At 40.8% G+C, this 57,671-nt stretch carries 48 protein-coding genes, 1 tRNA gene and 3 pseudogenes (1 of these 52 running past the window's edge); 19 read left to right on the forward strand and 33 right to left on the reverse strand.

The window, feature by feature from the left end; translation table 11 throughout:
- Positions 1–678: pseudogene (locus tag H6F42_RS03805) on the forward strand (photosystem II q(b) protein); the annotation flags it as partial.
- Positions 679–748: 70 nt separating this feature from the next.
- Here H6F42_RS03805 and H6F42_RS03810 read toward each other — a convergent pair.
- The 5 genes from H6F42_RS03810 to H6F42_RS03830 form a co-directional block, all read right to left on the reverse strand.
- A complete protein-coding gene (locus tag H6F42_RS03810) occupies positions 749–1,147 on the reverse strand; it encodes a type II toxin-antitoxin system VapC family toxin (protein ID WP_190398041.1) in 399 nt (132 codons plus the stop codon).
- Positions 1,135–1,353: a hypothetical protein gene (locus H6F42_RS03815; RefSeq protein ID WP_190398153.1), complete on the reverse strand. Its 219-nt coding sequence runs from the start codon at positions 1,351–1,353 to the stop codon at positions 1,135–1,137. The genes H6F42_RS03810 and H6F42_RS03815 overlap by 13 nt, the downstream gene beginning before the upstream one ends.
- Before the next feature lie 234 nt (positions 1,354–1,587).
- On the reverse strand, positions 1,588–1,728 hold the full coding sequence (locus H6F42_RS03820; RefSeq protein ID WP_190398042.1) for a hypothetical protein: 141 nt from the start codon (positions 1,726–1,728) through the stop codon (positions 1,588–1,590).
- Positions 1,729–1,794: 66 nt separating this feature from the next.
- Entirely contained in the window at positions 1,795–2,193 is a 399-nt protein-coding gene (locus H6F42_RS03825) for a type II toxin-antitoxin system VapC family toxin (protein ID WP_190398043.1), read from the reverse strand.
- On the reverse strand, positions 2,181–2,405 hold the full coding sequence (locus H6F42_RS03830; RefSeq protein ID WP_190398044.1) for a hypothetical protein: 225 nt from the start codon (positions 2,403–2,405) through the stop codon (positions 2,181–2,183). Before H6F42_RS03830 ends, H6F42_RS03825 begins: the two co-directional genes overlap by 13 nt.
- A gap of 281 nt (positions 2,406–2,686) precedes the next feature.
- Here H6F42_RS03830 and H6F42_RS03835 point away from each other — a divergent pair, with 281 nt between their 5' ends.
- Both H6F42_RS03835 and H6F42_RS03840 read left to right on the forward strand, forming a co-directional pair.
- On the forward strand, positions 2,687–4,786 hold the full coding sequence (locus tag H6F42_RS03835; protein WP_190398045.1) for a GNAT family N-acetyltransferase: 2,100 nt from the start codon (positions 2,687–2,689) through the stop codon (positions 4,784–4,786).
- Entirely contained in the window at positions 4,783–5,322 is a 540-nt protein-coding gene (locus H6F42_RS03840) for an ASCH domain-containing protein (RefSeq protein ID WP_190398046.1), read from the forward strand. Before H6F42_RS03835 ends, H6F42_RS03840 begins: the two co-directional genes overlap by 4 nt.
- Here the strand turns inward: H6F42_RS03840 and H6F42_RS03845 are convergent.
- The 3 genes from H6F42_RS03845 to tumA form a co-directional block, all read right to left on the reverse strand.
- Positions 5,301–6,215 (reverse strand): restriction endonuclease, encoded by a 915-nt coding sequence (locus tag H6F42_RS03845; RefSeq protein ID WP_190398047.1) that lies wholly within the window; start codon positions 6,213–6,215, stop codon positions 5,301–5,303. The genes H6F42_RS03840 and H6F42_RS03845 overlap by 22 nt on opposite strands.
- A 102-nt stretch (positions 6,216–6,317) precedes the next feature.
- The gene (gene tumE, locus H6F42_RS03850; protein ID WP_190398048.1) at positions 6,318–6,725 is read right to left on the reverse strand and encodes a toxin TumE; all 408 of its coding nucleotides are present in this window, start codon (positions 6,723–6,725) and stop codon (positions 6,318–6,320) included.
- Entirely contained in the window at positions 6,715–6,945 is a 231-nt protein-coding gene (gene tumA / locus H6F42_RS03855) for an antitoxin TumA (RefSeq protein WP_190398049.1), read from the reverse strand. The genes tumE and tumA overlap by 11 nt, the downstream gene beginning before the upstream one ends.
- 240 nt (positions 6,946–7,185) lie before the next feature.
- On the opposite strand from tumA, the gene H6F42_RS03860 reads away from it, so the two are divergent.
- Together H6F42_RS03860 and H6F42_RS03865 are read left to right on the forward strand one after the other, a co-directional pair.
- Positions 7,186–7,437, forward strand: a complete 252-nt coding sequence (locus H6F42_RS03860; RefSeq protein WP_190398050.1) for a type II toxin-antitoxin system Phd/YefM family antitoxin — start codon at positions 7,186–7,188, stop codon at positions 7,435–7,437.
- Positions 7,438–7,441: 4 nt separating this feature from the next.
- Positions 7,442–7,852: a putative toxin-antitoxin system toxin component, PIN family gene (locus H6F42_RS03865; protein ID WP_199288893.1), complete on the forward strand. Its 411-nt coding sequence runs from the start codon at positions 7,442–7,444 to the stop codon at positions 7,850–7,852.
- Between the two features lie 40 nt (positions 7,853–7,892).
- Here H6F42_RS03865 and H6F42_RS03870 read toward each other — a convergent pair whose 3' ends face one another.
- The 8 genes and pseudogenes from H6F42_RS03870 to H6F42_RS03905 all read right to left on the reverse strand — a co-directional run bounded on the left by H6F42_RS03870 (position 7,893) and on the right by H6F42_RS03905 (position 13,680).
- A complete protein-coding gene (locus H6F42_RS03870) occupies positions 7,893–8,312 on the reverse strand; it encodes a PIN domain-containing protein (protein WP_190398052.1) in 420 nt (139 codons plus the stop codon).
- Complete coding sequence (locus tag H6F42_RS03875; protein WP_199288894.1) at positions 8,299–8,577, reverse strand: ribbon-helix-helix domain-containing protein; 279 nt, start codon at positions 8,575–8,577, stop codon at positions 8,299–8,301. The genes H6F42_RS03870 and H6F42_RS03875 overlap by 14 nt, the downstream gene beginning before the upstream one ends.
- Before the next feature lie 168 nt (positions 8,578–8,745).
- Positions 8,746–8,968 (reverse strand): annotated as a pseudogene (locus H6F42_RS03880) (hypothetical protein).
- Between the two features lie 151 nt (positions 8,969–9,119).
- Positions 9,120–9,338 carry a type II toxin-antitoxin system ParD family antitoxin gene (locus H6F42_RS03885; RefSeq protein ID WP_347272284.1) on the reverse strand — a complete coding sequence of 73 codons (219 nt, stop codon included), beginning with the start codon at positions 9,336–9,338 and terminating at the stop codon, positions 9,120–9,122.
- A gap of 55 nt (positions 9,339–9,393) precedes the next feature.
- Complete coding sequence (locus H6F42_RS03890) at positions 9,394–10,176, reverse strand: FHA domain-containing protein (protein WP_190398053.1); 783 nt, start codon at positions 10,174–10,176, stop codon at positions 9,394–9,396.
- A gap of 121 nt (positions 10,177–10,297) precedes the next feature.
- Positions 10,298–11,575 (reverse strand): VWA domain-containing protein, encoded by a 1,278-nt coding sequence (locus tag H6F42_RS03895; RefSeq protein WP_190398054.1) that lies wholly within the window; start codon positions 11,573–11,575, stop codon positions 10,298–10,300.
- Entirely contained in the window at positions 11,576–11,959 is a 384-nt protein-coding gene (locus H6F42_RS03900; RefSeq protein WP_190398055.1) for a response regulator, read from the reverse strand.
- A 209-nt stretch (positions 11,960–12,168) separates the two neighbouring features.
- Positions 12,169–13,680, reverse strand: coding sequence for an adenylate/guanylate cyclase domain-containing protein (locus tag H6F42_RS03905; protein ID WP_190398056.1), 1,512 nt, complete (start codon positions 13,678–13,680; stop codon positions 12,169–12,171).
- A 401-nt stretch (positions 13,681–14,081) separates the two neighbouring features.
- Between H6F42_RS03905 and H6F42_RS03910 the strand changes: the two genes are divergently transcribed.
- The gene (locus tag H6F42_RS03910) at positions 14,082–14,972 is read left to right on the forward strand and encodes a vWA domain-containing protein (protein WP_190398057.1); all 891 of its coding nucleotides are present in this window, start codon (positions 14,082–14,084) and stop codon (positions 14,970–14,972) included.
- Between the two features lie 54 nt (positions 14,973–15,026).
- On the opposite strand, the gene H6F42_RS03915 is transcribed toward H6F42_RS03910, so the two are convergent.
- From H6F42_RS03915 to H6F42_RS03935, 5 genes are all read right to left on the reverse strand, one after another.
- Positions 15,027–15,878, reverse strand: a complete 852-nt coding sequence (locus H6F42_RS03915) for a septal ring lytic transglycosylase RlpA family protein (protein ID WP_190398058.1) — start codon at positions 15,876–15,878, stop codon at positions 15,027–15,029.
- Between the two features lie 895 nt (positions 15,879–16,773).
- Positions 16,774–17,697, reverse strand: coding sequence for a pentapeptide repeat-containing protein (locus H6F42_RS03920; protein WP_190398059.1), 924 nt, complete (start codon positions 17,695–17,697; stop codon positions 16,774–16,776).
- A 75-nt stretch (positions 17,698–17,772) separates the two neighbouring features.
- A complete protein-coding gene (locus H6F42_RS03925) occupies positions 17,773–20,448 on the reverse strand; it encodes an EAL domain-containing protein (protein ID WP_190398060.1) in 2,676 nt (891 codons plus the stop codon).
- A gap of 143 nt (positions 20,449–20,591) precedes the next feature.
- A complete protein-coding gene (locus H6F42_RS03930; RefSeq protein WP_190398061.1) occupies positions 20,592–21,665 on the reverse strand; it encodes a glycosyl transferase in 1,074 nt (357 codons plus the stop codon).
- Between the two features lie 84 nt (positions 21,666–21,749).
- Complete coding sequence (locus tag H6F42_RS03935; RefSeq protein ID WP_190398062.1) at positions 21,750–22,823, reverse strand: EamA family transporter; 1,074 nt, start codon at positions 22,821–22,823, stop codon at positions 21,750–21,752.
- A 674-nt stretch (positions 22,824–23,497) separates the two neighbouring features.
- Between H6F42_RS03935 and H6F42_RS03940 the strand changes: the two genes are divergently transcribed.
- A complete protein-coding gene (locus H6F42_RS03940) occupies positions 23,498–23,797 on the forward strand; it encodes an HU family DNA-binding protein (RefSeq protein WP_190398063.1) in 300 nt (99 codons plus the stop codon).
- A gap of 85 nt (positions 23,798–23,882) precedes the next feature.
- Here the strand turns inward: H6F42_RS03940 and H6F42_RS03945 are convergent, their stop codons facing one another.
- Positions 23,883–24,830, reverse strand: a complete 948-nt coding sequence (locus H6F42_RS03945; protein ID WP_190398064.1) for a F0F1 ATP synthase subunit gamma — start codon at positions 24,828–24,830, stop codon at positions 23,883–23,885.
- Between the two features lie 313 nt (positions 24,831–25,143).
- Here H6F42_RS03945 and H6F42_RS03950 point away from each other — a divergent pair.
- Positions 25,144–25,944, forward strand: a pseudogene (locus H6F42_RS03950) (thiazole synthase); the annotation flags it as partial.
- A gap of 6 nt (positions 25,945–25,950) precedes the next feature.
- Here the strand turns inward: H6F42_RS03950 and H6F42_RS03955 are convergent.
- Both H6F42_RS03955 and H6F42_RS03960 read right to left on the reverse strand, forming a co-directional pair.
- A complete protein-coding gene (locus H6F42_RS03955; protein WP_190398066.1) occupies positions 25,951–28,617 on the reverse strand; it encodes an EAL domain-containing protein in 2,667 nt (888 codons plus the stop codon).
- Positions 28,618–28,634: 17 nt separating this feature from the next.
- Entirely contained in the window at positions 28,635–29,660 is a 1,026-nt protein-coding gene (locus H6F42_RS03960) for a glycosyltransferase (RefSeq protein ID WP_190398067.1), read from the reverse strand.
- A 521-nt stretch (positions 29,661–30,181) separates the two neighbouring features.
- Between H6F42_RS03960 and H6F42_RS03965 the strand changes: the two genes are divergently transcribed.
- The 3 genes from H6F42_RS03965 to H6F42_RS03975 all read left to right on the forward strand — a co-directional run bounded on the left by H6F42_RS03965 (position 30,182) and on the right by H6F42_RS03975 (position 35,527).
- Positions 30,182–32,125, forward strand: coding sequence for an ABC-F family ATP-binding cassette domain-containing protein (locus H6F42_RS03965; protein WP_190398068.1), 1,944 nt, complete (start codon positions 30,182–30,184; stop codon positions 32,123–32,125).
- Positions 32,109–34,604 carry an ATP-binding protein gene (locus H6F42_RS03970; protein ID WP_242018318.1) on the forward strand — a complete coding sequence of 832 codons (2,496 nt, stop codon included), beginning with the start codon at positions 32,109–32,111 and terminating at the stop codon, positions 34,602–34,604. The genes H6F42_RS03965 and H6F42_RS03970 overlap by 17 nt, the downstream gene beginning before the upstream one ends.
- Positions 34,605–34,705: 101 nt before the next feature.
- Positions 34,706–35,527 carry a response regulator gene (locus tag H6F42_RS03975; RefSeq protein ID WP_206754999.1) on the forward strand — a complete coding sequence of 274 codons (822 nt, stop codon included), beginning with the start codon at positions 34,706–34,708 and terminating at the stop codon, positions 35,525–35,527.
- A 71-nt stretch (positions 35,528–35,598) separates the two neighbouring features.
- Here H6F42_RS03975 and H6F42_RS21800 read toward each other — a convergent pair whose 3' ends face one another.
- Both H6F42_RS21800 and H6F42_RS03985 read right to left on the reverse strand, forming a co-directional pair.
- Positions 35,599–36,630: a M23 family metallopeptidase gene (locus tag H6F42_RS21800; RefSeq protein ID WP_190398069.1), complete on the reverse strand. Its 1,032-nt coding sequence runs from the start codon at positions 36,628–36,630 to the stop codon at positions 35,599–35,601.
- A gap of 19 nt (positions 36,631–36,649) precedes the next feature.
- Positions 36,650–37,438, reverse strand: a complete 789-nt coding sequence (locus tag H6F42_RS03985) for a biotin--[acetyl-CoA-carboxylase] ligase (RefSeq protein WP_190398070.1) — start codon at positions 37,436–37,438, stop codon at positions 36,650–36,652.
- A 1-nt stretch (position 37,439) separates the two neighbouring features.
- Between H6F42_RS03985 and H6F42_RS03990 the strand changes: the two genes are divergently transcribed.
- Positions 37,440–38,216: a methyltransferase gene (locus tag H6F42_RS03990; RefSeq protein ID WP_199288895.1), complete on the forward strand. Its 777-nt coding sequence runs from the start codon at positions 37,440–37,442 to the stop codon at positions 38,214–38,216.
- Positions 38,217–38,276: 60 nt separating this feature from the next.
- Entirely contained in the window at positions 38,277–38,744 is a 468-nt protein-coding gene (locus H6F42_RS03995; RefSeq protein ID WP_190398071.1) for a VOC family protein, read from the forward strand.
- Positions 38,745–38,918: 174 nt separating this feature from the next.
- On the opposite strand, the gene menE is transcribed toward H6F42_RS03995, so the two are convergent.
- Positions 38,919–40,412, reverse strand: a complete 1,494-nt coding sequence (gene menE / locus H6F42_RS04000; protein WP_190398072.1) for an o-succinylbenzoate--CoA ligase — start codon at positions 40,410–40,412, stop codon at positions 38,919–38,921.
- Between the two features lie 173 nt (positions 40,413–40,585).
- Here menE and H6F42_RS04005 point away from each other — a divergent pair, with 173 nt between their 5' ends.
- A complete protein-coding gene (locus H6F42_RS04005; protein WP_190398159.1) occupies positions 40,586–40,960 on the forward strand; it encodes a hypothetical protein in 375 nt (124 codons plus the stop codon).
- 200 nt (positions 40,961–41,160) lie between these two features.
- Complete coding sequence (gene cynS / locus H6F42_RS04010; RefSeq protein ID WP_190398073.1) at positions 41,161–41,607, forward strand: cyanase; 447 nt, start codon at positions 41,161–41,163, stop codon at positions 41,605–41,607.
- 127 nt (positions 41,608–41,734) lie between these two features.
- Here cynS and H6F42_RS04015 read toward each other — a convergent pair whose 3' ends face one another.
- Entirely contained in the window at positions 41,735–43,414 is a 1,680-nt protein-coding gene (locus H6F42_RS04015; protein WP_190398074.1) for an alpha/beta hydrolase, read from the reverse strand.
- 124 nt (positions 43,415–43,538) lie between these two features.
- Here H6F42_RS04015 and H6F42_RS04020 point away from each other — a divergent pair.
- Positions 43,539–43,610: transfer RNA gene (locus tag H6F42_RS04020), tRNA-Thr, on the forward strand.
- A gap of 685 nt (positions 43,611–44,295) precedes the next feature.
- Here the strand turns inward: H6F42_RS04020 and H6F42_RS04025 are convergent.
- The 4 genes from H6F42_RS04025 to H6F42_RS04040 all read right to left on the reverse strand — a co-directional run bounded on the left by H6F42_RS04025 (position 44,296) and on the right by H6F42_RS04040 (position 54,272).
- A complete protein-coding gene (locus tag H6F42_RS04025) occupies positions 44,296–46,050 on the reverse strand; it encodes a ShlB/FhaC/HecB family hemolysin secretion/activation protein (protein WP_190398075.1) in 1,755 nt (584 codons plus the stop codon).
- 58 nt (positions 46,051–46,108) lie between these two features.
- Positions 46,109–48,673: a CHAT domain-containing protein gene (locus H6F42_RS04030; RefSeq protein WP_190398076.1), complete on the reverse strand. Its 2,565-nt coding sequence runs from the start codon at positions 48,671–48,673 to the stop codon at positions 46,109–46,111.
- Positions 48,674–49,386: 713 nt separating this feature from the next.
- Positions 49,387–50,250, reverse strand: a complete 864-nt coding sequence (locus H6F42_RS04035) for a hypothetical protein (RefSeq protein ID WP_190398077.1) — start codon at positions 50,248–50,250, stop codon at positions 49,387–49,389.
- 584 nt (positions 50,251–50,834) lie between these two features.
- Positions 50,835–54,272, reverse strand: coding sequence for a filamentous hemagglutinin N-terminal domain-containing protein (locus H6F42_RS04040; protein WP_190398078.1), 3,438 nt, complete (start codon positions 54,270–54,272; stop codon positions 50,835–50,837).
- A gap of 442 nt (positions 54,273–54,714) precedes the next feature.
- Between H6F42_RS04040 and H6F42_RS04045 the strand changes: the two genes are divergently transcribed.
- Both H6F42_RS04045 and H6F42_RS04050 read left to right on the forward strand, forming a co-directional pair.
- A complete protein-coding gene (locus tag H6F42_RS04045) occupies positions 54,715–55,047 on the forward strand; it encodes an RNA-binding protein (RefSeq protein WP_190398079.1) in 333 nt (110 codons plus the stop codon).
- 205 nt (positions 55,048–55,252) lie between these two features.
- A complete protein-coding gene (locus H6F42_RS04050) occupies positions 55,253–57,007 on the forward strand; it encodes a DUF87 domain-containing protein (RefSeq protein ID WP_190398080.1) in 1,755 nt (584 codons plus the stop codon).
- Positions 57,008–57,049: 42 nt separating this feature from the next.
- Here the strand turns inward: H6F42_RS04050 and H6F42_RS04055 are convergent, their stop codons facing one another.
- Positions 57,050–57,445: a gamma-glutamylcyclotransferase gene (locus tag H6F42_RS04055; protein WP_190398081.1), complete on the reverse strand. Its 396-nt coding sequence runs from the start codon at positions 57,443–57,445 to the stop codon at positions 57,050–57,052.
- Positions 57,446–57,636: 191 nt separating this feature from the next.
- Here H6F42_RS04055 and uraH point away from each other — a divergent pair, with 191 nt between their 5' ends.
- Positions 57,637–57,671: the beginning of a hydroxyisourate hydrolase gene (gene uraH, locus H6F42_RS04060; protein WP_190398082.1), read on the forward strand. The gene runs 334 nt beyond the window's last position; only the first 35 of its 369 coding nucleotides appear in the window; it begins with the start codon at positions 57,637–57,639; its stop codon lies beyond the right edge, outside the window.

Below are 57,671 nucleotides of genomic sequence, written 5' to 3' on the forward strand. Positions count from 1 at the left end.
CGCCTCGGAATGCGTCCTTGGATCGCAGTTGCCTACTCCGCACCAGTAGCAGCAGCAACCGCAGTATTCTTGATCTACCCAATCGGACAAGGAAGCTTCTCTGACGGAATGCCCCTCGGAATCAGCGGAACATTCAACTTCATGATCGTATTCCAAGCCGAGCACAACATCCTGATGCACCCCTTCCACATGTTGGGAGTAGCAGGAGTATTCGGCGGTTCCTTGTTCAGCGCAATGCACGGTTCATTGGTAACCTCCAGCTTGATTCGTGAGACCACCGAAAACGAAAGCCAAAACGCAGGCTACAAATTCGGACAAGAAGAAGAAACCTACAACATCGTTGCAGCACACGGCTACTTCGGACGCTTGATTTTCCAATACGCCAGCTTCAACAACAGCCGCAGCTTGCACTTCTTCTTGGCACTATGGCCAGTAGTTGGAATTTGGTTCACCGCATTGGGCGTAAGCACAATGGCATTCAACCTGAACGGATTCAACTTCAACCAATCGATTTCTGACAGCCAAGGACGAGTAGTACCTAGCTGGGCAGACGTAATCAACCGCGCAAACTTGGGCATGGAAGTAATGCACGAGCGCAACGCTCACAACTTCCCACTCGATTTGGCAGCAGTTGATGTAGCTCCTGTAGCGATGAGCGCTCCTGCTATCAACGGTTAATCGACTAATCTAGTCATCTCGAAATAAAAAAGCCCCTCCGCAAGGAGGGGCTTTTTTATTTGTGCTGAATTTACATCAGATAATTTTTTAGCTCAGGATATTTAGGAAATAAGTTGTCAACACTTGCAAGTGTTGCTTCATATTCTAATGTGGTAGCAATGATTAAGCGATCAAAAGGATCTTTGTGAATGGGCGGTAGGTTTACGGCTCTGACTGCAATCTCTGGGGTCAGTGGCAATAGCTCGATTCCTGCGGGGAGTAGTGAATCAGTAAACCAATCTTGAAAGGGAATATGGATTGTTAATCTGCCTTTGTTATAGGCTAGAGCGACTTCGTAGCAAGATATTGCTGAGACAGCAACTATATCTGCTTGCCGAATTTGCTCTAGCCATTGTGTAGGAATTTGATCGAAGTTTTCGTTGACATACCAAATCCAGATGTGGGTATCGAGAATTATCATTTCAGACATTCCCAGTCCTCTTCATCTACGATTGGGCTAACAATATCACCTAGAATTTTGATTTTTCCAGCTAGATGAGTTGGTGTTGTGCGCTTTGGCTTTTTGTTAGAGATTGCTTGCTCGGGGTTAACTTCTTTTTGCTCTGATTTTGCACTAGTTTCTTCAGAGACTGTGTGCTGTGGAATAGAAATAGATTTCAGATATAGACTGACGATCGCCTGTAATGCTTGACGATGTTCTGGGGTTGCATTTTGGTATGCGTCAGCGAGGGGGGATTCGACTTCTAGGGTAATTTGTTTGATCATATTCTTATGAGGATTTGAGAGATTTTTCAAATTCTTATTTTTTGCTAGAGATTAAAGAACGTAGGCGATCGCACTTTTCCTGTTGTTTCCTCTCCTCAAGTTCTAACCGATCGCTTGATCAAATGGGATAGCTTCGTCCTGTGATTATTCGGCTAGGTCAAAGGCATAAATTTCTTCTAGTTCTTCTAGACGTGCAAGCAGTTCTTGATAATGGTCAAATTCTACAACTACGCTCAAACGTTGACCTTGGGCATCAACAATGTATTGTTCGCTAATTGTTTGCATTGGTAACTCCTAATTATTGGGGTTGAGTAAATTATATGTAATCAAGAATTTTTATGTAAAATGAATCTACATGAGATGATTCTCAAGTTCAGGATATTTAGAAAACAAGCTGTCAACACTGGCAAGTTTTGCGCCATATTCTAATGCAGTGGCGATGATGAGGCGATCAAAGGGATCTTTGTGGATGGAAGTTAGGTTTGCGGCTCTGACTGTAATTTCTGGGGTCATTGGCAATAGTTCAATCCCTGACGGAAGTAGAGCTTCTTTAAGCCATTCTGATATTGGACATGGCAATTCTAGTCTGCCTTTTTGAGATGCCAGAGCAATTTCATAACAAGATATTGCAGACACGCCAACTTGAGGTGCAGTTTCGATCGCTTTTTGCCAAGAATCAGGAATTTTCTGCAAGTCTTGTGTCATCAGCCAAAACCAGATATGCGTATCTAGCACAATTATTTCAGGCATTCCCAATCCTCTTCATCAACGATGGGGCTGACGATATCACCTAATGTTCTGCCTTTACCTGCGATCGCTTTTGATGGAAAGCGCCTTTTAGTTGGGATAACTTTATTTTCTTCGGCAATTACAATAATGGCGCGAGTTGTCTGGAAGTTTGGCTTTTCGCCTAGCCATGTAATGCGATCGCCTTCAATGGCAACTTCATAGCTTTTAAGCATAGTTGTTTATCTCCTTAAAGTATTTCAAATTCTTGTTTTTTGCTAGATATTAAAGAACATAGGCGATCGCCTTCTTCCTGTTGCTTCCTCTCCTCAAATTCTTCTAGACCACGAAAGATTTAAGTATAGCTAAGGCTTTTGTTTATCGTACGACACATGATTGAAATACTTATGTATAAGGCGTTTTGATAAATGTACGATAATAAGTCATGATGCTAAGCTAAAATGACTTAAATAGGCTGTAAAACCTAAATTAAAAGCATAAAATACATAATAAATTAATGAAAGATAAAAATGTTTTAATCAAGGCTATTCAGGGAAATTCCGAATATACCGATCAAGTAAAAGCTTTGGGAAAGGCTAACTCAAATACTCTATCTCTATTTCCTGAAGGAGCTTTCGAGCAATACATATGGAAAGGAAATGTGTTAGTGGCTTTAGATGAAAATGGTACTTTTCTTGGATATCTTCTATATACAGTTAAGAAAAAGGAGAGACAGATTAAGATATATCATCTATGTCTAAAAAAAGAGTCAGAACGTAAAGGCATAGCGAGAAAACTCATAAATTATTTAAAAAGCATAACAAGAGAATTTATTGATATCCATCTTAATTGTCGTCAAGATTACGGTATTGATGGCATGTGGGAAAAGTTTGGGTTTATCCCCATGCATGAGAAATCTGGAAATAATAAGTTGGGAAAACTTGTAACAACTTGGGTTTACAATCACGGACATCCAGACCTCTTTTCAACTATTGTAAGTACAAAAACTTTTGTAGTTCTTGACTCTTGTGTGTTTTTTGACTTTTATCGAATGAGCTTACGAAAAGCCCTAGTTGATGGAGAATCAGGTTATTTATTGGCAGATTGGATTCAAGATGAATTAGAATTATGTACTACAGATGAAATATACAACGAAATTAATAAGCTGCCCTCAATAGAAGAAAGAAGTAAGATGCGATTATTTGCAGATAGTTTCTTTAAAATAACTTGTATATCCGAGCAATTTGATAACGTTTATCAATCATTGAAAGGTCTACTATTAAACAATAAAGATCTTACAATTGCAGATATTAATATTCGCCAGATTGCTCGAACAATAGCTTCTGGAAAATCCACATTTATTGTAACTACAGATGCAAATCTTCTATCATTTTCAAGTCAAGTCCGAGCAGAGCAAGGTATTCTAATTGTTAGCCCTACTGATTTAGTGGTTAAATTAGATGAGCTTAGAAGAGAATCAGAATATCAACCTGAGAAGTTAGCAGGGACTCAACTATCGAAAAAAAGAGTTGCCGCCGAAGAAAAGCAAATTCTTATAGAATCTTTTACTCTAGACGGAGAAGTTGACTTCAACACTAAGTTCTCTCAATTACTTGTTGAGAATAACAAGTATGAATGTATTGCTGTTTGGGATAGTAATATTCCTGTCGCTTTAATAGTATATTGTAGAGCAAATGAATATGAACTAACTGTTCCAATACTCAGAATTAACTACAAATCATTATCAGAAACGCTTGCTAGGCATATTGTATGGCGCACAATTAATTTAGCAGTTTTAGAGGGGAAAAATTTTACTAGGATAACTGAGAGTCAAATTGACGACTTTATGGTTAGGGTTATTCAAGACGCAGGTTTCTCTGGCATAGATGGAACATGGATCAAAATCAACTCCAAAATTACTAAATCAAAAATTGAAATATCAGAACATTTAATCAATATCAGTTCAAATCTTACAGATGAATATAAAAATCTTTGTAGAATTATTACTGATAGTCTTACATTAGAGGAAGAGACGAGTCCTGATTTTACGTTTGATTTGGAAAAGCTATTATATCCAACTAAAATTATTGATGCTAATATTCTAAGTTTCGTAATTCCCATCAAACCACACTGGGCAAAAGAGCTATTTGATGAAGAACTAGCTAGAGAGAGTTTATTTGGTGTATCAAGATCTGAACTAGCGCTGAATTGGGAATCAGTATATTACAGAAGTACACAGTCAACGCCTGTTAATTTTGGATATCCTGCACGTATTTTATGGTATGTATCTATTGATAGAGATGGAGCCTACAAAAGCAAAAATTCAACTATTTGTGCTTGCTCTACACTAGATGAAGTAGCTATTGGAAACTCTAAGCAACTTTACCTGAAATTTCAACGTTTAGGTATTTTCAAGTTAGAAGACATAAAATTAATTCCCAAAAATGCTAAAAATGAAATTATGGCTGTTAAGTTTAGTAACACAGAGATATTTAAAAATCCTGTTTCTCTTGATAAAATACATGAAATCCTAGAAAGTAAAGCACAAATACAGTCGCCAAGACTAGTTGCAAATGAAGCATTTTTTAAAATTTACTCTCTTGGTAACGCAATATGAATAGCAAATCAATAAAAGTTTCTAGTGATGGATATGTTTTACTTTTGTCGCTTCAGCCAAGATACGCTGAGTTAATATTTAATGAAACAAAAAAAGTAGAACTACGGAGAATTCGTCCCAGAGTTGATCGTGGTGACTTTCTTCTTATCTATGTTTCTTCACCCGATAAAGTATTATTAGGGTCTTGTGAAGTAGAAGAAGTTGTACAAAATAGTCCAGATAATCTGTGGAAGCTTGTCAATAAAAAATCGGGACTTAAAAAAGGTGAATTTCTTGAGTATTTTGATGGCGTTTCAACTGGCTACGCAATTTTAATTCAAAATGTCCAGAAATTTAATCAGCCAATAAAGCTTTCCAGACTAAAACAAGAATGGGATGGATTCCATCCTCCACAAAGCTATAGATATTTGACTATAGAAGAAGTAGATTCAATTGGAATTATGGCAGAACATGACCTGACAAATATCTCTATGAGACTCCAACCTAGATCTAAACAAGTTGAACTTAATATATATCAAATGTCTTCATCAAAGTAATCAGAATCGACTTTTTGAAGTTTATAAGTTTGAATTTCACTTACACCTACGCCAAAGTCAATCATTAATTGAGTTAGTTTATTTCCATCAATAAGAATTATTCTTTTTTCGATAATTTTTACATACTCCCGTGCTTCTTTTGTAAATTGAGATGTAGTAATCATTACACCTTTTCTAGCTTTCATGCCCTCTAAACTACCAGCAAAAGCTTGTACTGCTGGTCTACCTACAGAAGCTTCCCATCTTTTCGCTTGAATATAAATTAAGTCTAGTCCTAAATTATCTTCTTTAATAATTCCATCAATTCCGCCATCGCCACTTTTCCCAACTGCTTCACCAGCATCTTTTCTGGAACCTCCGTAACCCATAGAAAGTAATAAATCAACTACAAGTTTTTCAAAGAATTTTGGAGAACAATTCTTGATTTGTTCAAGTAATTTTTCACCTAATTCCTTTGTCAGTTTTTGATAACTAATCTCGAAATTCTCTTCAGGTGTTTGATCTATATCTTCTATTATTGAATTATCAAGCTTTATATCATCACTTGACCTAATATTTTGAAATTCTTGGAATTCTGTAAACCTTTCCAGAAAGCCTCGATCAATTGAATTAGGCTGAGACTCTAACACTTCTTTACCTCGTGGAGAAATGTAGAATGTTCCCCTCTTTCCACTTTCTAGTAATTTTGCTTTTTTTAAATATGTAACAGCCCAACCAATTCTATTTGCTAGTTTTGTTTGTCTACCACTAGGTAAAAGTTCCTTTCGATCTTCTTCATTTAAGTTAAACTGATTTGCCAAGAACTCAATTGTTTGACTAAGTAAATGTTCTTGTTCATCACCAGCAATCTGTAGCAATGGCAAAAGAAAATCTTGATATGTAGGTACAGCCATTTACGAGCAATAAGAGCAGTTACCGAAATTATACCTTTATCTTGTAGCCTAATAAATCTTTAAAAGCAGATGTAGTTAAACAATCGTCTGATATTGCGATCGCTAATCTTTACCACTACTTCCAACTTCCTTAAGAAAAGCGATCGCATCTTGAATGACCATCGTAATACTTGGTTGATCAGAAGAAACTACGAAATCTTCCAAATGCTTGTGGTGAGGGAAACTCGATAAATTAGGGAAATGGGGGGTATTATCATAGCGAAAAATTAGATTGTTCTGTCCATCTTGGAAATGATAGCGATAATCAATCACCATGATTTGATCATCTACAACAATCAAAGCCTCACTGATAGAAAACAAATATTTGAAATAAAAACGCGATCGTAATTTGAGATTAGCCCGTTCACTCGATAGAATTGTGGCATTGTAATTCTCTACATAGACATTAGGGTAAACTTCCAATAGTTGATCTACTTGATCAAAATAATCCCTAAAACTATTACGCGACATTTCTTAACTTACTCTCTAATTCTTGACGTAAAGCCAGATAATGACGGTAATTACTCGCCCAATCAAAAACATCTTCATCATCACTCGTTTTACCTTGCTGATACTGCACAAAAAAGTCAGCCGAATCAGTTTGATATTTAATCTCATAACTGTGTAATTGCTTAGCCAAAGCGACTAAAGCATCTAGAGGAGATGTATATTCAATAATCTGTTTACGCATGACATTTATTACTCAGATGTTTGAGAATTTTCTACATTTGTTGCTAGTTTCAACAATCATGACAACTTCCTCGAATCTTATTAGGATTATAGTGGGTTCTTTAAAAACTATGACACAAAGCTTTAAAAGCAGATGTAGTTAAACAATTGTCTGATATCGCGATCGCCATTGTAATTATGAACAAATTATTATAGACAAATTGTCTATTTTGTCTATAATATAAGAAAAAGAGCTAAAGCTATGCAAATTGTTTCAGCAACCGAAGCCAAACAATCCTTTGGTGCAATCATCGACAAAGCCCAGCGTGAACCTGTGATGATCCGCAAACAGAATCGTGATGTCGCTGTGATTATGTCTATTGAAGACTATCAACGCATTACTCGTATTAATATTCAAGAATTTCAACAATTCAGAGCTAGCATTGGCAAGAAAGCTCAAAAACGTGGCTTAACAGAAGAAAAGTTAAATGAACTGTTGAGTGATGATCAATAGCTCTATGCGTTTAGTTCTCGATACAAATGTCTTAGTCAGCGCCATTTTATCCCCAGCGTCTATTTCAGCCAAAATCCTAAATTGGGGAGAAGACAATGGCATTATTTTATACTCTACTGCTACTCTCACCGAAGTTTTATCTGTTTTAGGACGCTCAAAATTTTCTAAGTACATTGATCGTGACGATATTGATGGATTATCTATCCGCATCAAAACGGTATGGTTGTGTGTCGAAATTTTAAATCAAGTTCAATTATGTCGAGATCCGAAAGATGACAAATTTATCGACTTAGCGCTAAATGGTGAAGCTTCTTATCTGATTACTGGAGACAGTGACTTGCTTGTACTGAACCCAATTCAAAATACTTCAGTTATCAATCCACGCACTTTTTGGGATGAGATCACAAAGATTTAAATTTAGAAGCTATTGCGCGATCGCTCTTATGTGGCGATCGCTATTTTTTGGACATCAAATTCTCAAAAGGATGACGATTTTTCCAGCGATAGGTATTAAAATCTCGAAAATCAACCGATAGAATTCGCCCATGTCCTAAATGTTCCGCCAGAATAATCAATGAAGCATCCGCCAAATCCATTGGTAGAGAACTATATTGATTCATCAATTCACCGATTCTTTTCCCATCTTGAACTTTGAGATCGAAAACTTCAAAAGCTCCTATTTCTAAGCTATGCATAAACGTCTGTTGAGCATTTGTACCTGTACGTTTCAAGAGAATATGGCAAGCTTCTGTAATTACACACCATGTTGTAATCAGAGGCTCATCAATCGTATCTAAAACCTCTTGAGCGAGAACATGATAATCATCACGGCGATTAATTAATGCGATCCAAAAGCCAGAATCAACGATGACCATATTTTTCGTTAAGACTTTCAGTGAGATATTGCTTGTAATTGACCGACAAATCAGAATCACCCTCAGCACAACCAATCAGCCCTGACTCCATTAGAAGTTGCAAAGGTTTTACAGGGGATTCTTGATGTAATTTTTCATAGTAAAGATCGATCGCCACTTTCATAATTTCAGATGCGCCTTGATTGGTACGCTGACGAATGTAGTTAAATTTAGTAACGCGATCACGATCGAGCCTTGCATTAACTCTCATATTCTTGCCTGTCATAACTCTGTATGACAGTATACCTCGAAAAATTTAAAGTCATAGCTATCGAATAGTTGCTTCTAATTTAGTGATTGCCAGTGTACTAGGACAAATAACTGTAGCTATAATTTGGCGATCGCTAATCTTTACCATTACTTTCAAGAAGTGTAATAAGCGCGATCGCTTGTTTTACAAAAGAAGATTTTCAAAAGGATATTGATTATTCCATCGATAAATATTGAAATCACGAATATCAGTGGAGAGAATGCGCCCATGCCCTAAATGCTCAGCTAAAACAATTATCGAAGCATCAGCCATATCCATCGGTAGATCACCGTACTTTTGCATCAGTATGATACTTATCACTTCGATTGCCTAAAGCCAGCCAAAATCCAGTATCAACGCTGATCATGCTTCTTGTTTAAAATTGTTTTTAAAGTTTTTTTATAGTTAGTAGATAGATTCGGATCTCCATCTGCACAACCAATAAAACCACTTTGCTTTAATAAAAAAGCTGGATCTTGTTTCTGATCTTGTAGATTTTTATAATAAGAAACGATAGTTTAACTATCCAGCCCTTCACCCCGATCTAGTTGAGCTAAACCTTCAGTTACCTTTTGACTAGTATCTTGCAGCCATTGCTCGTAATGCTTATCTCTTTCCTCAAGCAAACGAAATGCCTCAAAAATCACCTCATCAGCAGATCCATACTTACCGCTTTTCAGCTTTTTTTGAATAAACTGTTCTTGCTCAATTTTTAAGGCAATACTTATGATTTGTATCCTAAATCATATAATTATCAGCAATGGGCGGCGTACTATCTGGCTCAGACATAGACTAAGCATTAAGCTGGAATATAAAACTTACCTTGTCGCCTTTTCCTAAAGAAATGCGATCGCCTGCTCTTAGCTTATGTCTATTGCCAGCAGGTAAAGGCAAATTGTTGATATATGTCCCATTAGAACTACCCGTATCCTCGAAATAGAAATTACCTCCATCAAGGCGGATATCGGCATGGATTCGCGAAACTATATCTGAATCAGGAAATCCAGACACATCAATATCAGGAGGGATAATTGTATTTGGCTTGCCAATATGAACTACTGGTAAGCTTGCAGGAATTTCAATTATGAGATTTGTCTGAACGTGAAGCAAAGAGGCGACAAACTGTTGTAGCTGTGTTTTCGCATTATTCGTCAGAGAGCCTAAGGCTACAGGCGCAGTCTCAATAGCTGGAGAAATATTTGGCTCTACAGCGATTATTTTTTCTATGTCATCTACTTGAGGTAGATTAGGAATTTCTGATATTACATTAGCAACATCTTTTCCTTCGGTCGTCTCATCAGGGATTGGATTTGACATAGCGCTTGAAATTGGTAATACAGGAAAAACTTCGGTCGAGGACTCAGTAGTTTCAGGAATTGATACTTGACTAGAATTTATGAGATTTTCTGTGCTGAGATTTGCTCCACAGTGTCCGCAAAATTTGGCATCTGATAAAACCGTCGAATTGCAAATAGGACATAGGATGCTTTTAATAACAGGTAGCTGTGTAAAGCAAGCCTCACAGTTTACGGCTCCGTCAGGATTGAGATGCGCGCAATTAGGACAGGTGATCATATTAATAAAAACCAAAACCCCAAGAAGCTGATTCGTCCACGAAGCGGGCGAATCAGCTTCTTGGGGTTTTATATTTAATTATGCCGACCTACTTAGTATAGATTGCCAACAATATAAAAAACTATGGATCTATGGACGATTGCAATATAGTTTTGGAGGCAATTCGGGTTTGTTTGCGCTCAGCTTCGCTTAGTGTTGTGCCAGTTTGTAAGCGGGTCGCATTATTTTGCAAAATAGTTGAAGCATTGAGATCTCCCATTTGCAGAGCCGTGTTTGCTGCTGACTGCAACATTGTCGCCGCACCTGCGCGATCGCCTTGTTGGAGTTTTTGTTCAGCAAGCTGGGTTTGACGATATTTAGCTAGAGCTAGTAAATAATTTTGTACCTGCGGATCAGGATTAGGCTGATAGTCTTGAATAAAATCAGCCGAAATTTCCACTAGTGAGGAAAGTGTATTTATTTGCGCTTGGGATGGAATGTCATAGCGAACTTGAGCCGTTAAAAGTGGTATCTCTAAGCTATCTGGATAATGAGTTAGATAATTAGTGGGGTTGATGTAGAGATTGCATAATATGACTCTCTCTACATCAGTCATCAGATCTCCCAATCTGACGATAATTGCATCCCCTTCAATTTGATAAGGTAGCTCAATCGTATCGGGCGCAACTTGGGCGATCGGCTTTAATTCGGCGAGCCTGACATGGGGCGCTAACTGTAATATCAAATGGGCATTGGTTAACCCGATCGCTTGAACCCGCTTTAATAGCTTTTGAAATTCTTCACTTGCCGCATTAGGAGATGGGATATAAGCCATAGAACCGCCACCCGCATCAGCGATGCGCTCTAACACATCTTGATTCCAGTTATCGCCAAAACCAAGACTATGCAAAGTCATGTTGTATTCAGTAGCTAGACGCGAAAACTGAATACAACGCTCATTATCTCCATGCTCATTTTCGCCATCAGTTAGCACAAAGATTTGGCTAACAGTGCCATCTTTGCCTTTACTGGTTTCCTGTAAGCCCAGCTTGATGCCATCGTCAATACAAGTTCCCCCCGAAGCCCTGAGAGATTGTATTTTTTCTTTGATTGATTCAAGGCGATCTATAGGTTGATTTTCTACAACGACCTTCGCTTTGTGATCAAAGCCAATCACGCTAATCCGATCTTGGGGATACATTTGATCCACAAGATCGCGAGCCGCTCTTTTGACATTATCAAGGGGTTGCCCTCCCATAGATCCGCTATGGTCTAGCACTAGACATAGGTTGAGAGGGGCATTATTGCTATTGTTAGCACTAGCATTAGCCGATACGGCGATCGCTAGTTGCCGCTGACTACTGCTTTGATTGCCATCAAGGTGGCGATCGCTTAGCTTACAGGTCAGATTTACGCTCATTTAAGCTTCTATTCCAAGTATTTCGCAGGACTTTTCGAGGATTTCATCGGGATCAAAGGGCTTTGTCATATAAATATCAGCCCCAACATCCTTACCCCGACTGCGGTCAAATTCTTGTCCCTTAGCTGTGAGCATGATGATGTATACATCAGTCATGCCAAGTTCAGTCTTGACCTTTTTGCAGACATCATACCCGTTCATTTTGGGCATCATTACGTCTAAGAATACTAAGTTAGGTTTTTCACGCAGAATAGCTTCTAACGCTTCTTCTCCATTAGTTGCTGTTAGTAACTCTACGTCATGATCTTCTAACTCTTCTAATGTTTGCTCTAATAGCAAACGGATGTGAGGCTCATCATCAACAATTAATAGCTTTTTGGACATCTTAAAGACTATGAGGTTTCTCAAAACTAATGTATCACTTACAGAGCTTTGCGCTCAAAAAAGTAATAAAACCCTGTAATGCCTAAAAATGGCACTGCCATTTTTGGGCATTACACAGTTTGTTTTTATTTTATACATTTTGTACTTTCAAAGCCTAGTAATGGCAGCGTGAAGCGCCGCTATTACTAGGCTTTAAATAGCCCTGAAACTTACTCATAAATCACTTCAAAGATTTCAACTAACTTTTTCTTGCCCTTTACTGGCAAAGTTCCAAATTCTTTGAACTGAAAACTGTCCTGCGTCGCTTCATATACGCTTCTTGTTACCAAAATTTGTCCGCCTTGGGCTAAGCCTTGCAAACGTGATGCAATATTCATCTCGTCTCCGATCGCCGTATAGTCCATATGTTGAGGCGAACCAACATTTCCAACGATCACATCGCCTGAACTAATGCCAATTCCTGTAATGAAGTTGCCGCGAATCCACTCTACAGGCATCTCTTTGAGTCGCTTTTGCATATTGATCGCCGCCGCGATCGCACAGTACTCACGATTAGCGATCGCCGAAGGCGCACCAAACATTGCCACAATCATATCGCCAACAAATTTATTAACAGTTCCTTGGTGATTAAAAATCACCTCTACCATTTGGGTGAAATATTCATTTAAATAAGAAACCAGCCGCTCTGGTTCTAACTCTTCACACTTAGTTGTGAAATTGCGAATATCCGAAAATAGCATCGCAATTTGGCGCTTACTCGTCGTAAGGGACACTTCACCTTTGGCGCTGATGACAGCCTCAGCTACCTGTGGCGATAAATATCGTTCTAAATTATTCTTAATTCTCTCTTCGCGCAGTTTGCTTTCGTGGAGAATCGCATTCTCAATAGCTCCCGATGCTTGGGTAACCAATGCTGTAAACAGTTTAAGGTCTTGAGAAGTATAGTTAATCTGTTCTGAATTGCTAATATTTACTACGCCTAAAGTTTTGTTTTTAGTGAGAATTGGGACGCAGATTAAGGCATAACAATCATTCTCGTTGAATATATAGCGTGGGTCTTGAGTGACATCATTCACCAATTCTGGCTTCCCAGTGTTAAATACATGCCCTGCGATACCCTGATTGGATGAGAATTTTAAATCCTGAATTTTTTCTGCTGTCCCCTTAGCAGAGATGATCTCCAAGCAATTGCTCAATTCATTATTAAGCATTACCGAAGCACTCGTAGATTTAATGAGTCTACTCGCTTCTTCAATTACAAGGGTAGAAATCTCTTTGACATCTAAGCAGTTCGACATTTTGCCAGAAATTGTATAGAGAAGGCTAATTTCTCGATATTTATCCAACGCATCAGCCGCCAAAGTTTTTCTTTCAAATTCTCGATCCGCTAAATAGCTTAAAAAATTAGCGACTTGCTCAACCTGTTCTATTCCTGTCACCCATCCTAAAATTTCTTCACCTAGCAAAATCGGCGCTTTTAGCAATTGTTGATTTACATTGTCTTGCTCATTGCTTTGCTCATTTTGATCGCCTTGCGATGAATAGCTCTTAAAATTTTCGCTTGAACTGCGATCGATAGATTTTGCTCCAAGATCATCTACTAAAGTCTTGCCTGAATGATCCTGAATCATTATTGGAGAACTGGTGGGGGTAACTAATCCTCGCAATAGAGATAAAACTTCACCCTTGAGAATTATCTTTTTCAGGTTGACAGGTGGCATAGATTAAAAATTTTATAGATGTAAGGGGGGATGGTTAGCTCAGATTACATGGCGATCATCTTACTATCATAATTACTAACTCAACAGAATCAAACGCCATAATGCTTATAGCATTTTTGTCAATTAAAAACTCAAAATGGCGCAGCTAAGTGCTTGTACAAAATAAATTACCAAAACCTGTAAAGTTTCGCCCCTTAGGGGCGAAACTTTACAGGTTTTGGTTTCTAATTAATTATGCTTAGTTACTTATTTTTAGTTTTAGCTACTTAATTACGGGAAAATGAGTAGTTGCTTAAGTTAAATAGCTGAATTTTAATTGCTAATCTTGTTATTGAGCTTACCTTTGCTAGACTGAGAGTAACTCGTGAGACATACTACATAAGGAATCGGGTAAGTTTAATATGCCTTACTCAGCAGAGATCAGTCGTCGTCAGCCCAGTTGCTTTCTCTTTCTCATCGATCAATCTGGATCTATGGCAGATGCATTTTCTATTGACAGTGCTAGTAAAGGAACGTCAAAAGGGGCGAATGAAAGTCTACATAAAACCAATGAAGCTATCCAAAAAGCACAGGCTGTTGCCGATGCTGTAAATCGCCTGCTGGATTCACTCGGTCAAAGATGCGTTAAAGGCAATGAAATTTACGATTACTTTGATGTTGGCGTAATTGGTTATAACAGTGAGGTGTCTTCCGCACTCAATGGGATTGCTGGAGAACACGCGATCGCCCCAATTGGCAAGATCTATGAAAATCCTACTGAATTAGAGAAACGCGCTCAAAAACTGCCCGATGGAATGGGTGGGCTAGTCGAAGTTTATAATGACTTCCCGATCTGGTTTAAGCCTGTTGCTAGTGGTGGAACCGCAATGTGTAGCGTATTTGCGCTAGCAAGAATTCTATTGGAGGAATGGATTGAAAAGCATCCTAATAGTTATCCTCCAACTATTATCAATATTACTGATGGTGAGTCTACGGATGGAGATCCGACAGAAGAAGCAATTAATTTAAAAAAATTGAGTACTTCCGATGGTTCTGTTCTCCTGTATAACATTCATCTATCCGCCGAGCATACTCAGCCTGTATCTTTTCCTAATACGCCCGATGTGTTGAGTGATCCCTATGCGCGACTCATGTTTGAGTTGTCCAGTCCTCTACCCTATGCGGCTCAAAAGGCGGCGGAAAAGGAAGGGTATAAGATTGCTCCTGATGCTAGAGCTTTTATGTTTAATGCTGATCCCGTCAAATTGATTCAATTTCTTGATATTGGCACTCGCACCGAAAATTTACGCTAGGCGCATAATCAAAAAGTGGCGAGGTTGTTTCAACAACCTCGCCACTTTTTGATTTTAATTTGTGCTGAATGGAACTAACACTGTCGCGGTAATGGGAACAACTCCGATTTCATCACTATTTAAAGCGATCGCTGCCGCGTAGGATAAATCAAGATTGCGTTCGCCCACATAGGGCCCGCGATCGTTAATTCTTACTACTACGGATTTACCATTGCTTTGATTAGTCACCTTGAGATAGGTATCAAAGGGCAGACTGGGATGAGCTGCCGTGAAGTCCTGCTGCTCAAACTGCTCACCTGACGCTGTTTGCCGACCTTGAAAGTAGGGCCCATACCAAGACGCAATACCATCAATTTGTTCATCGGTAAGAGCTAATTTATACATTTGCTTTTGGGCTTCCGTTAGGGTTAGAGGCTCTGCGCCCGCAGCAACTCTGAGGTTGTTAATCCATTGGGTCAAGTTCAAGGATGGATTAACTACTTCAGGTTTAGAAATTTTAAATAGAGTGACATCCTGATATTTACCAATGTATTCACCCTTAATAGCCACTGGAACTAAACCTTTGGGATCAAAGTTAGGTGTATTCATGATGGCAACTAGTTTAGCTGTAGCGATCGCCGCACTGGGTAAATCTTTAACTTTAAAAGTTGGTTGTTTGTTAACTAAAATTAGCCATTCGTTTTCCGCGATCGCGGAAAACTCGATTACATATTTTGGTTTAATTAGCTTTGATGAAATAGATGTTTCGTGATGATCATTTTTAAGATTAACGACTTTTTCTTGTTGATTAGATCCAGAGTTAGCGTTAATTTGATAATTAGATATACTGGAAATCAATGTAGGGGAAGACGCGCCAGAAATTAGCGAACTCAATGAGATCGCCCATACGGTAGAAAGGGTAGACATATTTTTAGATGCTAAGCAACAACGATGTTTGTTAAGAGGTTAAGCGGATCAAGTTTCTAAAAATAATTGAGATAAAGTTTAATAAAGTTCAAAGCCAGATTCAAAATAAAGATAGAGGAACGAGATTTTTTTGATTTTGAGGTTTGTTAATAAAGTTAAAATTAGATTAAATGAGTGAAGCAGTTTTTAACCTACGATATTAGTGGGGATCATAAATCATCCTTGAGAAAGATATAAAATTGATCTCTTTTGAGGTTGCCGAAAAATTTAATTAAAATTTGTTCGCTGTCCTGATTAAGAATGTTCTTTTTTTGGAGTAAATAAGTTAGCGATCGCCCTCTAAAATCTATACCTATTAAGGCTTTAAATAGATTAAGGTATTTAGCTATAGAGATAATTGGATTAGCCAAATCGCGATTATCGACAAATGTTAAGCAAAGATTAAATTTTGTATAATGCTGCAATTTATACCATTTATATAAACATCTAGAGCAATCCCAAATGATTTAAGGAAGTGCGCCACTTTGGAGCGCACTTCCTTAAATCATTTGATTTCACAAATATAGCTATAACCAGTCTTGTTAGGACACAAAACCCCAGAAACGAGTGGCGTTGCCACTCGTTTCTGGGGTTTTGGTTTGTCTTAATGCAAGTCACTACAGCTATAAAGCAGGATTGCTATAAAATGCGACAATAGTGAAAATATGGCGAAAAATAAGTCAGGCAATTTTGCTGATGTTTAGCAATTTTTTTCTAGCTAACCTATTCACATGTCTCGGATAATTCCTCTATAGCGTGGATTGCTAACTAAAACTTGGCAATGCCCGCTATTTTTATTTAAAAAGCTTTAAACAAATAAGGGCGACGCTTTGCGTCGCCCTTATTTGTTTGGTTTTCAATCCACATACATAAAGCCATTGGGCATGATCGCGCCAGTGAGCTTAACATTGGTTAACTTAACCATGATTTTTTCGCCAAAGCCGACCTTGGCTCCTGCCAAATTTGCACCTCTTAAATCGGCTCCGCTTAAGTCAGCTCCAATTAAGTTAGCTCCTCGCAGATCGGCATTTTGCAAATTTGCTTGAAAAAGATTAGCTCTGAATAGTTTCGCACCCTGAAGGTTTGCACCTTGAAAATTAACACGGTGCAAAAATGCGTCACTCAAATCGGCATTACTGAGATTTGCGTTACTTAAATTTCTGCCTTCAAGATATTTTTCACGGAGATTTGCACCCCTAAAATCTGCTCCTACTAGATCGTTGTTAGTAGACGCGGAGGTATCGTGAGTCGATCGCTGAGACGACTGAGCATAGTTTGGAGATTGATATGCTTGCTGGTAATTGGGTTGCTGATGAGATTGCTCAGAATTGTAAGACTGATAGGTTTGCGACTTATTAGTTTGCGACTGATGAGTTTGAGATTGATGAGAACGGTATCTATCAGAATAACCATCTGAAGATGATTCGGATGGTTGATCTGAGGTCTTGCGGCGATAGGCACTTTGATATTTGCTTTGATATTTTGTTTGATGTTGGTGATATTGGTTGTTTTTAGGTTGGGTAGTTTGTTGAGACGAATATCGAGAGGACTGGGTCGAGTAGTTAGTTGAAGATTTTTGCTCGGCTTCCTTGCGTAAGCTGTCCCTTGCGTGATTAATTTCTTTAAGTTTTTCCTGAGCCTGTAGTTGTAGCTGTACATTCTCTCGAGGAAGGCGATCGGGATGCCATTGCAGAGCAAGCGCTTTGTAAGCTTTGTTAATATCTTCTAAAGTCGCGCTAGGGGTCAAACCTAGAAGCTTGTAGCATTGATCGATTTGCATGTTTGTCGATTCCACAGCGACAGAGATTTTGATTTTACGCTGTCAATCGATCCCCAGTGTATCAAAAGTTCCAAGTTAAAGTTTGCAATCTGGTGCAAATGTTAAGCCATTTTGCAAGAGTTTATAAGCTGCTTCGAGATCGCATGGTCTAGAGAAAAGATAACCCTGACCAAAATTACAGCCGATCGCGATTAATTTGTCTAGTTGCGATCGCGTTTCGATTCCTTCAGCGACAGTATGTATGTTTAAGCTTTGCGATAGGGAGATAATCGTCTCGATGATGACGGTGCTATCTGATTTTGAACCGATGCGTTTAACAAATGATTGATCGATTTTGAGAGTGTCGATGGGTAAATCATGTAAGCGACTGAGAGAAGAATAGCCAGTTCCAAAGTCATCGATACATAATTGGATACCCAAGTCTTTGAGATCCTTTAGTAGATTGGTGTCAGAGTCGATATTTTCTAGGAGACAGCTTTCGGTAATTTCTAGTTTGAGACAATGATTTGGTAAACCAGTTTCCATCAATATTTGTTTGAGAGTTTTTACAAAATCAAATTGACGCAGTTGAATTGGCGATACATTTATATTGATTGATAAATTATTGATCGATAAATTATTGATCGATAAATTCGTATTATTTGGATTATTTAATTGCTGATTCCAGATTTGCGTTTGCTGACAAGCCGCTTCCATAATCCACCAACCTAGGGAATTGATTAAGCCCGTTTCTTCAGTGATGGGAATAAATTTTTCGGGAGAGATCTGCTGCCCTGCCCTATTTTTCCAGCGCACGAGGGCTTCAAATCCACAGATTTGCTGCGTTTGCAAAGCCACAATCGGTTGATACATTAAATAGAATTCATGTTTGTCTAAGGCATAACGCAGATCGCGTTCTAGATTTAATCTGGTCATGGCAGCAGTGTGATCGCTTTGAGTGAATAGTTCATAGCGACCTCTACCTTTTTGCTTTGCCTGATACATCGCCAGATCTGCATCTCTCAAAATTTCATCGGGTTGGGTATATTCTTCAGTGGCTAAAGTAATTCCTAAACTGGCACTGATAAAGAGTTCATAATTATGGAGATTGAAAGGTAGTTGTAATTGAATTTGCAGAAGATCGGCAAGTTCTGTAAGCCTGTCAAGATCGATATATTCCTGCACTAAAATCACAAATTCATCGCCGCCAAATCTAGTTAATGTGCCGAAATCTGGCAAAATCAACTGCATTCGTTTACTGGCTTGTCTGAGTAATTCATCTCCAACAAGATGACCCAAACTATCGTTGATTACTTTAAAGCGATCGAGATCGATAAAGAGAATCGCAAATTTCTGTTGCTGTTGGAGCAGATCTTGCAAACGCTGTGTTAACCAAGTACGGTTGGCTAAACCTGTGAGGGCATCATGAAGCACATCATATTCAAGTTGTTTTTCCCTTTCTAATAATTGCTCTTGCGATCGCTGCAAACTTTGATTTAGTTTCTCTTTTTCTCTGAGCGCTAATTTTTGTTCTCTAAATTTTTCCAATTTTAAAAAGTTAATCCGATCTGCAAGGACTAGAGCCAATGAGACCACAAATACAACCATACCGATGCGGTAGATATCTTTAATCCATTCATAGGGAGGAATGATGGCAATTATCGATAATAAATGGGTCACAATCCCTAGTAGAAAACTAGAAAATGACAGTAAATAATAGAGAGCAGGTTTATAGCCTTTTAAAAGAGAGATAATCCCTAAAATAAAAGCGCAACTACATCCAGATACGCATACGATTATTCCGATTAGCGATACTAATTGGTAGGGTAATACTAAAAAGCTAAAACATATTATTATTAGCAGTGCTTGATGCACTCGCAACAGGTAGTACCATCTTGGGTGTTGAGTTTGAGCTTCTAAAAAGAGGCTGGCTGCCTCCAGAAGGCTGGTCAAACCAAAAACCAGCATAAGTGGAGAACAATATTTACTCCCCCAAATCCAGTCTTGCCATAGATATTGCTTGCCAATGCCATCGTAACTAATAAAAGCTAATAATATTCCCAATACAAAAAAGCCGTAATACAGATAAACTTGTTCTCTCAAGACTGCAAATAAAAACAAATTGTAAAGAATGGCAAACGCCAAAATTCCGATGATCAATCCCAACCAGATATTTTGATCGGTTCGGTATTGCCAAAAGTTGGTCGGACTTCGCAAATAGGCTTTTGCAATTATGGGAGTTTCGCTTTGAAAGCGTAAATAAAGGTTTTGACTAAGATGACCTGCCAAACGAATAGGAAATGCAGGTAGTCGATCGCGAATTTCCCGTGCAGAAAATGGATATAGTACCCCCGTAGTTTTAACTGTCCATTTGTCCTGAGAATCAGTTACATAGAGAGAAATATGGTCAAGATGGGGATGTTCGATGGAGAGAATCCATTCTGTATCGCGATCGCTAAGGTTTTTTACCTGCAATCTTGCCCAATAGGTTGATGCTGTGTAACCAAAGTTAGGCGGATCAATTTTGCTAGGTTGAAATTGCTTATTAAACTCGGAACTACTAACTTGTTCAATCGTTAAATCACTATTTTTATCTTCTAAAAATCTTAAATGCTTGCTTAAGTCATAAGAGAAATGGTGATCATTAAGATTGATAATTGGCGATGAATCGAATAAATTCTCTACTGGTAATTGACTTGAAAATCCAACAGGAATATGTAAAAAAAATGAACTAATAATTATGCATATGGGAACAAGTAATAAGGCTCCCATAGCGTTACGAGAGTTCGCATTGTGTGTATTAATCAAAAAGTGCTTTAACCAATGCGATCGCCTCATAATCTAATTATCTGGAAAATATATTTTTAGGTAAAATCTCGTATATCGCAGCAAAACATATCTAGCAATCCTATCTATTAATTGAAATAATCCAAAATTGCTTGGGTGATGGTTTCTTCGCCATGCATATTTAGTTGTTTTGCCTCGACTAAATCTGGTGCTTGAAAGGGGGAATTCAGAAATGACCAATCACCTTCATAAAACTCCTGTGGCGAAATAATTAGATGCTTTGAATAATTTTTTACGCCCGCAATCAGAGTTTCTGCTTCTAAAAATCCTTCACGGGTTAGGCAAATCACAGGAAGCCCAACTCGCAAGGCTTCTGCTAATGTGCCGTACCCCGGCTTCGTAATCATGCGATCGCATACGACCATGAGATCGACAGGACGGAGGCGATCGCAGTTAGCTTTGGTGAGATTGGGTAAGTCAGGAGCATTGCGATCAAAAGTAATAAATTGCCAATCAGCGTAATTTGCCAAATTTTGATAGGGAATTGACTGCAAACTTAGTCCACCAAAGGTAAGTAGAGCCGTAGGGCGATCGCTCGCTAAATTAAATTTATGGCGAATATATTCAGGCGCATATTTCGGTCTTGCACCTGTTAGTCCTACATCTTGAATATGGGAAAATGCGCTCATCGACTCGGCAAAAGGGAGTCGAAAAAGATGATCACAATGGCTGTAGGTTTCGGATAAGCGATCGGCTAAATCAATAAATTTGCCACCCCAATCACGGTAGATAAAATCCCAACCAAAGTTACCCGCCATCCAGCAGGGAATATGGGCTGTCTTAGCAATTTCCGCAACCATGGGGGGAATGTCTCCCAGAATTAAATCTACTTTATGCTCTTGCAAAAACTTAACTTCACGCTCGATTAAGTCAGATTGCTGATAGTAGATTTGTTTCCATGCATCTAGCGTCGCTTCGCGATCAACTTGCAAACTATCAATTTGGACTACGCCCACATCAAATACACGCGGATGGTAAACAAAGTCTCCTTCGATATATTCTTCCAATAGCCACCTTGGAGCCGTTGTGGCAATGATCAATTTGACTTCAGGCGATCGCTTTTGGAGTTCAGCTAAGACGGTTGCTGTGCGGGTGGCGTGACCAAATCCATGATTGGTAATTGCTGTATATAAAGTGGGCATAGAATATCTTTCAAATTAGGAATATCCCCTCATGGGTTAAAAGTTTGACTGAATAAAGCTTTTAACTCATGAGGGAAGGTTAGGTCAATCGCGGGTTATCGATTCATTTACAGGTTGTTGCAAAACTGGCAAAGATGCACTGACCGCGACTTGCTCGGCTTGAGGCAAAATATTGGTTACTGCGTTGTCAACAGAGTCTGGACTCTCTTCACTACTATCTTGTCCTGACTCGCGCACACTGACAAGATAAATACTAGTTACGGTCAAAATTACGCCGATCCATTGCACTAAGGTTAAGTTTTCACCCAAAAAGAGACTGCTAAACATCAAGGCAAATACGGGAGTCGAGAAGGTCAAAGCACTAAGAGTGGTCAAGCTGCCCGATGAGGCAAAATAGAAAAATAATCCATAGGCGATCGCGCTACCCATAATCGCCATATATGCCATACCTAGCCATCCCCACGCATTTAAGCCTTGCCATTGTTGCTGCTCGGTCTGCATCGAAATCAGCAATAAAGGCAATCCGCCAATAATCATGTGCCAACCTGTTGCCATCACTGGATCGGCATAGCGCACTACGGGACGAATCAAAATTGTCCCGATCGCCATGGATAAGGAAGCACCGAGCATAAACCATTCCCCCGTGGTAAATACGCCTGCCTCTAAAATTGTGGCAAAGTCGCCAGATAGTAACGATGCCATTAATTCTGCGGGTAACCCAATTAAGCCAATGCCAATTACGCCCACAAGTAGACCCAAGGTTGCCCCAAGACCGATTTTTTCTTTGTAAAGAATTGCGGCTAATACGGCTACTGCTAAGGGCTGTGAGTCGATTAATAATGAGCCAAGCCCTGCATTAGTTCGCACTAATCCCTGTGCTAGAAAGCCTTGAAACATCGCCCCATCAACTATGGCAAATACGCTAATCCATAACCAAGCCTGCCAATTTTTAGGTTGAGGTCTTCCCAAATATATACCGCCCCCAATCAATAGCAGCCCTGCGGGAATCAATCGGATCGCTGCCATAAACATGGGACTAGTTTGAGGTAATAGAGCTTTCATCACGACCATTGCAGTTCCCCAAAGAAAAAAGGGCGCAATAATTAGGGGTGACTGACGAGTTAGCTCAGGGGTACTAGCTGATGGGGATGACTGCATATTTGGAGAGCCTATAAGCTAATTTTCTGGAATGGTGCAAGCATTGCGAATTGGAGATTTTACGAATGCTAAGAAGTATTAACCAATATTAATACTAAACTTTTGAACGCAATTTGTTCAATTAATACCTTCTTCGTGCGGAGCTTTGCATTGTCATAGATGTCGCTATTCTTAATCCAGAAGCGAGTTGCGGCGCTTCTGGATTTGTGATTTGTCCTAATGCAAGTGACCACTGCTATAAGACTGAAGTAAAAAAGCATAGCTTTTTTACTTTTAAAGCTATTTTTGAGAAGAATAGGTGTGGGGGAGCTTTGCCCCGCAACACCTATTCTTCTCATTGATTTAGATCCGCGACTCTATTTTGGGGAAATATCCCTTTTATCTTGAACTTTTGTGAAGTGCTTACCCTGTATGCGTTACACTAATTTAGCAAAGCGATGAATCCCCAAAAGCCTTACCCAGAAAAGGTTTCAAGCATTGAGAGAAGAATTAAGGCAATAAGTAATTAAAAAAAACTGCTCAAATCCATATAAATTAAAGGTTGTGTATATACACAAGTGGCAAGTTGCTATTAGAATGATCAATCAGAAGTCATGGTCAGTGCAGGTTTCGCAAAATGCGATCGCACAATCCTTACTATGACATTAAATACATACTCATAAAAGGGGAACCCTATGAACAAAGGTGAACTAGTTGATGCTATTGCTAAAAAAGCTGCTGAGAAAGGCGTATCAGTCAACAAAAAGACTGCCGACGAAATTCTCTCAGCAACCCTTGAAGTAATCATCGATACTGTAGCTGGCGGAGACAAAGTAACTTTGGTTGGCTTCGGCTCATTTGAAGCTCGCGATCGCAAAGCTCGCGAAGGTCGCAACCCTAAGACTGGCGAAAAGATGGAAATCCCTGCCACCAAGGTTCCAGCTTTCTCTGCTGGTAAGTCTTTCAAAGAACAAGTCAGCCCTCCTTCTGACTAATTCTTCATAAAAAAGGACAGGTACTGCCTGTCCTTTTTTGTTGGTTTTCGATAAAAAAGGCGGCGCAATGCGCCGCCTTTTTTGTTTAAGTCAAGGCGGCGGCGCCACCGACAACTTCCAGAATTTCTTGAGTAATTGCGGCTTGACGGGCTTTGTTGTACTGCAAAGTAAGCGACTTAATCAGATCGCCAGCATTCTCCGTCGCATTACTCATCGCCGTCATCCGCGAAGCCAGTTCGCTAGCAATAGACTCTTGCAAGGCGCGGAGGATTTGGTTGCTGAGGTAAAGAGGTAGCAATGCATCCAGAATTTGCTCGGGATTTTGCTCAAAAATCAATTCCTTAGGCAGTTCTTTAATAGTGATTTCGCGCTTTTCCATTTCGACTTGTAACTTACCGCTACGAGTAATCAGACGGAAAATCTCGTCATCTTTTGGTTCTAACCCTTGAGGTTCAAGGGGCAGCAGTGTCTGGACAGCAGGACGAGAGCTAATTAAAGAGACAAAGCGGGTATAAATCAACTCAACGCGATCAATTACACCAGCCAAAAATGCTGAGGTAATTTCATCGCCGATCGCATTGGCTTCAGCAGCGTTAGGAATTTGATTTAAGTTCGTAAACTTTGCGGCGATGGGTTGATCGCGACGGGCAAAGTATTGAGCCGCCTTACGACCGACCAAGATAAAGGTGTAATTAATACCTTGTTCCTTTAATTCCTTAGCGCGAGCTTCGGCGCGACGGATAATCGTTGAGTTATAGCCACCACAAAGCCCGCGATCGCCTGAAATGACCAGAAGACCAACGGTTTTTACAGGACGCTTATCGAGTAAAGGCAGACTGACATCCTCGAAGGTGATGCGCTGCTGGAGACGGTAGAGAACTTGTGCTAAGCGATCGGCAAAAGGGCGGGTTGCTAAAACTTGCTGCTGAGCGCGTCTGACCTTTGCGGCGGCGACGAGACGCATTGCTTCAGTGATCTTGCGAGTATTCTTAACAGTGCCGATGCGATCGCGGATAGATTTGAGGTTAGCCATGAAACTAAATTGCTACTTGCTATGGGAATACTAGGGAAAATTTAGAATTAACTGTTTTCGCGAAACAATGCACCTAAGCCCATTGCCTACGGAAAATCTGGGATATTACAAAAGACACTAAAGTATCTTGATTATCTTAATAAAAAATTGCACCTTCAAACTGCAAACTGTTGTATATCCTTGAAATTGATCTCTTTAATAAACAACAGGCTTAAGCCTGTTGTTTATTAAAGACCCACAAATAATTTTTTAACACCTTGATATGGTCGCTTCTTCGCCTTTTTTTACAATAAACAACCAAATTTCTGATCCTGCTCAGTCATCGGACGATCTTCTCGAAATAGCGGGGCGTAAGTTCCGATCGCGTTTAATGACTGGCTCAGGCAAATATACCAACTTTGAGATCATGCGTCAGGCGATCGCGGCGAGTGGTTGCGAGATCGTCACTGTGGCAGTGCGGCGTGTGCAAACTAATGCGGCGGGGCATGAGGGGCTTGCCGAGGCGATCGACTGGAGCAAATATTGGCTACTGCCCAACACCGCAGGCTGCCAAACTGCCGACGAAGCTGTGCGTGTGGCAAGGCTGGGGCGCGAGATGGCAAAGATCTTGGGACAGGAAGATAATAATTTTGTGAAGCTCGAAGTTATTCCCGATCTTAAATACCTACTGCCCGATCCCCTTGGCACTTGTAAAGCTGCTGAACAATTAGTGAAAGAAGGCTTTGCAGTACTCCCCTATATTAATGCTGACCCCAGATTGGCGAAAACCCTTGAAGAAATCGGTTGTGTGACGGTAATGCCTCTTGGTTCGCCCATTGGTTCGGGTCAAGGAATTAACAATGCCGCAAATATTCGGATCATCATCGAAGAAGCCAAAGTGCCTGTAGTGGTCGATGCAGGAATCGGTGTACCCAGCGAGGCGGCGGCGGCGATGGAGCTAGGCGCAGATGCTTTGTTAATTAATACGGCGATCGCCTGTGCGAATAATCCTGTAGCGATGGGGCGAGCCATGGGGATGGCTTGTGAAGCGGGGCGTACTGCCTATCTCTCTGGTCGCATCCCTGTCAAAGCCTATGCTAGCGCTAGTTCGCCCTTAACAGGATTAGTAAATTAAGTAAATCTAGGAAAAGACGGCGCTTTGCGCCGCTTTTCCTAGCAAATCCGAAGCTGCTTCGGCACTAAGCGATCGCGCAAAATAGTAACCCTGTGCAAAATCACAATCCCAAGCCTGTAGTTGGATGATTTGTTCTTTCTTCTCGATGCCCTCGGCAATTACTTTGATGTTCATGGCATGGGCGAGGGCAATAATTGCTTTAACGATCTCAATATTGCGATCGCTATTAATTTCTTTACTGTTCATATGACTAATAAATGAGCGATCGATTTTAATAGTATTGACAGGGAATCTTTGGAGATAGCTTAGCGAAGAAAATCCTGTACCAAAATCATCCAGACTCAAATGAATATGTCTAGCTCTTAATTGTTGAAATACCCTAATCGCAATTTCTGTATTTTCAATGAGGATCGTTTCAGTAATTTCTAAGTTGAGATTAGAGGTAGAGATTTCTGTTTCCTGCAAAATATCATCAATAACGCGAATAATATCTGGATCTTGTAACTGCTTACCAGATAAGTTGACATTGATTGTAAGCTCCTTGGCAATTGGGAACTTTTCTAACCATAATTTGATTTGACGACAAGCGCTCTGTAATACCCATTTCCCTAGCGGAATGATGAGTCCTAGCTCTTCGCAAATGGGTATAAATTCTCCCGCAGCTAGTAATCCTTTTTCGGGATGTTTCCAACGCACTAGAGCTTCAAATCCACAGAGATTCATAGATTTAAGAGAGATTATCGGTTCATAGAAAACCACAAATTCGGTTTTTTCGATCGCCTTCCGCAATTCATTTTCAATTTGTAAACGACTGAGGGCGGAGTCATACATGGCTTGATCGAATATTTCATAACAGGCTCTTCCCTGATCTTTGGCTCGATACATGGCAATATCGGCATCCCGAAGCAAATCGCCTGCGCTTTCGTAATTATTAGAGCCGACAACGATGCCAATGCTAGCGCTCGTTAAAATTTTATAGCCATCGATCGCTAGTTCCTTCTTTAGCTGCAAATGGATGCGCTCAGCAACTTCAACAGCTTCTTGAGTACCACTGATTTCATCTAGTAAAATCGTAAACTCATCCCCTCCTAATCTCGCTACCGTATCAAAGGAACGCACGGATTTTTTGAGAATATCGGCGATTTCAATTAAGAGGCGATCGCCGATTAAATGTCCCAAGCTATCATTGATCACCTTAAAGCGATCTAAATCAATAAATAGAACTGCAAAGGTATGATCTTGAAATCGCTTGGTTCTTTTCAGCGACATTTCTAAGCGATCGGTAAATAGTAAGCGATTAGGAAGGTTAGTCAAACTATCATGAAATGCTTGATAGACCAACTCTTGTTCGGTTGATTTCCGTTCTGTAATATCTTGCCCGATGCCCACGATACTCTGTAAAGTTCCCTCTGAATTAAGAACAGGTACGGCACTTTCAAAAATCCAGCGAATATCTCCATTTGGTCGGACGATGCGGTATTCTAGCCCCCATCCTGTTTGATGATTTTTTTGATGAGCCGCCGCTACCATATCCCGATCTTCGATATGGATAATATTGATAAATGATTGCGGATCTTCATACAGACTAGCGCAGGAACGTCCTGAAATGGATTCATAGGCGGGATTAATATAAATAATTTTTTGAGAATAGGCTTCCATCATCCAAAATATTTCATGGATGTTTTCGGCCATTTGCCGAAATCTTTCTTCGCTTTCCTTTAAAGCCAGTTCGGCTAACTTGCGTTCTGTAACATCTTCCGAAAAACAGAGTAAATATTGAGGTTGTTCCTCTTGGTCATACAGAGGAACTTTAACTGTATGTAAAATTCTTCGCCCCAAACTATGACTATCAATCGGTTCTTCGGGAATATTTTCAGGTAATTTATTAACAAAAGCTTCTAGGTCTTTTTGATAAAAGAAATCTGCTTGCTCTTTAGGGAAATGACAATATACGGTTTTGCCAATCGCCTCTTTTGCAGACACCCCAAACATCACCTCGCTGGTGCGATTCCACAGTAACATTTCTCCGAAATGATCGGTTCTGGCATCTTTAACAAATACAGCTACAGGCAAATGATCGATGATATTTTGTAAAAAATTGCGAGTTTGCTCGAGTTCGGCGGCTAGAGTCGCGTAACGCTGTTCGCTCTCCCGCAAGGCGATCTCTGTTTTTTTAAGATTGCTAATATCCACGAAAGTCACAACTATGCGAGCGATGTCTCCTCTTTTGTCAAACTCAGGATAGGCATTAATCAGCGCCCAGACAAAATCATTGGTGGGTGGGCGATATAAACCCAATTCATAATTTTTAAGAACCTTTCTCTCCCGTAATATTTTGTTAACAGGAAAATCTTCTAGAGGCATCCACTGACCATCGCCATGATAAAAATTCCAACTAGGGTCATTAATATCTTTGCCTTCGAGTTCTGATTGAATGATTCCTAAAAGTTTTGCTGCCGTGGGATTGGCAAATAAAATTTTTGTATCAGTATCATGAACAATAATTCCTGTTTGAATATTTTCAACTAAGTTTTGAGATAAATTGGCAATTAAAAATTCAGACTTAAATCTTCTAAAACGATCAGCAGAAACTTGGGCTAATTGTTCTCTCAAGGAGAGGTTTTTAGCTTCTAGCTCTGTAATCTTCTGTTGCAAAATCTCTAACTCATTCATGATCCAGCAGTATTAGCTCATTTCAGTGAATTAAACAGTTTTTTTAATTTAGTTAGCAATTTCTGCGATCGCATTTTGATAATACGACGGTAACCTAAATCAGGGATATCCTTAGGATACAATTGCCTGTGGTCGAAAAAAGTATTTAAATCCTCTAAAATCACCCATAATCGTTGAATAATATGCTCAGAACGATATTCAGCTAAAACTGAGGGGGATAGTGATAATTTCGGGTCATTGTCAAGCACCTTAAGAACGCGTTGGACATCAAATTCTTGAGAATATCCTGCAATTTTGTAGCAGTTAAAGGCGGGATCTAAATAATCAGATAAACCATGATTAACGCTAGAAAAAACTTGACAACCACAGGCGAGAGCTTCCATCGGCTGTAGCCCAAACCCCTCGCTCACACCCTGCACCGCCCAATATTCGGCGGAGTCGTATAGATAGACTTTTGCGCGATTAAATAAGGCTTCTAAATCTTCAACATAGCGATCAATTACTTCCACTCGGCATTTTTTTTGCAAGGCGGGAATTAATTGATGCATCAAATAACTGGAGGACTTACGGGCTTGAACCAGCACATCAATATCGCGATCGCCCCATTGGTCAGGTTGCCGATTGACAAACTTCGGTGAAATTTCATTGGGTAAATAGTAAAGCAAGGAATGGGGCGATCGCTGTCCCCAATAGCCCAGAGTATTACGACTGACCGTAATAATTGGCACACTCGCAGGTAAGTTAAAGCCATAGCCCGCACTATGGGCATGATATATTGCGTTGAGTGATTTTAATTTTGGGGCAAGCTTAGCCACATCAAACCCCCAACTCATCACAAAAATGACATCATCTAAGGCGCGAAAGTTATCATCAGATTGCAAAAGATCATCTAGCCAGAGATGCCCCTTTTCTCTTTGGCGATAGGTAACTACTTCCGCAGGACAAACTTGTTGAACTAATTGCAGAGTTTTTAACTCCGCCCATAATCCCCCACAGGCAAATTTGTCAGTAGTTCCTGGTAATAAAAAGTATAGTTTTCTCATCAATTAGTCTTTAAATCTTTGATAAGTAGATCAGCAGAAAAAATTGTAGACGCACAGATCCTCAATTTTTTGGCATTCATATACTTGACACACCAAATATCTAGAACCCCCTCTAACTCCCCCTTGGAAGGGGGAGAACTCAGACTTCCCCCCTTCCAAGGGGGGACTGAGGGGGGTAAGAATTTGTAAAGTGCGTCAAGTATATTAACGCCAATTTTTTGGGTGACTGACAGAACAAGTCGGTGATGGCAAAGCAAAAGTTGGGGATCTTAATCTCTGCCTTCTCATTCTAGAGGTTTTTCAGCCTACAGTGCTTTGCGCTTTCTTCAAAGCTAAAGAAACTCTTAAAATGCTTGCTAAGCAAGCATTTTAAGAGTTTCTTTAGCTTTCAAAATCTTCACCGACAGACCTCAATATATTTTTTGAAAAGCTTACTATGCAAGCTTTTCAAAAAATATATTATGAAAATAGCGCTAAACTAAGACATTAGATCATCATCATAGATAAGGCAACGGCAAGGCATGGCACTTTTTACACTGCGATCGCTTAAAAAAGATTTTGGCATCAAGGAAATACTCAAGGATGCTAGCTTTAGCCTTGATGAAGGCGATAAAGTCGGACTAATCGGCACAAATGGCTCAGGAAAATCCACCTTACTGAAAATGATTGCGGGCTTAGAGTCGAGTGATGGGGGCGAATTATGGGTTAACTCTAGTGCCAAGATCATCTATTTACCGCAACAACCCGATCTCAACGAAGAATTAACCGTTTTAGAGCAGGTATTTGCCGATAGTGGTGAGCAGATGGCTCTAGTCAAGGAATATGAAGAAATTTCCGATAAGTTGTCCCACGGACATGGCGATCAAAATCGGCTCTTAGCGCAACTATCGAGCGTAACTGAAAGAATGGATCAAACAGGGGCTTGGGACTTAGAAACTAATGCCAAAATCGTATTAACCAAATTAGGCATTGATGACCTTGAGGCTAAAATTGGTAGCCTGTCTGGAGGATATCGTAAACGTATTGCGATCGCTTCGGCACTGCTCTCTGCGCCCGATGTTTTATTAATGGACGAGCCGACTAACCATCTCGACGCTCTCTCCGTGGAATGGTTGCAAAGCTACCTCAATCGCTATCGTGGCGCATTATTACTGATTACCCACGATCGCTATTTCCTAGATAAAGTTACTAACCGCATTATTGAAATTGATCGCGGCGATTTGTATTCCTATTCAGGCAATTATTCCTATTATCTAGAGAAAAAGGCGGAAGCTGAAGACTCCGCCCTCAGCACCCAACGCAAGCACGCAGGACTCCTACGCCGTGAATTGGAATGGCTGAAAAAAGGTCCCAAGGCAAGAAGCACTAAGCAAAAAGCGCGGATCGATCGCGCCCATGCGTTGCAAGCGACTGAATTTAAGCAAGCTAATGCCAAGGTTGATATCACCACATCGGGGCGACGTATTGGCAAAAAAGTCGTCGAACTCGATCGCATTACCAAATCCTATGGCGATCGCACCTTAATTAAAGACTTTTCCTATAACTTCACCCCCGAAGACCGCATTGGCATCATTGGCAGCAATGGCGCAGGTAAATCCACCCTGATGAATATGATCATCGGACGCTTACAGCCCGATGCAGGAACCGTGGAAATCGGTACGACGATTCATTTTGGCTACTTCGATCAACATTCTGATGACCTGCTCGAGCATGGCAACCAAAGAGTAATTGACTACCTCAAGGATGTCTCGGAACTGGTAAAAACTGCCGATGGCAGCATCATCACCGCTTCGCAAATGCTAGAGAGATTTCTCTTTCCTCCCAATCAGCAATATGCACCCATTAGCAAACTTTCGGGGGGAGAGAAGCGCCGCTTATTTTTGCTGAAAGTCCTAATGGAAGCGCCCAATGTCTTGATCTTAGACGAACCGACTAATGATCTTGATGTGCAGACTCTTGCGGTTTTAGAAGAATATCTAGAGGATTTTAATGGTTGTGTGATTGTGGTTTCCCACGATCGCTATTTTCTAGATCGGACTGTGGACATGGTTTTCTCCTTTGAGCCTGCTGGCGAAGTGCGTCTATACCCCGGCAATTATTCTGTCTATTTGGAATATAAAAAGGACGAAGCTGACAAGGAATCGAGCGAAGCCAAGGATCAAGCTAATAAGGTTGCCAAGGATCAAAAATCTAATGCAGCCACATCTTTGCCTGAACCGCCCAAACCCAAACCCGAAGTAAAAAAAGCTTCACAACTTTCTTATAAAGAGAAGCGCGAGTATGAGGAACTAGAAGCCAAAATTCCAAAATTGGAAGAGGAAAAATCTCAAATTGAGAAAAAGCTCTATCACAATCCCCCCAATGGTCATGCCGAACTGCAAAAAATGGCGAGCCGTCTTGCGGAACTCACCCAAGCGATCGATACTTCAACCGAGCGTTGGCTAGAACTTGCTGAACGGATTTAGTCCTCAATTTGCCATGATCAATCCCCCCCTAATAGCTAAATCAAACCGAAACCTAGCGGAATTTGGACTAGATTTCAAAAATCCTCGCTGGTGGCTCGAAATCACACTCATAATTGTGGTTTATTTTGCAGTATCTTGGAGCGTGGTTAATGGGATACCCAAAAATCCTGTTACTCCCTCTCCTCTCTGGCCAGGAGCAGGAATTATTGTCGGATTATTACTAGTCTGGGGGCGATCGCGATGGTTTGGGGTTTTTTTAGGGACATTTCTCTATAACTTACATAGGCGAGGATTTACGGTCATCCTGCCGCCTTTAGGTGCAAGTATTGGTTCCACAATTGGAGCTTTGATTACAGTCTCGCTAATTTTAAAATTTACCCGCACGGACTACCCCATTCGCCAAGTTCGTCATGTGGTCATGTTTTCCCTATGTGCCATCTTTACTGGCGTGATATTTCAAGCAAGCATCGGTATTCTCTCCTACGTTTCTTTTATGAGTAAGGTTTGGACTGATTTGCCAAGTGTGTTTTTTAATTGGTGGATTGGGGATGCCATTAGTATTTTACTTTTTGCGCCCTTAGTTTTTACTTGGGTGCGATCGCCTAAGGATTCTAAGATCAAGTCTTGGCTAAATTGGGAAGTATGGGCGGTTTTATCGGGGCTAACTATTGTTGCTTATCTGGCTTTTTACAAGAGTCAACCCATCGAGTATCTACTTTTGCCGCCCTTACTTTGGTCAGCCTTTCGCTTTGGCTCTAAATTCACTACTACGATAGTAATGCTGGTCTCCATGACCGCTACAATTGCCACGGCAAATTCCATTGGAGTTTTTTATAAGCCGCAAGTCAATGGGAACTCAGTTCTATTACTGCAAATATTTATGGGCGTGATAGCAATTACGACCATGTCGGTGTTGGCGATCGTGGCGGAAAATGATCGAGCTAATCTTCGTTTACAGAGATCTAACATTGACCTAGAACAAAGGGTGGTCGAACGAACTCAAGAACTCCAGCAAAGTGAAGCAAAATCAAGGCAACTTGCCGCCAAAGCAGAAGCCGCCAATCAAGCCAAAAGTGTATTTATTGCCAACATGAGCCATGAATTGCGATCGCCTTTAAATGCAGTAATTGGCTTCTCGCAACTGATGCTACGAACTACAAATTTGCCCATTGAGCATTATGAAAATGCCAGCATTATTTATCGAAGTGGTGAGTATCTCTTAACCTTGATTAATAACATTCTCGATTTATCGAAAATCGAAGCTGGTAAAACCACTCTCAATGCTCAAAATTTCGATCTATATCATCTAATCGACGATGTAGAAGATATGCTGCAACTAAGGGCGGCAAATGCAGGATTAAATCTCGTAATTGAGCGTGAAGAGAATGTGCCGCAGTATATCTGCACCGATGCCTTGAAGTTACGGCAGGTCTTAATTAATTTGATCGGAAATGCGATTAAGTTTACGGGATCGGGTTCCATTTTATTAAACCTGAGCAATGCCAGTATTTCCGAACAGGAATATATTCTCGATTTTAGGGTGAGCGATACGGGCGTGGGGATTGCGGAGGAAGAACTCGCTAATTTGTTTACTTCCTTTACACAGGCTCAGGCAGGACGTGAGAAGCAAGAGGGAACTGGACTAGGATTAGCCATTAGTCAAAAGTTTGTGCAGTTGATGGGGGGTAATATTTCGGCGAGCAGTGAATTAGGTAAAGGTACTACTTTTCAATTTCAGATTCAGGCTCAGTTAGGCAAGGAAGCAGAGCAGGAAACCAAACCCAAAAGACGCGCTTTGGCGCTTGCGCCCAATCAAGCAACCTATAGAATCTTGGTAGTTGATGATAAACCTGTTAATTGCCAATTATTAGTTAAGTTATTACGACCCATGGGATTTGAAGTACAAGAGGCGAGTAATGGACAGGAAGCGATCGCGATCTGGGATCAATGGGAACCCCACTTAATTTGGATGGATATGCGAATGCCTGTAATGGATGGCTATGAGGCGACTAAATATATTAAATCCACAACTAAAGGTAGTGCTACGGCAATTATTGCTTTAACGGCCAGTGTTTTAGAAGAGGAGAAAGCGATCGTGCGATCGGCGGGTTGTGATGATTTTATTCGGAAGCCGTTTAGCGAGCAGATAATTTTTGATACCTTAGCCAAACATTTAGGGGTGCTGTATGTTTATGAAAAAACACCTAGTCTGGCTAATGAATTAGATTCTAAATTGGATCTACCTTTAATATCTGAGAATTTAAGGATCATGTCGAATGAATGGATCGTACAATTATACGAGTCGTCCCTAGAAGCAGATAAGAACTTAGTTATGCAACTGATCGAAGAAATTCCCGAAAAAGAGGTTTTCTTGGCGCGATCGCTTACTAAGCTAGCCCGTAACTTTCAATTCGAGAAATTAATTGATTTAGTCGAACCTCTTATTTCTTCAACATCCTCCCCTCTGGGTAGTGAGTAATTATACCAAAGCACCAAATGTCTACCCTATTATTCGCTTTATTTTGTATTTATCTAAAATGCGCTTCCATACTAGTTCAATTCACGACAGATTCTTAATTCATGAGCTACAATCCTTCGCTTGAAATAATGACGGGTAATATTCTGCTAGTAGATGATTTACCAGAAAACTTACAACTACTTAGTGACCTTCTCATTAGCCTTGGCTACAGTGTGCGTAGCGTGACTAGCGGGAAAATGGCTCTCAAAACGGTTAAAGTCAAACGTCCCGACTTAATCTTATTAGATATTAAGATGCCTGATATGGACGGTTATCAAGTTTGTCAAGCTCTAAAAGCCGATGAAGATTTAAAGGATATTCCTGTCATTTTTATTAGTGCTTTAGATGATGTGTTTGATAAGGTGAAGGCTTTTTGGTCGGGTGGGGTTGATTATATTTCTAAGCCTTTTCAGAGTGAAGAGGTGGTTGTCCGCTTAGAAAATCAACTGACCATTCAACGCCAAAAACGGGCTCTGCAAGATGCGATCGCGCGGCATAAAGAAACGGAGGAGATGCTATATCAGTCACGGGCTTTAGTTACTAGTGTGCTGAATAGTGTGTCCGACGGAATTGCCGCAACCCAATCAGTTCGCGATCCGACGACAGGGGATATTGTGGATTTTCGCTGTGTTGTGGTTAATCCTGTGATTGCCAAATTGTTCGATCGCAGTCGGGAGGATTTGATCGGTAGATTAGTACTCAGGAAATTTTTAGAACGGGTTAATCCTGCGCTATTTCAAAAATTAATTAATGTAGTCGAGGCTAATAGCACTCTCCAAGAAGAGATCTTCTATGAAGCGGAACCTAGCGGTTGGTATCAATTGATTGCCATAAAATTGGGTGATGGCTTCACGGTGACTTTGCGACATATGCCAGACAAGTAGCTTGATTTGACCGCGATAGGTGCTTTAAAGTCAATTCAAAGGCGGCGCATTGCGCCGCCTTTGAATTGATTTTAGGCTTTGTTACTAGACTTAGGCGATTGAGCGAGATATTTTTGCAACTGTTCCATTGCCAATATCAACTGCGGCGTAGGATCGATCGCCACCATGCCCTCCTTCATCTTGCGCCATAGCTCAAAATGGAGATGAGGACCAGTCGCTAAGCCAGTACTACCGACTAAGCCGATAACTGTGCCTTGCTTGACTTCTTCTCCCGCCTTGACCAATACCTCCGAGAGGTGAGCATAGCGGGTTTCATGGGTATCACCGTGGGAGATCACCACGATTAAGCCATAACCACCGAGCCAGCCTGCAATTTCCACACGCCCGCTAAAGGCCGCGACGACGGGAGTTCCTTCCGCAGCCGCGAGATCGGTTCCTTGGTGAAAGCGCACTTGCCCTGTCACGGGATGCACGCGACTACCAAAAATTGAACTGACGATGGATGGTGAAATCAAAGGGAATAGCATTTGCTTATCGCCATTGCTAGGCAAGCTCATGGCAGCAATTTCTTGGGGAGTGAGGCGGCGCACCTGTAGGGCAGTTTCTCCAGAAGAGGCAGCATATAGAACGTTTTCGCCTTGATAATTGCTTTGAGAATAGTTCTGTTGGCGATCGCGACTAACTGCCACAGTTGGATTGCAATAATCGCTATCCCGCTCCAACATGCTGCTTGCCTTAAACTTGCAACCAGTGGAACGATTTTCTAAGACAACTTCCACGGGTTCGGATATTTGCGGAGTAGGTTCCGATCGCGTAGGCAAGACAATATTAGAATTAGATTCCACTTTGATTTGGATACCTTCGCGATTGTCGGCGGAGTTATCAATGGGAACTTCGGGCGCTTTGATTTCCCTGAGGTCATTTTGGATGGGCGCGATCGCTGGTTGCGATTGCACAGCGGGAGAAATGGGTTGCGCGAGATTGATATCGGGGGAAATAGCTGACTTAGACGCGGCGTATGCTGAGCCAACCAAAGCATAGTTATTTGAGGAGACGCAAAGCAGAGTAGCTAAGGTAAGGGTAGAGATTGTGGATTTTCGCATATTTCGCATAGTGGTGAGTCTACTGATAGCCGACAGAAAAGGTTTGAGGCTGATAGATCGCGTCTTGGCAATTGCCCTCCCATCTTACTACCAGTTCGCCTGTTGGTCTAATGTCGATTATTTGACCTTGAAGTTCCCGACTATCAATGGTTTTATGCCCTGTTCTATACACAGTGCGATCGCTCAGCATTTCTAAATATTCCGTTAAAATCTCGATCATGTCGTCATCTTTGCTACGCATCTGCCACATTTGTACTCCTTTTAAGACAACTTCGATCAATTCATCCATACTGGATAAGGTGGTGGGTAATTCGCCCAGAGCGATCGCCCCTTTGGGGACTTCATTTGTCCAGTTGATCCCAATGCCCACGACAGCATAGCGAATTTGGTTAGCCTCAATCCTTGTCTCGGTGAGGATGCCGCCTACTTTTCGGCGATCGATCAACAAATCATTCAGCCACTTTAGCTGCACATTTACTCCCGTCTCATTGAGCGCCTTGGCGATGCCCCAAGCTGTCCCCATCGTAATTTGGTGAGCATTCGCTGCCGCTAATTGGGGCTGTAAAATGACAGACATAAATAAGCCGCCTAAGTCCGATTGCCAACTATGTCCCCTTTGCCCACGTCCTTTAGTTTGACGCTTGGCAATAATTACGGTATTTCCCAGATTAGGCTGCGGCTGGCGATCAATCAGCCGCCAAGCTTCGCTATTGGTGGAGTCGATTTCTTCATAGCGAAATACCGAAAACATTTGATGGGTTGGTTGCTTTTGTTGATTAGTTTGTTGATTATTCTCAGAAAGTTGCATTATGCCTCGTCATCAAAAATCTACTTTTCACTTTAAACAATTTGCGGTCAATCAGGACAAATGCGCCATGAAAGTCGGAACCGACAGCATTTTATTAGGCGCTTGGGTTAGGGTTCCTGAGAAGGGACGAGTTTTAGATATTGGTACGGGTACGGGCTTACTCGCTTTGATGTTGGCTCAGCGATCAAGATCAGCGCTTATTGATGCGGTGGAAATTGATGATTTTGCCTATGCACAAGCCTTAGAGAATGTCCATAATTCACCTTGGGGCGATCGCCTCAAAGTTTATCACAGCAGCATTCAAGACTTTGCTAAAGATAATTTTGATGCTCTGCCTGTGACCGAACATCAAAATTATCAATATGATCTGATTATTTCTAATCCGCCATTTTTTGAAAAGTCTTATAAAGCGCCGTATCAGGCAAGAACCCTTGCGCGGCATAGTGACAGCCTTTTGCAAAGCGATATTTTACAAATTGCTCAGAAATTACTTAAGCCTAGCGGCCTTTTAGCGGTGGTTTATCCCACGGATTTAGCCAATATGTTTATGAGTAAGGCGGAGGCTTTTAATTTATTTGGCGATCGCAAGTTGTATGTAAAGCCGAATCTCCAAAATTCCGTTAAACGCATTTTATTAGAATTAAAAAAAGAACTAAAAAAAGAACTAAAAAAAGATCGCCATCTTCTACAGGAAAGTCAAATTACAATTGAAGAAAGCAAACATATTTATACTGCCGATTACATTGCCCTAGTCAAAGACTTTTATCTCAATATGTGACCACCCCCCAGCCTCCTCTCCCATTAAAGATGCGGAGGAGTAAGACCCAGTAAAAAGCCCATGACGCAAACTTCTTTAACTTCCTTACCAAACCCAGCGATCGCTGAAGGTCATCTCAGGCGCGTTCATCATATCGCCTTAAATGTGCGCGATATGCAAGCCTCCTGTAATTTTTATGGCAATATTTTGGGACTGCATCAACTAATTGGCGATGAAGTGCCTAGCACGCTTATTGATTTGGTCGCCGCAGGTAAAGTGGCTAATTTCCAGACTCCCGATGGCACAATTCTCGATCTTTTTTGGGAACCTGAGTTAATTCCCCCCGATCCTGATCCGCAAAAACAATTTACTAGAGCTAATCATCTTGCTTTTGATATTGACCCTGAGTTATTTGATCAAGCGGTAATGACCTTGCGATCGCACCAAGTTGCTATTGAAGGCGAACCCGTTACGCGCCCCACAGGAAGAGGGATCTATTTTTACGATCCTGACGGTTTCCTAATCGAAATTCGCTGTGATCCTGAATAGGACTCAAACAGCCTGTGGGCTGTTTGAGAAGCCCCCCCTAGCCCCCCAATTCTGGGGGGAATAGATTGCAGTCCCCCAGAATTGGGGGATTTAGGGGGCAGAAATACAGACTTTACAGAAAAGTTTGGATTAGTTCTTATTTCCTCTCAATAAAGGCGGCGCAAAGCGCCGCCTTTATTGAGAGATGAAATCGCGAATATTTTGGCGTAATAGCTTGCCTGAAGCAGTCTTGGGCAAAGATTCCCAAATGTAGATCGATTTTGGCAACTTATATTTAGCAAGAGATTTTTGCAAACAAAATTCTCGAACTTCGGCTAAAGATAATTCGGAACTCGCTACCATTACCGCAGCCACACTTTCGCCCCATTCTGAATCGCTAACTCCCACCACACAAACTTCCGCGATCGCAGGGTGTTGCAACAAAATCGCTTCGATTTCCGATGGATAGATATTTTCTCCACCACTAATAATCAAATCTGAGCGACGGCTTACTACATAGAGATAACCATCGCGATCGCGGTAGCCCAGATCCCCAGTCGGGAACCAATATTCTTGATGAAGATTAGGCTCATGCTTGGGTTGATGGAGATAGCCAGTCATTAAGCTAGGGCTTTGGACAAGGATTTGACCAATTTCGTCGATCTCAACTTCTTGTTCAGGATTATCTAACTCCACAATGCGAAGGCGATTGCCAAATAGAGGTAATCCCACCGATCCGCGTTTCGAGGCTAATTTCTGTGATGGCATCGTGGTAATTTGAGAAGCAGTTTCCGTCATGCCATAGGTGGGCAAAATCAGTAGATTTAATTCCAGACATTGCTCGATTAAGTCAGGATCAGCAGGTGCGCCACCTAGCAAAACTGCTCTTACCTTGGAATTACAGAGATTTTGCGCCAGAGGATGTCTCAATAAACGGGTGAGCATGGTCGGCACTAGGGAAATGAGCGTAACCCCTTGATTAGCGATCGCCGTTAAGACCTCCTGCTCATCAAATTTCGGTAAAAGTGTAATCGCTGTCCCATAAATCACACTTCGCCATGCGATCGCCAATCCCCCCACATGAAACATCGGCATACATAACAGCCAATTGTCTTGATGATTAATTCTCAAATGTAAAGCCGAGGTGATCGCGCTATGGAAATGATTGTGATAAGTTAAAGGAACCGCCTTGGGCTTGCCTGTAGTGCCTGAAGTATAGAAAATCCCCTGTATATTTTCTAAATTAATGTTCTCATTCTGATTTTTAATTCTAGATAAAAGAATAGAACTAGAGCAATTTTCCACTATTAAATCCTGAATCTGATCTTGTAAGTTTTTTGCTAAGTCTTGCGTAAATTCGTCACAAATTAAATATTGAGCCTGACTATCTTCTATTTGCCAATTTAGTTCTGCTGCTGTGAGACGGGTATTCAAAAAAACAGCGATCGCTTCGCTTTGGACAAGCGCATGAACGATCAGTAAATAATGCGGATGATTGGTTAGCAATAACCCCACGCGATCGCCTGCCTGCACGCCTAAGCCTTGCAAATATGCGATCCATAATTCCACTTCAGCCTGTAGTTGGCTATAAGTCCAATGCTTTACCTCTTGAGTAGGACTGACGAAATTAAGCGCGATCGCCTCTGGATTTTGTCGCGATCGTTGTAATAGCCAGTTAGGAAAATGCATACAGGTTTTTGACTTAGTTAGGACTTACGCAATGCTAACGAATTTACTGGGTTTTGAGTGGATGTGGCGCTACACTACATCAGAAAGCGCACCTCACAGGGGGCGCTTCTATAAACCATTTAGGATTGCTATAGCTATATAATCAATTTAGAGAATAACTGAGGAAAATGGCAATGAATCCATTTGGTGGCATCGTCCAGAAAGCATTTTATCTAGGTTTAGGCTTGGCGACTGTCGCAGGTGAAAAGGCAGGCGCAACCATCAACGAACTCCGTACTCAAGCCAGCAAACTAGCCGATGAGCTAGTAGATCGGGGGGAAATGACCACCGAAGAAGCGCGTAAATTTGTAGATGATCTGGTGCGTAATGCCCAAAAGCCAATCGGGGACGATCAAAGCTCCTCTAATCCCACAGGCAAAGATGCTCCCCGCACGATCGCGATCGATGATGAGGAAGATAGTGATTCCAATAGAAAACCTGACGAAGTAGATTTACTCAAGGATAAAGTGCAAGCGCTACAAGATGAACTCCGTCGTTTGCAAAAATGATAATTTCTCAATGGCACTCTCTTCCCACTCAAGAAATAGCTAGGCTAGCTATTTCTTGAGTGGGAAGGGTTAAGTGGCAGCGCTTTACGCCGCCACTTAACCCTTGGGAAAATTGCTATATAATCCTTAGAAAGATTGGGTCACGCATCTTTGCACATACCCACTTATCTGACACCTAAAGCCCAAAAAATCTAAGAATTATGACAGTTGAATTTCCTGCCTATACCCAGACCTTACTAGCTGCGAAGAAAGCCAAAAGCTTGAGCTTTACTGATTTAGAAAAGCTGTTAGGGCATGACGAAGTCTGGATTGCTTCTCTCTTCTATGGTCAAAATAGTACATCCTTAGAAGAAGCTCAAAAGATTGCTGAAATTCTCGGACTTGGGGAAGATATTGCCGTAGCTTTAAGCTCCTATCCCAGCAAAGGTTTAGGACCCGTTGTTCCCACTGACCCCTTGATTTATCGCTTCTATGAAATTATGCAAGTGTATGGATATCCAATCAAGGAAATTATCCATGAGAAATTTGGCGATGGCATCATGAGTGCCATTGATTTTACTCTCGATATCGAGAAGGTGGAAGATCCTAAAGGCGATCGCGTTAAGGTCACCATGAACGGTAAATTCCTCCCCTATAAAAAGTGGTAATTCCTATGCTAAGAGAGAAAATGGCATAGCCATTTTCTCTCTTAGCATAGGAAGGCGGCACGAAGTGCTACCTTCCTTTATGGGATTTTAAAAGTCCAAAATGGCGTAGCCATTTTGGACTTTGGGATTACTCACCTAAAGAAGTCTGAAGTTGGGCTTCTGAATAATCAGTGATTAGGGATACAGGGAATTTAGGATTGGAGATCGCTTGCATATAGTTGTTAGTCAAGTAAGATGCGAACTCCGATCTTTGATTGAGATAAGTTTGAAAGAAAGCCAAACTAAACGCCTTCGCATAGGGATGCGTAAACCCTGTCTTCTCACCTAGTAAAGACTCAGGAACCACCACTGTGCCGCGATCGCTTCTTTCTAAAAATGAAAAATGCGTTCCCTGTGAAAAAGTTACTAGATACTTATTAGGACTAGTTAGCCAAGTAAAAGGGAAAATTTGTTCGGGAATTGCGGGTGTGAAGATATCCTGACCGCTTGCAAAAATGGCAATCGGAAGTTTGATGTTTTGCATTCCTTCTTTGCCTAAGAGCGTGCTACCGCCAAGGGGATTAATGGCGATAATCGCTTTCACTCGGCGATCGCTTAAAACCGTGTTATCCACCTTCAAGAAACTAAAGCGACATTGCAAGATTTTGGAAATATTAAAAGAAGAAATATTCGGTTCGGGAATACTACATTCTTGATTAATCAACTTGAAATTAAGAAGCGCTCCCCCCAAGGTCAGGACTGTATAACCACCAAGGGAATGACCAATTAAGCCCACTTGCTCCGTATTAAGGCGATCTCGCCATAGCACATCGCTCTTTCCGCGCTGCTCTAAAGCATCAAGTAGATAGATGACATCTCGTGGGCGCTGTATCGCTTCCTCTGGTTGGGGTGATTTGCTCAATCCAGACAAAAAGGCTTCAAAATCGCGGCTACCTGTTTTGGGATGTTCTAGAGCTGCGACCGCAAAGCCATGAGAAGCCAGATGTTGGGATAAATATTTTAAAGTATCAGGATTAGATGCTAGTCCGTGGGAGATCACAATTAGAGGCGCAGGTTTGCCTAGTCCCTGTGGCATATAGAGATCGACAGGGACAGTAACATTGCGATCGCCTTGCAAGTAAGTAAATTGTTCCTTAGTCCAAGGCACATTTCCTGCTAGTCGTAAATCTTGATTGGTGGTATCTAAGGTTCTATTCACAGCTTGAGACTTACTAGCCTCATCCGCAACTTGCCTCTCAATGGAAGCAAACACCTGATCTTTTTTGTAAATCAGTTGAGAAATATCGGCATAGGCTTGTAACCCCTGCGGTAAATCCATGTAAATTACAGGGACAGGATATCTCTCCAATAAATTGACCACACTTAGCCCTTGATCGCTCTGTGCTGAAAGTATCAAAGATGAGCGAATTGCCGAAAACCCATTCATATCTGGAGTCATTTGGATGATCCTACCCATCCGTTTGATTAACACCTCACCGATAGGAGAATAGGCAAATTGAGCAATGGTGATACGGCTAATGTCATAGCGAGTAGCTAAAGCTTCGCGCAATTGCTTTTTATCTGGATCTGCTAGTCGTCCCAGATAAAAATCTAGCCGCTTAGTGAGTACCCCTTCCTTCACAAATTTATCTAAATCACTAACATGGACGGTGAATTCACCAAAGGGCGGATACCAAAAGCGAATTTGTTCGGCGCTAGGGGCGGGGCTAGGAGTCAACAAAATGTTTGCAACGGCGATCGTCATTCCGATGCCCCATGTACTTATATGGGCAAAGCGATCGCGTAACTTTAGTAAATAATTTTTCATGAACATTCCTATGGCTCAGCAAGTTTTTTCAGATTTCATTAAAGTGTGCGATGATGCTATAATAGCCTTCGCGAAAAATCAGTGCTTTACCTAATTAGCTTGATTTAAGTAGCGCGATTTGTTTGCCGATGTAGCACAGGGGTAGTGCAGCCGATTCGTAATCGGCAGGCCGTGAGTTCAAATCTCATCATCGGCTTAGTTTTTTGTAGATTAGGTCATCAGCCGAGTATAGAATTTCGATGCGTCGAAATTCTATACTCGGCTTTGTTTTAAATACCATCAATACAGCTATATTTTCTATCCATTATTACGACTCTCTTCCCAATCAGCGAATAGGCTTTATCCAATAAATAATTAGAGGTTTGGTTTTTAATTCACAAAAGTGTGACAACACTTTTGTGAATTGGCATTATTTACTGGAAAGAGAGTAAACAAACCCTACAAAATTTAAAGATAAACTTCAAATAAATAATTGTATTTTGATTAAAAATTGATTGAATTTTGCCAATCAATTTTGATTGATTGTAATCATAATTTAGATTCTTTACAAATACTAAAAACACATAATTATTTAACCCTTAAGTAAAAAAATACAACTAAAATCTATGGCGTGCGATGCTTTTATGCTATAGGTTTTGATGTTTTATATTTAATTGTGACTAGATAATTAACTAGCCATAATTAAAAAATAGATTCAAAAACTATGAATTATAGCAATGTAAGTTTTGCTTAGGACATAAAACCCAAAAAGTGAGTTGCGGCGCGAAGCGCCGCAACTCACTTTTTGGGTTTTAGTTTGTACTGGCTAACTCTTGCTTTGCTATATATTGCATATGTGGCAAAGGCTTTTAGATTTTATATTTAATTGCAATTATTTATATTTAGAAAAGATTGTAAGTTAGAGAAAAATAAACTCCACTTTCTTGTAAAGTCTTGCGGCTATTTTGTACTGACACCAGAGGAATACCATAGTCTAGCCTTGCACTCAGGCGATCGCCCATTGTCCAACGAAGCCCTAAACCCGTACTCACCAAAACATTTTGAGGAGGATTGGCTTCTCCAGAGCTAGCCCACACAATCCCCGCATCCACAAAGGGAGTTAGTTGCATTAACCCTTCTATTTCAGGTACACGCAGCACAGGTATCCGTAATTCTGCCGATAGGTTTGTGCCATTGTCGCCAAATAGCAAATCTTGACGATAGCCACGCAAACTATCTTGCCCGCCTAGCCCGATTTGTTCGAGGGGCAGAATTGTTCGATCCGCTAGCTGTACATCCCCACGCAATAGCAATAAAGTATCGGGAGCCAAAAGGTTGACATATTGAGCCTGTCCGCGCCATGCAAAAAATCTGGCATCTGGAGCCTGATTATTGATAGTTGCGCCTAATAGTCCTAAACCTAGACTAAATTGCGATCGCATGGCAAATACTGAATCGCTACTACGCTGCGTATATTCCTGAAAGAAGCGTAATACGGATAATTTGGTAACTCCATTATTATCAGCACCCGCAGATAGAGGAAATGGAATTGCTAAAAGGCTCGCTAAACTCTCCCGATAGGAAGCTGTTAAACCTAGGGCTAGCTCCTTGCTTGGCGTTTGGAGAATTGGCTGGCGATAGGTTAAGTCGTAGGCTGTAGAATTGGAATAGATGTTTAGGGCATTAAAGGGTTGCTCAATGACATTGCTATTTCCATTATTAAATGAGATAGATATCGATCCATTGTAGGGATTGATGGGAATGCTATAACTCAAGTCATAGGCATTAGAGCCATCGGTATTGCTATACCCCACTGTGAGGCTATCACCCAAACCTGTCACGTTCCCTTCACCATATTGCAAGCGCCGCCGAAAAGTTCCTACACTGGGCGCACGGTTGTTATCTAGTAGCAATTGTAATCTGGATGACTTCGCTTCTGTGAAAGTGACATCTAATATATTTTGCCCCGCCCGATCGCCTGCTGCGAGTTCCGCAGATAAACTGGCTATCAGGGGATTAAGTTGTAGTACTTGGAGGGCTTCAACTAAGCGATCGCGATTGAGAGGCTTTCCCGTAGCTACATTTAAACGCGATCGGATATAGTCAGGACTAAGCCTTGAACCGCCCGAAACCTTTATTTCCTGTAGACTACCTTCGACTACTTGGATTTTGACTATTCCCTCCGTCAGATTTTGGGGTGGAATAAATGCACCTGACGTTATAAATCCCTTGTTAATGTATAAATCAGAGATAGCGGAACGAGCTTGTAATAATTCTGGAAAGGTAATGGGGCGATTAGTAAATGGAATTAAAACTTGATTTAGCTCCTCTTCACTAAATACAGAACTACCAAGAACATTAAAACGCTTGACCACTATTGTGCCAGAGACATTGTTATTTTCAGTGGGAGTCGAAGTGGGTGGTGAAGATGGCTTTAATAGTTCATCTGGGGAGGGTAGTCTGGGGGGGCTTTGAGGAAATGATGGGGATGGATTAGGCGTGATAATTTGGGGATTTATAGAAGGTCTAGGAGGAATCTGGGTTTGGGCGATCGCTGACCAAGCGATTAAGTAGGTAGAGCCAAAAAAAGTACCATAGGTTAAAACTTGCTGAAGCAATCTAAAAGACCGATAATTAAGTTGAGATGAGCTTTTCATTGTGATTTAGTTGGAAAAGATTGAATTATTCGAGTTTTATAGCCATTGCTATCTGGGGTTATAGCCAGTTTCCTAACAACACAAAGGGAGCCCAATAATAAGGATGGTCGTAGCTTTTATTCTTTAGTAAGGCGAGTTGGGCTAACCGTAAAGATTCAGCTTTTGTGAGACTTGCCGTAGATAAACTTTTATATAGAGAAATCATAAACTGAGATGTAGCTTCGTCATCCACTGCCCACAAAGAAGCGATCGTACTTCTAGCTCCTGCTCTAACAGCCATACCAGCCATACCCAGTGCGGCTCTTTTATCGCCCACAGCAGTCTGACACGCACTCAAAATCAATAACTCAATTGGTTCAGAATCGAGACTTCTCTTAGATAAAAGCAGTTTTGTAAGACTCTCAATATTTAGTCTGCCATCATAGGTCAAGAGAAATGTATTTTCTACCTGAGAGCTAAAACTGCCGTGGGTTGCTAAATGGATAATTGGCGCAGGAGTGTTTACAAGGGCTTTTTCAAGATTGTCTTTAGTGAAGCTATTGTCTAGGAGAACTGTGCTAGTAGGAACTTGGTTTTTCACTTCTTGCAGTTCTCTAACGACACTGGGTAGTGCTGAAAAACCTTGCTGGGCTTCCGTTAGTCCTCCAGTCAGGGCGGCAATCTTCTGTCTAGGTATGGGCTTAGGATCGATTAGTTGTAAGCCGGGAGTGAGAGCAATACTATATTTCTCCATCAGAAATTGATTGCCATCGTGGAGTGCTGACATCGGAATATTTCTAAGGGAGCCATCTAAGACAAATACAATGGTTTTGACCTTCGCCTGTGCTAATTCATTTTCACTAGGACGAATCAACCAGTTATATAGCTTTTTAGAGTGTTCTAAATAATCGAGCGACGATGCATCCCGCAAATCATTTCTTAATTCTGAAACAACATTATCAACTTCTAAGGGAAGTATGGGATTAGAATAATGTCGCAACGGTTGCTGCGGCAGACTAATGATTACTTCTAAGCGATCTTCCAATAAAATAGGATAAACAACAGCAGCCGTATTATCTACTTTATTAATATCGACCTGTGCTGCATTTAAGCAATCCGCACGAAAGAAGTTTACTAGTTCCGCTAACTGTAGCGATTCGATCGCATTTTGAGCTTTTAAGAGATTTTTTTGTTTATCTCCAACGCCCTGAGCGATCGCCCCGCCCTGCGAGGAATCATCGGGCTGTAATAGTAAACCAACAAGTTGCCTATATACAGGCTCAACGCTATCTCGAAAAGAAAACTGAACATTGGAATTGATAAAAGCAAGATCGCTTCGTAATTGCTTTAAATTTTTAAGGGCTTCAGTATAGGAGGCGATCGCCGATGGAATATCACCTTTAACCTTTAGCAATCTTCCAAGCTGCCATTGCCATCGATAGGCAATGTCTGACGCACTAATACTTTGAGAAATAGCGATCGCTCTTTCCGTGAGATTGATCGCTTCTTCAGCTTGCTGATTTTGCTCATATACCGAGCCAAGACTACCAAGGGCATAGGCTAGAGTGTATTGATCATTAATAGATTCGGCTTGCTTAACCGAATCTGCAAAGATTTTAGCTGACTCAGTCCTTAGACTTAGATGTTCAGCTTGAGAAGCGAGTTGAGTTAGTTTCAGAAGATTCTGACCATAATTAATTTTCGCTCGAATGGCGCTACTACTAGCTGGCAAATCAATAACTTTGTTAGCGATTTGGGAACGTAAATCCATCGCTTTATCTAATCTAGATGCATCAATTTCTAGGCTTAATAAATTAAGTTGACTTTGCAAACGATTAAAATCTTGATTAGTCAGGCTAGCTGCTTGCACATAAAATTTTCTTGCTTCCGATATACGCCCTTCCGACCTTGCCAGATTTGCGAGATTCAGCAATACATTGCTTTGCTGCTCATGGTTTTCCACATTTGACGCATCAGGAAGTTGCTGTAACATCTGTAAACTGGAATCTAAGTTTTGCCGCGCTAGATTCAAATCTCCTGTAATCGAAAGCATTTCGCCATAATAATTAAGAGCGATCGCTTTAACTAAAGAATTTGGTTGCGATGAAATTCTGGGTAATAACTCCTCAAGTACTTGGAGCGATCGGCGGTAAAATCCTTGACTCTTTAAGGCTTGCTCTTGATTGAGGATATTGCGAATTTGGGCTTTGACATTTCCAAGTTGAGCGTATAAAGTTGCCGCCTCTTTCCAAAAATCAATAGCATTTTCGGGCTGACCAACTAATAAAGCTAAGCTACCTCTAGTATCTAAGGCTCTTGCTACTTCTGCTTGACTAAAAGTGGTTTGAGGATTGATAGATCGAGCAATCTGTAAGCTCCGATTAACTGCTGTCTCCGCCTGTGTCCATTGTCCTAAGGCTTGATGCCCTAAGGACAAATTATTAAGAGATATTGATAAAGACAATAAATCATTTTGCTGCTGATAAAAATCTACAGCTTGCTGAAAAATCTGCACAGCTTCTAAAAATTTTCCTGCTTGATACAAAGATTTTCCTTGTTCAATCAAAGCAACATTAACTAAATTTCTTTGACTAACCCTCTGATTATTAGGTTCTAGATATGTAGAGGTAGAGCTAGCAATCATTGGGTGAAATAAAGCAGCGATCGTAAATAATCCAGATAAAATTACACTTTTTATAAGTGGGGATCTAAATTTCGTGAATCTTGGAATTTTCTTTAAAACAATTAGGGATAATACTCGTAAGAATTTGCTAAATATAGAATTTAGGTTCTTGAATAGGTAATTAATCATTGCCATTCGCAGTAAAGTTACACTTAAAAAATATTCAAACAATAAAGCTATCAATTAAAAATTAGATTTAATACCTTGCAAAATAATGCTGCAATGAAAAATCACTTTTCAAATTTATACAATTATCCTATGAGACTGAATATCCTTGCTTTCTCCCAAATGATTTAGGATTATTATAATTATTCAATCACTTTATTTTAATATTTTAAAGTTTATAACCACCATAACTCTTTAATATTTCTTTGATATTTTAAGTTATACAGCGCTTTACGCTTTATTAAAACCCAAATAAATTTTAAAAAAGCTTGCAAAGCAAGCTTTTTTGAAATTTATTTATACTTCACAAAGCCCCAACACGTTGTATGTTAACAATCCAAATTAAATGCGCTAAGGTTTAAATGGCTTAAAGATAAAAATTAATACGCAACTATACCAAATCTCAAATAGGCTATTACTTTTTTGAATTTAAAAACCGAAAAGAGTAATAGAAGTGCGAAGCACTTCCATTACTCTTTTCGGTAATGCTTGGGGTGTAATTACGCCCTTTATTTAGTTAGATGAGAATCTACAGCTTTCTTCTTCTTCTTAGAAACAGCTAATAACCCACCAGCAGCAATTACTCCAAATACAGCACCAGGAACGGGAACAGGCGTAGGAGTGACCATTTCAAATACTGTTAATTGCATTAAAGCTCCATTCTGATTATCCCTCTGACCAGACAAGGGATTAGGACGACAGGTTTTCAATGTGAAAGGTTGATAACCTGTTGCTATGCAATTAGGGTCATCAAATAAATTAAAGTCACCACCATAGGCTCCGCCTACGATCCCTCGTTGAGTATAAGACTTGGAATAGATACTATCGGAATTCAACGTAGAGGTGTCTGGCAGCACTACTGATCCCCAATTGAGGGAACCTTTGGTTGATTGTCCAACTAAATTCTTAGAAAAGTCAAAATTGGCAAAGTTAGCATCCCAAATGATGCCATCGTAATCCGCGAGAGTATAGCTGTCAGTAGTGCCGAAAGACTGATCCGTAACAGTAACATTCAGAGACTTTACATACTGGGTTATAGGATTAGCGGCATTGTAAATAGGATCAGAGATTTGGTTCTCATTAATTTTAGGAACATTTAAGCCACCAATGCCCACTGCATTAGTACCCGCAGCGATCGCGCCGCCATTAGAAGCAGTTCCATTGGGAGGCAAAGAGAAAAAAGTGATTAAACCGCTAGCCGTAACCTTAGGAAATCCAAAAGCAGCGCCACTCCACCCAAGCCTAAAAGTAACTTCAGCAGCTTTGGCGGATGATGGCATTACCATTGCCATACCGCCCACAGATAGTACAGAAAGACATGCTAGAACAATCTTACTTGGATGACTTGATAGGGTGGGTACTCGATTCTTCATTATTGTTGCCTCAATATTAATGACTAACGGACTGTCTCAGGAAAATTTGTAACTACACAGGATAAAGTCGGGGAAATCGGTGTTATCAATCAACATTAGATAATATCAATATCGCTAAAAGTTCTTAAGATTGAACTAATACATTCACTTTAGCCAACTTAACAGTTTTAATTTCATACTTAGAATTGTTAATGACTAAGTCTCTAATAATTTTCAATTTTTCACAATTCCCCAAAGTTACCCAAAAGCTAGGCTAAAGTTATCTAAAAGTTAGTTTCAAAATAATAAAGTTATAAAAAAGTTATATGGCAATCATAAAATGCTTTAACGCGCCATCATGGAGCGCGTTAAAGCATTTTATGATCAGAGAACTTTTAAATCTATATTCTGCGATCATTTGCATTAAGACAAATCACAAAACCAGAAACGAGTGGCGGAGCTTTGCGCCGCCACTCGTTTCTGGGGTTTTGGTTTAACAAGAATGTCAACATCTATACAAATAATTAAACATTGCTACCTAGAACCCACGAAAAGAAGGGTGGTGATTTCCGATGCTCTTCTTTTCGAGAGGTGTAAGGAAGCCTTTATTTTGTAGAACAATTAGGTAAATTTACCCAAAGAGAATTAACACTTGTTTGGGTTATCTCCGACACTAAGGAAACCTTGCCAGTTTTATCTATTGTCCATCCTTGAGCTTCGACAATTTTTTCAGAGGCTTTCTTTTCACTAGAAGCCATCATTGTGTTTTGTGAAGAGGATAAATTACTATTTGAAGAACTTTGATCTGTTAATTTTTGAGATTGTTGTGAAGAGGAGACTTCATTACTCACTGCTCCAATACTTGATAAAATCTGGGCAGTTCGGTAAATTGGATCAGATGGACTGGGGCTTAATCCACCTCGTCCAGTTATAAAAAATTTACTATTGACAGTGTCTGCACTACAACGTTGGGATAGTAAAGAACTGGCATCGGTTAAATCAACGGGCAAAGTTCCCAATCCTTTACTAGGATCGACTCCCGGAGTATTGATTAGTACAGTTCCATTTAACCCGAATTGTGAGCTTGCGGTAATATCGCTCAATGATGAGGGGCGATCGCGAACTGTTAGTCCAAATATTCCTCTAGTTGTAATATTGATATTCCCGCCAGCACCTTGAAAAGCATTGGCAAAAATATCACTATTCTCATTAGCAAAGGCTAATACAAAGTTTGCGCCTAGATTGATATTTCCTCCATTGCCATTATTCCCAGCCGTGGCGCTGATGAGACTGGCATTACGCAGCCATAATAAATCTGCAATTTGTAGGGTAATATTACCGCCTTTGCCATTCGCAGTTTCCGCTACGATCGCACTGTTATTAAGAGTTAGTAGTCCTGCAATTAGAGATAAATTACCACCATCTCCAGTCCCCAAACTACTTACAGAAATCTTGGCTCCATCCGTTAAAGTCACGATCGCAGGATCAATAAAAATCGTACCGCCAATTCCCGTTGATAGATTTCCACTTGCGGAAGTGATCTCACTTTCTTTCCCGTTAATACTCAAGCGATCGCTCAAGAAAAGTTCTATTTTCCCTGCGTTACCACTACCCAAAGTCTCAGTACGAATTTTGCCACCACTATCAATTTCAAGGGTCTTGGCTGTTAGCTTAATTGCACCCGCATTACCAGTACTTCGAGTAGAAGAGGAGATTCTCCCACCATTTGTAATTGATATATCTTGAGCTGTAATATCAACAATGCCCCCATTGCCGATCGCATCTTGATTTACGGAAGCAAAGAGACCACTGATAGAAGGCACTTTTTGAGTATTGCCATTATCATCAATAATTGAGACTTCTCCAATACCATCTATTTTTAGATTGCCTGTGGTGAGCTTGACTAAGCCTATTCCATCCAGTCCATTACCAGTAAGCCCTGAACTCAGTTGAGAACCATTGATAATAGATATATCCTTAGCATTAATTTCTAAAGCACCAGCTTTGCCAATCCCGTTTTTACTAACGCTAGCGGAGACAAAACTGCGATCAAAACTAGCTGTACCAGCAATGTCAATTTTAATATTGCCAGCATCACCTAAGCCATTTGTAGTCGTACTAATCAACGAATCGATAAGCGATAAGGATGCCCCATTAATATTAATATTGCCACTCTTAGTGAGATTGGGAATAGACAACGAACTGATATTCAAAACTTTTCCTGTAATATCCTTGCCGCTAATGATTTGGATGTCTCCTCCCACCTTAGCTCCGTTAGCAGAAATCGCAACGTTTTCTCCAAAAGTAATATTATCCTTAGCTAATAGGTAAATACCTGTTTTATTAGCTGCACTATCTATAATTGCTGACGGGTCACTGGTTCCAGTTAATATAGATTGATTGCCATTGATGCGAATATCTTTGCGTGAGTCAATATATACAGAACTTCCATTGCCAGTTGTACTAAATAAATCAATACCGGGTTTAATGTTTGGATTTGGTCTTCTTGTATAGTCCCCAATTCCAGTGACAGTAATATCTCCATTTAAAGCCAAATTGGGCTTATAGTTATTGGTCAATAAAACCAAGCCATTCCCATTTCTAACTGTCAGATTCCCGATGGTAATAGCTGAATTAGTGTTTTGGGTTAAGGGATTGGAAATTATTGTGGGAAAAGAAGAAGCTAATGTACGATTAGCATCATTATTAAAGAAACAATTAGCAACATTTGGACATCTACTTGGAGATCGAGTAATACTGACATTACTAGTTATCCCTGCTGTGCCGATCGCTTCTGGACTAACCCCTGCACGGATATCTATAGTTGATTGGGTATTACCATTAATAACTAGAGATGAGTTATTTGATAGGGTAACGTTTGCTAAGTCGGGCGTAGTAATAGGATTAATACCTAAGCCGCTACTATCTCTACCCACAACGCTAATGGTATCAATGCTAACTGATCCAGCTGCAATAATATGGAGGGATTGCCCTGAATAAACTCCAAAGGTAACATCGCCATAGGAACGAATAATGGGATCGATCGGGCTTTCCAGATTGCCTAAAGTTCCGTTTAGCTGCTCAATACGGAAGTTGCCGTTGGCGTAGTAGTGAGCATCGCCGAGGACATTATTCGCCGAGCGAAAGAGCATATCTTTGCCTGAGTAGAAACCACTATCAGGATTATTAAGGACAAAAATATCAACTAGGCGATCGCCTTGGACGGTGAGTTTCTCGCCTGCCGCCGCAATAAATGGGCGATCACTACTATCTCGGACAATCACCGAATCCTTGGCGAATAAGTTTAAATCTCCAAAAGTACCAATTTGGCTATTATCTAAAATTAGATTGCGGCTGGCGTTGAAGGTTGCAGTTTTGGCGATCGCCTCGTTAATTTGGACATCGCCATTTACAGATTCCACTAGCAAATTACCCTCTAAGGCTTCTAGATAGCCCTTGTTGATCACTGAGCCAGCCGAAAGCGTTAGATCCTTATTACTGATTAAGCTACCTTCATTAGTAATTGTGGCTTGCTGATCTTTTCCATATTGCAATCCTAGTGGCACATTAACCGTTAATACTGAAGCCTGTGGATTGGTGGCACTATATTCTTGACCATCAGCAAATTTGATACTACTTGCCGTAGAAGCAGTAAAAGATCCGCCAATTTGCAGTTTAGCCTCTTTGCCAAAAATGATGCCGTTAGGATTAATTAAAAATAAATTTGCCTGACCATTAGCCTTAATCAATCCATCAATATTAGAAATAGAACTCCCTGTTACTCGGCTAATGATATTGGTGACATCGCCATTGTTATTAAAGTAAGCCGTACTTTGTTTTGGTACTGAAAACTGTTGAAAACTATGAAATTGATTGCCGCCAACTTGCGTCCCCCCTGTAATCGTGAAGGTATTGTCTTGGGCATTAACAACCGTATTAATAGGTAGAGTCCTGTCGCCAGCAATTTGAGCTTGTAGAGAAATAGGTGATATGAGACTGAACGCGATCGCTACGGAGCTAAGCCCAAAGAGTTGCTTTTTCATAGTTTAGGGATTGCAGTAATTAGCCAATCATTAATCAAAAATTATTATCAACTATCTTTATTAAAATGGAATGTTTAAGATTTAATTTTAAATAATTTGCTTGAGCCTTCCTAAAACTCTTATCCTGCAAGAGCTTTAGATTAATCAACCTCTAATTTTTGTAATAGCTTTAGGAATATATAAGCCATAAAGCCCACGGATGGAATAGAAAATCTGGGTCAAAACGCCCTTCATTGTGTAGCGATCGTCACACAATGAAATAAAACGTAATATTGTGTCCAAATTTTATAAATATGCGCTAGACTAAATCGCGTAAGGTAAAAGTAGTTATCGGTTGTAGCAATTGTTTTCTGTACTGACAGTTTTTTTCTGTTTCATCGTGACAAGCTTCTCTCCGACATCTCTATCTCTACATACTTTTTGAATTCTTGGAGAAAGCATAATGTCTATTTACGTTGGTAACTTGTCCTATGAAGTTACTCAAGACCATTTGAAGCCCGTATTTGAAGATTACGGCAAGGTCACTCGTGTTCATTTCCCTACCGATCGCGAAACAGGTCGCGCTCGTGGCTTCGCCTTTGTAGAAATGAGCAAGGATGACGAAGAAGATGCAGCCATCACCGCCTTGGATGGCGCTGAATGGATGGGTCGTGTTCTTAAGGTCAACAAGGCTAAGCCTCGCGAGAATAATGACTCGTTTGGCGGCGGCGGCGGCAACAGAGGCGGCGGTCGTGGTGGCTATAACAAGTCTGGTGGCGGCGGCGGTCGTTACTAAGCTCTGCCAAACACGCAGCTTTTTAGTTACAGCAATTAGCGAACTAAGCGGAAAAAATTTTTTAAAAGTGTTGCTTCACAACACTTTTAAAAAATTCCTGAATTTTGGTTAGAGCGCAAAGAACTGTAAAAAAGGGGAGAATGCATAGCATTCTCCCCTTTTTGCTATGCTATGCAAAAGTATGCACGCTTAACGTAGGTTTGGCATGGATTTGCAACCATTAGGCATTGTTGTTCAGGGTTCTTTGAGTGATGGATTAGAAGTTCGTCTCAATGGCGAAATATCCGTCGAAGATATGCGTGTTGGGAAGTTTTTGGTAGTGCATGGGCGACATACTCGCTTCTTTTGCATTCTTACGGACGTGACCCTCGGTACGGCCAGTCCTAGAATTTTGATGAATCCCCCTGATCCCGACAATACTTTTTTGACTGAGATTTTGGCTGGTACAGGGACTTTCGGCACGATTAACTTAACGCCGATGCTCATGTTTGTTCCTGCTAATCCCTTTGATTTATTTGCTCAGAGAACGGCTAATGCCACTAGCGATCGCCTCAAAAAAACAAAGCGCAAGAAAATTACAACCAATACAATCAATGCAACCTACGAAACCCCTGAAGAAAGCGATTTTCAACTCTTGCCCGTAAAAACAATTCCTAGCCATTTTTCTCAAGTATTTGATGCCACGGAGCGTGATTTTCGGATTGTATTTGGTTGGGAAGATGATCCCCATAAGCGTAACTTTGCGATCGGGCAACCCATTGATATGCCCGTGCCGATTTGTCTGGATCTCGATCGCTTTGTCGAGCGTAGCAATGGCGTATTTGGCAAATCTGGCACTGGCAAATCTTTTCTGACCCGTCTATTGTTATCGGGGATCATTCGCAAACAGGCAGCGGTCAATCTCATTTTTGATATGCATTCCGAATATGGATGGGAAGCGGCGACCGAAGGAAAAAGATTTAGCACCGTTAAGGGGTTGCGGCAACTATTTCCCGCGCAGGTGCAAATCTATACCCTTGATCCCGAATCGACAAAGCGGCGAGGAGTAAGGGATGCACAGGAGCTTTACATTAGCTATGACCAAATTGATGTAGAAGATTTAATGCTCATTCGCGAGGAGTTAAATCTCTCCGAAGCTAGCTTAGAAAATGCGATCATTTTACGGAATGAATTTGGCAAGAATTGGATTTCGCGATTATTGGCAATGACTAATTCCGAGATTCAGGAATTTTGCGAACAGAAAATGGGTAGTAAGTCTTCGATCATGGCGCTTCAGCGTAAGCTCACCCGCCTTGATGATTTGAAATATCTGCGCCCCACCTGCCCCGAAAATTACATTAAGCGAATTCTCGATGCGATCGCTGCGGGTAAGCATATTGTGATTGAATTCGGCTCGCAGTCTAATTTGCTGTCCTATATGTTAGCGACGAATATCATTACGCGCAGGATTCACCATTCCTATGTGCAGCAAGCTGAGAAGTTTTTACAAACTAAAAATATTAGCGATCGCCCGCAACAGCTAACCATCACCATCGAAGAAGCCCATCGCTTTCTGGCTCCAAATACTGCCAGACAGACAATTTTTGGGACGATCGCCCGTGAAATGCGGAAATATTTTGTGACTTTACTCATTGTCGATCAGCGACCATCGGGCATTGATAACGAAGTCATGTCTCAGATTGGGACAAGAATTACGGCTTTACTTAATGATGAGAAGGATATTGAAGCAATCTTTACGGGAGTTGCTGGTAGCGGTAATTTACGCACCATCCTCTCGAAATTAGATTCTAAACAGCAAGCCCTCGTTTTAGGTCATGCCGTCCCAATGCCTGTGGTCGTGCAAACTCGCCCCTACGATGAAACCTTTTATAGAGAGATCGGCGAAGTGCCTTGGGAAGAAATTTCCACCCCAGAAGTTTTGCGCGTCGCTGAAGCCGCAAAAGCAGATCTCGGCTTTTAAATTCGCCAAATAAACAAGTGCGGCGCGAAGCGCCGCACTTGTTTATTTACTTTTCTTGTAAGCTGCCCAGCCACCGAGATCAGAAATATCAATCCAATTAAATTTTTCGATTAATTCCTTGGGATACAAAAACGCCGTAAGCACCTCACCATCTTCTAAATAAACATCCGCAGGATACATATGAGGAGGCTCATTGCTGGCGAGATAATCAAATTCTTCTATTTTCATCTCATACACTTCTCCCGGAATGGAGATCCCACCCGTTTCAACTTCATAAATCGCAGGATGCCAACCATCTCCTGCGGCATGGAGTCGATAGCGAGATTGAGTGTTTGCCGTGCGAATAAATTTAGCTTCTTGCAAATTACCGTGATCTGGTTGTCCACGTAGCGCCGAACCACAGATAAAAACTCGTCTTGTCCCATTGGATGCGGTCATAAGTAGCAATATTGAAAATATGGTTGAACTTTGTAACTGATATAGCGCTTTGTTGTCTAGCGAACTAGAGGTTTGTTTTCCCACCTTTGGCGGGAAAACAAACCTCTATAACTCGCTTGCTTGAAAAGCGCTATATCAGTTTATTGTATACAGTATGCAACTACAAGCTTCTAGAAAAAGATCCCCTAAGTATGTCTGGTAAACTTTCCACCCATGTTCTCGATAC

It is taken from the genome of Pseudanabaena sp. FACHB-1998 (genome assembly GCF_014696355.1).
GTDB lineage: Bacteria > Cyanobacteriota > Cyanobacteriia > Pseudanabaenales > Pseudanabaenaceae > Pseudanabaena.

Coding starts and splice junctions, on each gene's coding strand:
- H6F42_RS03810 (WP_190398041.1), bottom strand. CDS start 1,147: ATGTCTGAAATGATAATTCTCGATACCCACATCTGGATTTGGTATGTC.
- H6F42_RS03820 (WP_190398042.1), bottom strand. CDS start 1,728: ATGCAAACAATTAGCGAACAATACATTGTTGATGCCCAAGGTCAACGT.
- H6F42_RS03825 (WP_190398043.1), bottom strand. CDS start 2,193: ATGCCTGAAATAATTGTGCTAGATACGCATATCTGGTTTTGGCTGATG.
- H6F42_RS03830 (WP_190398044.1), bottom strand. CDS start 2,405: ATGCTTAAAAGCTATGAAGTTGCCATTGAAGGCGATCGCATTACATGG.
- H6F42_RS03835 (WP_190398045.1), top strand. CDS start 2,687: ATGAAAGATAAAAATGTTTTAATCAAGGCTATTCAGGGAAATTCCGAA.
- H6F42_RS03840 (WP_190398046.1), top strand. CDS start 4,783: ATGAATAGCAAATCAATAAAAGTTTCTAGTGATGGATATGTTTTACTT.
- H6F42_RS03845 (WP_190398047.1), bottom strand. CDS start 6,215: ATGGCTGTACCTACATATCAAGATTTTCTTTTGCCATTGCTACAGATT.
- tumE (WP_190398048.1), bottom strand. CDS start 6,725: ATGTCGCGTAATAGTTTTAGGGATTATTTTGATCAAGTAGATCAACTA.
- tumA (WP_190398049.1), bottom strand. CDS start 6,945: ATGCGTAAACAGATTATTGAATATACATCTCCTCTAGATGCTTTAGTC.
- H6F42_RS03860 (WP_190398050.1), top strand. CDS start 7,186: ATGCAAATTGTTTCAGCAACCGAAGCCAAACAATCCTTTGGTGCAATC.
- H6F42_RS03865 (WP_199288893.1), top strand. CDS start 7,442: ATGCGTTTAGTTCTCGATACAAATGTCTTAGTCAGCGCCATTTTATCC.
- H6F42_RS03870 (WP_190398052.1), bottom strand. CDS start 8,312: ATGGTCATCGTTGATTCTGGCTTTTGGATCGCATTAATTAATCGCCGT.
- H6F42_RS03875 (WP_199288894.1), bottom strand. CDS start 8,577: ATGACAGGCAAGAATATGAGAGTTAATGCAAGGCTCGATCGTGATCGC.
- H6F42_RS03890 (WP_190398053.1), bottom strand. CDS start 10,176: ATGATCACCTGTCCTAATTGCGCGCATCTCAATCCTGACGGAGCCGTA.
- H6F42_RS03895 (WP_190398054.1), bottom strand. CDS start 11,575: ATGAGCGTAAATCTGACCTGTAAGCTAAGCGATCGCCACCTTGATGGC.
- H6F42_RS03900 (WP_190398055.1), bottom strand. CDS start 11,959: ATGTCCAAAAAGCTATTAATTGTTGATGATGAGCCTCACATCCGTTTG.
- H6F42_RS03905 (WP_190398056.1), bottom strand. CDS start 13,680: ATGCCACCTGTCAACCTGAAAAAGATAATTCTCAAGGGTGAAGTTTTA.
- H6F42_RS03910 (WP_190398057.1), top strand. CDS start 14,082: ATGCCTTACTCAGCAGAGATCAGTCGTCGTCAGCCCAGTTGCTTTCTC.
- H6F42_RS03915 (WP_190398058.1), bottom strand. CDS start 15,878: ATGTCTACCCTTTCTACCGTATGGGCGATCTCATTGAGTTCGCTAATT.
- H6F42_RS03920 (WP_190398059.1), bottom strand. CDS start 17,697: ATGCAAATCGATCAATGCTACAAGCTTCTAGGTTTGACCCCTAGCGCG.
- H6F42_RS03925 (WP_190398060.1), bottom strand. CDS start 20,448: ATGGGAGCCTTATTACTTGTTCCCATATGCATAATTATTAGTTCATTT.
- H6F42_RS03930 (WP_190398061.1), bottom strand. CDS start 21,665: ATGCCCACTTTATATACAGCAATTACCAATCATGGATTTGGTCACGCC.
- H6F42_RS03935 (WP_190398062.1), bottom strand. CDS start 22,823: ATGCAGTCATCCCCATCAGCTAGTACCCCTGAGCTAACTCGTCAGTCA.
- H6F42_RS03940 (WP_190398063.1), top strand. CDS start 23,498: ATGAACAAAGGTGAACTAGTTGATGCTATTGCTAAAAAAGCTGCTGAG.
- H6F42_RS03945 (WP_190398064.1), bottom strand. CDS start 24,830: ATGGCTAACCTCAAATCTATCCGCGATCGCATCGGCACTGTTAAGAAT.
- H6F42_RS03955 (WP_190398066.1), bottom strand. CDS start 28,617: ATGAATGAGTTAGAGATTTTGCAACAGAAGATTACAGAGCTAGAAGCT.
- H6F42_RS03960 (WP_190398067.1), bottom strand. CDS start 29,660: ATGAGAAAACTATACTTTTTATTACCAGGAACTACTGACAAATTTGCC.
- H6F42_RS03965 (WP_190398068.1), top strand. CDS start 30,182: ATGGCACTTTTTACACTGCGATCGCTTAAAAAAGATTTTGGCATCAAG.
- H6F42_RS03975 (WP_206754999.1), top strand. CDS start 34,706: ATGAGCTACAATCCTTCGCTTGAAATAATGACGGGTAATATTCTGCTA.
- H6F42_RS21800 (WP_190398069.1), bottom strand. CDS start 36,630: ATGCGAAAATCCACAATCTCTACCCTTACCTTAGCTACTCTGCTTTGC.
- H6F42_RS03985 (WP_190398070.1), bottom strand. CDS start 37,438: ATGCAACTTTCTGAGAATAATCAACAAACTAATCAACAAAAGCAACCA.
- H6F42_RS03990 (WP_199288895.1), top strand. CDS start 37,440: ATGCCTCGTCATCAAAAATCTACTTTTCACTTTAAACAATTTGCGGTC.
- H6F42_RS03995 (WP_190398071.1), top strand. CDS start 38,277: ATGACGCAAACTTCTTTAACTTCCTTACCAAACCCAGCGATCGCTGAA.
- menE (WP_190398072.1), bottom strand. CDS start 40,412: ATGCATTTTCCTAACTGGCTATTACAACGATCGCGACAAAATCCAGAG.
- H6F42_RS04005 (WP_190398159.1), top strand. CDS start 40,586: ATGAATCCATTTGGTGGCATCGTCCAGAAAGCATTTTATCTAGGTTTA.
- cynS (WP_190398073.1), top strand. CDS start 41,161: ATGACAGTTGAATTTCCTGCCTATACCCAGACCTTACTAGCTGCGAAG.
- H6F42_RS04015 (WP_190398074.1), bottom strand. CDS start 43,414: ATGAAAAATTATTTACTAAAGTTACGCGATCGCTTTGCCCATATAAGT.
- H6F42_RS04025 (WP_190398075.1), bottom strand. CDS start 46,050: ATGAAAAGCTCATCTCAACTTAATTATCGGTCTTTTAGATTGCTTCAG.
- H6F42_RS04030 (WP_190398076.1), bottom strand. CDS start 48,673: ATGATTGCTAGCTCTACCTCTACATATCTAGAACCTAATAATCAGAGG.
- H6F42_RS04035 (WP_190398077.1), bottom strand. CDS start 50,250: ATGAAGAATCGAGTACCCACCCTATCAAGTCATCCAAGTAAGATTGTT.
- H6F42_RS04040 (WP_190398078.1), bottom strand. CDS start 54,272: ATGAAAAAGCAACTCTTTGGGCTTAGCTCCGTAGCGATCGCGTTCAGT.
- H6F42_RS04045 (WP_190398079.1), top strand. CDS start 54,715: ATGTCTATTTACGTTGGTAACTTGTCCTATGAAGTTACTCAAGACCAT.
- H6F42_RS04050 (WP_190398080.1), top strand. CDS start 55,253: ATGGATTTGCAACCATTAGGCATTGTTGTTCAGGGTTCTTTGAGTGAT.
- H6F42_RS04055 (WP_190398081.1), bottom strand. CDS start 57,445: ATGACCGCATCCAATGGGACAAGACGAGTTTTTATCTGTGGTTCGGCG.